Origin of the sequence: Bacillus mycoides, assembly GCF_001757995.1 — a bacterium.
Taxonomy (GTDB): Bacteria; Bacillota; Bacilli; order Bacillales; family Bacillaceae_G; genus Bacillus_A; species Bacillus_A mycoides_B.
Map to the genome: position 1 here is coordinate 1 of NZ_LXLV01000019.1, position 56867 is coordinate 56867.

Annotated in this window: 63 protein-coding genes and 3 pseudogenes; 47 read left to right on the forward strand and 19 right to left on the reverse strand. The window is 36.0% G+C overall.

Translation table 11 applies throughout. From position 1 onward, the window contains the following. Positions 1–10 precede the first annotated feature (10 nt). Positions 11–94: a hypothetical protein gene (locus BWGOE10_RS33915; RefSeq protein ID WP_354267861.1), complete on the forward strand. Its 84-nt coding sequence runs from the start codon at positions 11–13 to the stop codon at positions 92–94. Between the two features lie 62 nt (positions 95–156). On the opposite strand, the gene BWGOE10_RS29555 is transcribed toward BWGOE10_RS33915, so the two are convergent. After that, positions 157–264, reverse strand: a complete 108-nt coding sequence (locus BWGOE10_RS29555; protein ID WP_081338080.1) for a YjcZ family sporulation protein — start codon at positions 262–264, stop codon at positions 157–159. Positions 265–529: 265 nt separating this feature from the next. After that, positions 530–1000 (reverse strand): hypothetical protein, encoded by a 471-nt coding sequence (locus BWGOE10_RS04895; RefSeq protein WP_070141146.1) that lies wholly within the window; start codon positions 998–1000, stop codon positions 530–532. A 204-nt stretch (positions 1001–1204) separates the two neighbouring features. Between BWGOE10_RS04895 and BWGOE10_RS04900 the strand changes: the two genes are divergently transcribed. Beyond that, positions 1205–1516 carry a heavy metal-binding domain-containing protein gene (locus tag BWGOE10_RS04900; protein ID WP_000637510.1) on the forward strand — a complete coding sequence of 104 codons (312 nt, stop codon included), beginning with the start codon at positions 1205–1207 and terminating at the stop codon, positions 1514–1516. Positions 1517–1607: 91 nt separating this feature from the next. On the opposite strand, the gene BWGOE10_RS04905 is transcribed toward BWGOE10_RS04900, so the two are convergent. Further along, on the reverse strand, positions 1608–1913 hold the full coding sequence (locus BWGOE10_RS04905; RefSeq protein ID WP_070141147.1) for a hypothetical protein: 306 nt from the start codon (positions 1911–1913) through the stop codon (positions 1608–1610). Between the two features lie 117 nt (positions 1914–2030). Further along, on the reverse strand, positions 2031–3026 hold the full coding sequence (locus BWGOE10_RS04910; RefSeq protein WP_070141148.1) for a zinc-dependent alcohol dehydrogenase family protein: 996 nt from the start codon (positions 3024–3026) through the stop codon (positions 2031–2033). A gap of 576 nt (positions 3027–3602) precedes the next feature. Between BWGOE10_RS04910 and BWGOE10_RS04915 the strand changes: the two genes are divergently transcribed. The 3 genes from BWGOE10_RS04915 to BWGOE10_RS04925 all read left to right on the forward strand — a co-directional run bounded on the left by BWGOE10_RS04915 (position 3603) and on the right by BWGOE10_RS04925 (position 6055). Further along, positions 3603–4820 carry a sensor histidine kinase gene (locus BWGOE10_RS04915; protein ID WP_070141149.1) on the forward strand — a complete coding sequence of 406 codons (1218 nt, stop codon included), beginning with the start codon at positions 3603–3605 and terminating at the stop codon, positions 4818–4820. Then, positions 4810–5454, forward strand: a complete 645-nt coding sequence (locus BWGOE10_RS04920; protein ID WP_070141150.1) for a response regulator — start codon at positions 4810–4812, stop codon at positions 5452–5454. The genes BWGOE10_RS04915 and BWGOE10_RS04920 overlap by 11 nt, the downstream gene beginning before the upstream one ends. Before the next feature lie 202 nt (positions 5455–5656). Then, positions 5657–6055, forward strand: coding sequence for an Ig-like domain-containing protein (locus BWGOE10_RS04925; protein ID WP_070141151.1), 399 nt, complete (start codon positions 5657–5659; stop codon positions 6053–6055). A 73-nt stretch (positions 6056–6128) separates the two neighbouring features. Here the strand turns inward: BWGOE10_RS04925 and BWGOE10_RS04930 are convergent, their stop codons facing one another. Next, positions 6129–6269, reverse strand: coding sequence for a YflJ family protein (locus BWGOE10_RS04930; RefSeq protein ID WP_000273535.1), 141 nt, complete (start codon positions 6267–6269; stop codon positions 6129–6131). A 152-nt stretch (positions 6270–6421) separates the two neighbouring features. On the opposite strand from BWGOE10_RS04930, the gene BWGOE10_RS04935 reads away from it, so the two are divergent. Then, positions 6422–6784: a hypothetical protein gene (locus BWGOE10_RS04935; RefSeq protein ID WP_070141152.1), complete on the forward strand. Its 363-nt coding sequence runs from the start codon at positions 6422–6424 to the stop codon at positions 6782–6784. A gap of 26 nt (positions 6785–6810) precedes the next feature. Here BWGOE10_RS04935 and BWGOE10_RS04940 read toward each other — a convergent pair whose 3' ends face one another. Then, complete coding sequence (locus BWGOE10_RS04940) at positions 6811–6996, reverse strand: YhzD family protein (RefSeq protein WP_070141153.1); 186 nt, start codon at positions 6994–6996, stop codon at positions 6811–6813. 168 nt (positions 6997–7164) lie between these two features. On the opposite strand from BWGOE10_RS04940, the gene BWGOE10_RS04945 reads away from it, so the two are divergent. The 22 genes and pseudogenes from BWGOE10_RS04945 (at position 7165) to BWGOE10_RS33245 (ending at position 31102) form a co-directional block, all read left to right on the forward strand. Beyond that, on the forward strand, positions 7165–8406 hold the full coding sequence (locus BWGOE10_RS04945; RefSeq protein WP_070141426.1) for a metallophosphoesterase family protein: 1242 nt from the start codon (positions 7165–7167) through the stop codon (positions 8404–8406). After that, positions 8403–11327: an ATP-binding protein gene (locus tag BWGOE10_RS04950; protein WP_070141154.1), complete on the forward strand. Its 2925-nt coding sequence runs from the start codon at positions 8403–8405 to the stop codon at positions 11325–11327. The genes BWGOE10_RS04945 and BWGOE10_RS04950 overlap by 4 nt, the downstream gene beginning before the upstream one ends. Before the next feature lie 41 nt (positions 11328–11368). Next, entirely contained in the window at positions 11369–12313 is a 945-nt protein-coding gene (gene yhaM, locus BWGOE10_RS04955) for a 3'-5' exoribonuclease YhaM (RefSeq protein ID WP_002150118.1), read from the forward strand. A 398-nt stretch (positions 12314–12711) separates the two neighbouring features. After that, the gene (locus tag BWGOE10_RS04960; protein ID WP_002150116.1) at positions 12712–12909 is read left to right on the forward strand and encodes a hypothetical protein; all 198 of its coding nucleotides are present in this window, start codon (positions 12712–12714) and stop codon (positions 12907–12909) included. A gap of 474 nt (positions 12910–13383) precedes the next feature. Continuing rightward, positions 13384–14361 carry a ring-cleaving dioxygenase gene (locus BWGOE10_RS04965; protein WP_070141155.1) on the forward strand — a complete coding sequence of 326 codons (978 nt, stop codon included), beginning with the start codon at positions 13384–13386 and terminating at the stop codon, positions 14359–14361. A gap of 313 nt (positions 14362–14674) precedes the next feature. Further along, entirely contained in the window at positions 14675–15217 is a 543-nt protein-coding gene (locus BWGOE10_RS04970; RefSeq protein WP_070141156.1) for an RNA polymerase sigma factor, read from the forward strand. Continuing rightward, positions 15214–16392, forward strand: coding sequence for a DUF4179 domain-containing protein (locus BWGOE10_RS04975; RefSeq protein WP_070141157.1), 1179 nt, complete (start codon positions 15214–15216; stop codon positions 16390–16392). The genes BWGOE10_RS04970 and BWGOE10_RS04975 overlap by 4 nt, the downstream gene beginning before the upstream one ends. Positions 16393–16801: 409 nt before the next feature. Further along, positions 16802–17677, forward strand: a complete 876-nt coding sequence (locus BWGOE10_RS04980; RefSeq protein WP_070141158.1) for an alpha/beta fold hydrolase — start codon at positions 16802–16804, stop codon at positions 17675–17677. 82 nt (positions 17678–17759) lie between these two features. After that, positions 17760–17960, forward strand: coding sequence for a sporulation YhaL family protein (locus BWGOE10_RS04985; protein WP_000449229.1), 201 nt, complete (start codon positions 17760–17762; stop codon positions 17958–17960). A gap of 216 nt (positions 17961–18176) precedes the next feature. Beyond that, positions 18177–19025, forward strand: a complete 849-nt coding sequence (locus BWGOE10_RS04990) for a DUF2935 domain-containing protein (RefSeq protein ID WP_001078040.1) — start codon at positions 18177–18179, stop codon at positions 19023–19025. 347 nt (positions 19026–19372) lie between these two features. Further along, a complete protein-coding gene (locus BWGOE10_RS04995) occupies positions 19373–20017 on the forward strand; it encodes a DUF7018 domain-containing (lipo)protein (RefSeq protein WP_070141427.1) in 645 nt (214 codons plus the stop codon). A gap of 28 nt (positions 20018–20045) precedes the next feature. Further along, a complete protein-coding gene (locus tag BWGOE10_RS05000; RefSeq protein ID WP_070141159.1) occupies positions 20046–21119 on the forward strand; it encodes a DUF3994 domain-containing protein in 1074 nt (357 codons plus the stop codon). A 511-nt stretch (positions 21120–21630) separates the two neighbouring features. Further along, positions 21631–22344, forward strand: a complete 714-nt coding sequence (locus BWGOE10_RS05005) for a hypothetical protein (RefSeq protein WP_070141160.1) — start codon at positions 21631–21633, stop codon at positions 22342–22344. A gap of 1 nt (position 22345) precedes the next feature. Further along, complete coding sequence (locus tag BWGOE10_RS05010) at positions 22346–22576, forward strand: hypothetical protein (protein WP_070141161.1); 231 nt, start codon at positions 22346–22348, stop codon at positions 22574–22576. Positions 22577–22941: 365 nt separating this feature from the next. Then, a complete protein-coding gene (locus BWGOE10_RS05015; RefSeq protein ID WP_070141162.1) occupies positions 22942–24138 on the forward strand; it encodes an oxalate decarboxylase family bicupin in 1197 nt (398 codons plus the stop codon). A 274-nt stretch (positions 24139–24412) separates the two neighbouring features. Continuing rightward, positions 24413–24862 carry a helix-turn-helix domain-containing protein gene (locus BWGOE10_RS05020; RefSeq protein WP_070141163.1) on the forward strand — a complete coding sequence of 150 codons (450 nt, stop codon included), beginning with the start codon at positions 24413–24415 and terminating at the stop codon, positions 24860–24862. A gap of 97 nt (positions 24863–24959) precedes the next feature. Further along, positions 24960–25520 (forward strand): glycerol uptake operon antiterminator GlpP, encoded by a 561-nt coding sequence (gene glpP / locus BWGOE10_RS05025; RefSeq protein WP_070141164.1) that lies wholly within the window; start codon positions 24960–24962, stop codon positions 25518–25520. Between the two features lie 229 nt (positions 25521–25749). Continuing rightward, complete coding sequence (glpF, locus tag BWGOE10_RS05030) at positions 25750–26571, forward strand: glycerol uptake facilitator protein GlpF (protein WP_070141165.1); 822 nt, start codon at positions 25750–25752, stop codon at positions 26569–26571. Between the two features lie 12 nt (positions 26572–26583). Continuing rightward, positions 26584–28074, forward strand: a complete 1491-nt coding sequence (gene glpK / locus BWGOE10_RS05035) for a glycerol kinase GlpK (RefSeq protein ID WP_070141166.1) — start codon at positions 26584–26586, stop codon at positions 28072–28074. 133 nt (positions 28075–28207) lie between these two features. After that, positions 28208–29890 (forward strand): aerobic glycerol-3-phosphate dehydrogenase, encoded by a 1683-nt coding sequence (gene glpD, locus BWGOE10_RS05040; protein ID WP_070141167.1) that lies wholly within the window; start codon positions 28208–28210, stop codon positions 29888–29890. Positions 29891–30004: 114 nt separating this feature from the next. Next, entirely contained in the window at positions 30005–30337 is a 333-nt protein-coding gene (locus BWGOE10_RS05045) for a PadR family transcriptional regulator (RefSeq protein ID WP_070141168.1), read from the forward strand. Beyond that, a pseudogene (locus BWGOE10_RS33245) lies at positions 30330–31102 on the forward strand (permease prefix domain 1-containing protein). The gene BWGOE10_RS05045 and the pseudogene BWGOE10_RS33245 overlap by 8 nt, the downstream one beginning before the upstream one ends. A gap of 363 nt (positions 31103–31465) precedes the next feature. On the opposite strand, the gene BWGOE10_RS32745 reads toward BWGOE10_RS33245, so the two are convergent. Then, positions 31466–31630 (reverse strand): hypothetical protein, encoded by a 165-nt coding sequence (locus tag BWGOE10_RS32745; RefSeq protein ID WP_000561154.1) that lies wholly within the window; start codon positions 31628–31630, stop codon positions 31466–31468. Positions 31631–31913: 283 nt separating this feature from the next. Here BWGOE10_RS32745 and BWGOE10_RS05055 point away from each other — a divergent pair, with 283 nt between their 5' ends. From BWGOE10_RS05055 to BWGOE10_RS05065, 3 genes are read left to right on the forward strand one after another with little or no spacing between them, the layout of a single operon-like run. Then, positions 31914–32447, forward strand: a complete 534-nt coding sequence (locus BWGOE10_RS05055) for a sigma-70 family RNA polymerase sigma factor (protein WP_070141170.1) — start codon at positions 31914–31916, stop codon at positions 32445–32447. A gap of 4 nt (positions 32448–32451) precedes the next feature. Next, the gene (locus BWGOE10_RS05060) at positions 32452–32859 is read left to right on the forward strand and encodes a PadR family transcriptional regulator (RefSeq protein WP_070141171.1); all 408 of its coding nucleotides are present in this window, start codon (positions 32452–32454) and stop codon (positions 32857–32859) included. Positions 32860–32866: 7 nt separating this feature from the next. Continuing rightward, positions 32867–34132 (forward strand): FtsW/RodA/SpoVE family cell cycle protein, encoded by a 1266-nt coding sequence (locus BWGOE10_RS05065; protein WP_070141172.1) that lies wholly within the window; start codon positions 32867–32869, stop codon positions 34130–34132. Positions 34133–34138: 6 nt separating this feature from the next. Here BWGOE10_RS05065 and helD read toward each other — a convergent pair whose 3' ends face one another. The 3 genes from helD to BWGOE10_RS05080 form a co-directional block, all read right to left on the reverse strand. Further along, positions 34139–36475, reverse strand: a complete 2337-nt coding sequence (gene helD, locus BWGOE10_RS05070) for an RNA polymerase recycling motor HelD (protein WP_070141173.1) — start codon at positions 36473–36475, stop codon at positions 34139–34141. 295 nt (positions 36476–36770) lie between these two features. Further along, positions 36771–37640 carry a peptidylprolyl isomerase PrsA gene (prsA, locus tag BWGOE10_RS05075; RefSeq protein ID WP_070141174.1) on the reverse strand — a complete coding sequence of 290 codons (870 nt, stop codon included), beginning with the start codon at positions 37638–37640 and terminating at the stop codon, positions 36771–36773. A gap of 446 nt (positions 37641–38086) precedes the next feature. Next, complete coding sequence (locus BWGOE10_RS05080; RefSeq protein ID WP_000172693.1) at positions 38087–38281, reverse strand: hypothetical protein; 195 nt, start codon at positions 38279–38281, stop codon at positions 38087–38089. Positions 38282–38399: 118 nt separating this feature from the next. Here BWGOE10_RS05080 and BWGOE10_RS05085 point away from each other — a divergent pair, with 118 nt between their 5' ends. After that, a complete protein-coding gene (locus BWGOE10_RS05085) occupies positions 38400–38735 on the forward strand; it encodes a DUF1878 family protein (RefSeq protein ID WP_070141175.1) in 336 nt (111 codons plus the stop codon). Positions 38736–38740: 5 nt separating this feature from the next. On the opposite strand, the gene BWGOE10_RS05090 is transcribed toward BWGOE10_RS05085, so the two are convergent. From BWGOE10_RS05090 to BWGOE10_RS05100, 3 genes are all read right to left on the reverse strand, one after another. Continuing rightward, positions 38741–39298: an HTH-type transcriptional regulator Hpr gene (locus BWGOE10_RS05090; protein ID WP_000834924.1), complete on the reverse strand. Its 558-nt coding sequence runs from the start codon at positions 39296–39298 to the stop codon at positions 38741–38743. Between the two features lie 299 nt (positions 39299–39597). Further along, positions 39598–39960 carry a YtxH domain-containing protein gene (locus tag BWGOE10_RS05095; RefSeq protein WP_002201482.1) on the reverse strand — a complete coding sequence of 121 codons (363 nt, stop codon included), beginning with the start codon at positions 39958–39960 and terminating at the stop codon, positions 39598–39600. A 209-nt stretch (positions 39961–40169) separates the two neighbouring features. Continuing rightward, positions 40170–40604, reverse strand: a complete 435-nt coding sequence (locus BWGOE10_RS05100) for an HIT family protein (RefSeq protein ID WP_001016832.1) — start codon at positions 40602–40604, stop codon at positions 40170–40172. A gap of 561 nt (positions 40605–41165) precedes the next feature. Here BWGOE10_RS05100 and ecsA point away from each other — a divergent pair. The 3 genes from ecsA to ecsC are packed head-to-tail and all read left to right on the forward strand — an operon-like array spanning position 41166 to position 43834. After that, the gene (gene ecsA / locus BWGOE10_RS05105; protein WP_001292616.1) at positions 41166–41909 is read left to right on the forward strand and encodes an ABC transporter ATP-binding protein EcsA; all 744 of its coding nucleotides are present in this window, start codon (positions 41166–41168) and stop codon (positions 41907–41909) included. Then, positions 41902–43113, forward strand: a complete 1212-nt coding sequence (locus BWGOE10_RS05110) for an ABC transporter permease (protein ID WP_070141176.1) — start codon at positions 41902–41904, stop codon at positions 43111–43113. Before ecsA ends, BWGOE10_RS05110 begins: the two co-directional genes overlap by 8 nt. A gap of 13 nt (positions 43114–43126) precedes the next feature. Continuing rightward, positions 43127–43834, forward strand: a complete 708-nt coding sequence (ecsC, locus tag BWGOE10_RS05115) for an ecs operon protein EcsC (RefSeq protein ID WP_070141177.1) — start codon at positions 43127–43129, stop codon at positions 43832–43834. 469 nt (positions 43835–44303) lie between these two features. On the opposite strand, the gene BWGOE10_RS05120 is transcribed toward ecsC, so the two are convergent. After that, the gene (locus tag BWGOE10_RS05120; RefSeq protein WP_070141178.1) at positions 44304–45488 is read right to left on the reverse strand and encodes a serine hydrolase domain-containing protein; all 1185 of its coding nucleotides are present in this window, start codon (positions 45486–45488) and stop codon (positions 44304–44306) included. 344 nt (positions 45489–45832) lie between these two features. Between BWGOE10_RS05120 and BWGOE10_RS05125 the strand changes: the two are divergent. Then, positions 45833–46042, forward strand: a pseudogene (locus tag BWGOE10_RS05125) (YolD-like family protein); the annotation flags it as partial. 246 nt (positions 46043–46288) lie between these two features. Here BWGOE10_RS05125 and BWGOE10_RS33250 read toward each other — a convergent pair. Beyond that, positions 46289–46521, reverse strand: a pseudogene (locus tag BWGOE10_RS33250) (hypothetical protein); the annotation flags it as partial. Between the two features lie 210 nt (positions 46522–46731). Between BWGOE10_RS33250 and BWGOE10_RS05130 the strand changes: the two are divergent. Then, positions 46732–47055 carry a hypothetical protein gene (locus BWGOE10_RS05130; RefSeq protein ID WP_070141180.1) on the forward strand — a complete coding sequence of 108 codons (324 nt, stop codon included), beginning with the start codon at positions 46732–46734 and terminating at the stop codon, positions 47053–47055. Positions 47056–47174: 119 nt separating this feature from the next. Here the strand turns inward: BWGOE10_RS05130 and BWGOE10_RS05135 are convergent, their stop codons facing one another. From BWGOE10_RS05135 to BWGOE10_RS05145, 3 genes are all read right to left on the reverse strand, one after another. Further along, positions 47175–47633, reverse strand: a complete 459-nt coding sequence (locus BWGOE10_RS05135; RefSeq protein WP_000389113.1) for a putative iron-sulfur cluster-binding metallochaperone — start codon at positions 47631–47633, stop codon at positions 47175–47177. Positions 47634–47814: 181 nt separating this feature from the next. Continuing rightward, on the reverse strand, positions 47815–47940 hold the full coding sequence (locus BWGOE10_RS33920) for a transcriptional regulator (RefSeq protein WP_415858223.1): 126 nt from the start codon (positions 47938–47940) through the stop codon (positions 47815–47817). Between the two features lie 168 nt (positions 47941–48108). Beyond that, positions 48109–48309 carry a hypothetical protein gene (locus BWGOE10_RS05145; RefSeq protein ID WP_070141181.1) on the reverse strand — a complete coding sequence of 67 codons (201 nt, stop codon included), beginning with the start codon at positions 48307–48309 and terminating at the stop codon, positions 48109–48111. 338 nt (positions 48310–48647) lie between these two features. Here BWGOE10_RS05145 and BWGOE10_RS05150 point away from each other — a divergent pair, with 338 nt between their 5' ends. Genes BWGOE10_RS05150 through BWGOE10_RS05160 form a run of 3 tightly spaced genes read left to right on the forward strand, consistent with a single transcriptional unit; the run spans position 48648 to position 51501 of the window. Beyond that, positions 48648–49373, forward strand: a complete 726-nt coding sequence (locus tag BWGOE10_RS05150; protein WP_070141182.1) for a (Fe-S)-binding protein — start codon at positions 48648–48650, stop codon at positions 49371–49373. Between the two features lie 15 nt (positions 49374–49388). Next, positions 49389–50819, forward strand: a complete 1431-nt coding sequence (locus BWGOE10_RS05155) for a LutB/LldF family L-lactate oxidation iron-sulfur protein (RefSeq protein WP_070141183.1) — start codon at positions 49389–49391, stop codon at positions 50817–50819. Then, positions 50800–51501 carry a LutC/YkgG family protein gene (locus tag BWGOE10_RS05160; protein WP_070141184.1) on the forward strand — a complete coding sequence of 234 codons (702 nt, stop codon included), beginning with the start codon at positions 50800–50802 and terminating at the stop codon, positions 51499–51501. Before BWGOE10_RS05155 ends, BWGOE10_RS05160 begins: the two co-directional genes overlap by 20 nt. Positions 51502–51695: 194 nt before the next feature. Here BWGOE10_RS05160 and BWGOE10_RS05165 read toward each other — a convergent pair whose 3' ends face one another. Then, positions 51696–51845 (reverse strand): sporulation protein YjcZ, encoded by a 150-nt coding sequence (locus tag BWGOE10_RS05165; protein WP_100246320.1) that lies wholly within the window; start codon positions 51843–51845, stop codon positions 51696–51698. Between the two features lie 156 nt (positions 51846–52001). Between BWGOE10_RS05165 and BWGOE10_RS05170 the strand changes: the two genes are divergently transcribed. The 7 genes from BWGOE10_RS05170 (at position 52002) to BWGOE10_RS05195 (ending at position 56625) form a co-directional block, all read left to right on the forward strand. After that, on the forward strand, positions 52002–52583 hold the full coding sequence (locus BWGOE10_RS05170) for a TetR/AcrR family transcriptional regulator (protein WP_070141186.1): 582 nt from the start codon (positions 52002–52004) through the stop codon (positions 52581–52583). Positions 52584–52585: 2 nt separating this feature from the next. Then, positions 52586–52753 carry a hypothetical protein gene (locus tag BWGOE10_RS32750; RefSeq protein ID WP_171903096.1) on the forward strand — a complete coding sequence of 56 codons (168 nt, stop codon included), beginning with the start codon at positions 52586–52588 and terminating at the stop codon, positions 52751–52753. A 79-nt stretch (positions 52754–52832) separates the two neighbouring features. Further along, positions 52833–53309 (forward strand): PH domain-containing protein, encoded by a 477-nt coding sequence (locus tag BWGOE10_RS05175; RefSeq protein WP_000371347.1) that lies wholly within the window; start codon positions 52833–52835, stop codon positions 53307–53309. Next, positions 53302–54741 carry a PH domain-containing protein gene (locus tag BWGOE10_RS05180; protein WP_070141187.1) on the forward strand — a complete coding sequence of 480 codons (1440 nt, stop codon included), beginning with the start codon at positions 53302–53304 and terminating at the stop codon, positions 54739–54741. The genes BWGOE10_RS05175 and BWGOE10_RS05180 overlap by 8 nt, the downstream gene beginning before the upstream one ends. Positions 54742–54964: 223 nt before the next feature. Further along, the gene (locus tag BWGOE10_RS05185; RefSeq protein WP_070141188.1) at positions 54965–55618 is read left to right on the forward strand and encodes a DUF975 family protein; all 654 of its coding nucleotides are present in this window, start codon (positions 54965–54967) and stop codon (positions 55616–55618) included. A gap of 279 nt (positions 55619–55897) precedes the next feature. After that, positions 55898–56359 carry a hypothetical protein gene (locus BWGOE10_RS05190; RefSeq protein WP_070141189.1) on the forward strand — a complete coding sequence of 154 codons (462 nt, stop codon included), beginning with the start codon at positions 55898–55900 and terminating at the stop codon, positions 56357–56359. Further along, a complete protein-coding gene (locus tag BWGOE10_RS05195; protein WP_070141190.1) occupies positions 56356–56625 on the forward strand; it encodes a CPCC family cysteine-rich protein in 270 nt (89 codons plus the stop codon). Before BWGOE10_RS05190 ends, BWGOE10_RS05195 begins: the two co-directional genes overlap by 4 nt. Positions 56626–56867: the final 242 nt, after the last annotated feature.

A 56867-nucleotide genomic window follows, 5' to 3' on the forward strand; every position in this document is an offset into this window, starting at 1 on the left:
TGAAGAGTATATTTATTTTTATAACTATAAACGGTTCCAAAAACGACTCAACCACCGAGCTCCGATAGAATATCGAATCTCGATGGCTGCTTAGTCTTTTTAATATTGTCTACTTGACAGGGATAAGACCACATGAGTGTCTTTTCTGATAGTTTTTTAGCAGAAGCAAGCAGCTCCAACGATGATTAATAAAATAAACAATACAACTAATAAAGCAAATCCTCCAGTGAAGCCACAGACGCCACAACTACCACCAAAGCCCATAACAGTTCCTCCTTTAGATAGGGGGGGGAAAACAATGGTTCACTCATGTGTTTTAACGGATTCAATTTACTTTATGCATTTATGAATGGAGCAGGTCCTTTTGAAAATAAAGAAAAGACACCTTATAAGGTGTCTTCCTTCGATTTGAAACATTTTAAGTTTAATAATATACGGTCTCGCCACTGACCTATTAGGCTGAAATTTTATAGTGTTTCTGAACAAAATTTTGTGCTAATTTTGAATCCTTAAGTTGATGGGGATCCTTTTACGTTTTATCATTTTTAAAAAAATCCTTCATTATCTTAGCGCCTTCAATGTTCAATGTCACAGCTTCTACTTTATCTTTCTTCTCATCTTTAGCGATCGTAATTTGCTCCTTATTATCAACCCAAACAAGAAATTCTTCTTTTGAGTCATCTTTATAGGAAACGGTTATAGTAGAATGCGCAGATTGTTTCTTTTTTTGATCTAGTGTGATTGTTTTCGGTGTTCCGTTTTGGACTGCTGAAGCGATTGATTGTATCATTTCCTCGTTATCTGTTTGAGATTTGGAACTAGTATTACTTGTTGTTCTAAGCATCTCAATGTTGGTAATGTCTGCAGAGTTTAATTGAATGGCATTTTTCGTGTTTTCCTGCTTAGTTTTTGGAGTATTATTTGTAGTAGAAGTGCTTGTACAACCTATTAAAGTGAAAGATAGAACACTTAGAGCACATATGTAAGTGATTTTTTTCATTTTATCCCCTCCTCTAGTTTAATTATAACAATTTTCTGTTAATTTAGGTAGTTATTGTAAGGAAAAGGTAGAATAATATTTCACTCTTACAAAATTGTCACATTCATGTAAGGTAATTCAATAGATTAGATACTTTTTCCATGTCATAATAAAGACATAAGGAAGCTAATCAAAAAACTATAAGTTATTAGGAGAGTGTCAGTCATGATTGTAACAACAACGTCTGGAATCCAAGGTAAAGAAATTATTGAGTATATTGATATTGTAAATGGTGAAGCTATTATGGGTGCAAATATTGTTCGTGATTTATTTGCTTCAGTTCGTGATGTTGTCGGTGGCCGTGCTGGTTCTTATGAAAGCAAGCTAAAAGAAGCTCGTGATATCGCGATGGATGAAATGAAAGAACTTGCAAAACAAAAAGGTGCTAACGCTATCGTTGGTATTGACGTAGATTATGAAGTTGTTCGTGATGGAATGTTAATGGTTGCTGTAAGTGGTACAGCTGTACGTATATAATTAAATAAAAAAACAGGCTCACCCCTCGAAGCTTATGCTTTGAGGGGATTCTTTTGTCTTCGCTTATTCTGCAAGTGCGTTTGTTTTTGGATTATGAATAATTGTTTCCTGTCTTGCTATAAATTTCATAAGCAAAAAATCCAAATAAATAGCCTATTCCAGCCCCTAAACTAACTGTAAACATTAAAAAGTCCGGGGAAAATATGCCGACAATTAACCCGATAGAAAAACCAAAAAGCATTCCCATTGGTATTAAACTATCTAATAACTGTTGAGCGCCTTTTGAGTGCTTCTTACCTAGGGTTCCTTGATTATATTTATGTTTCATTCTATCAATTACATATAATACGATTCCTCCGACTATTACAACAGGCGCAATTACCGTAATTAACCACATGTTAGAATCTCCTTTCACCTTTCAAAAGAATTATACCAGATAATTACAAATGGGTACTCCTAAACGTACCATCTAGTCTATTTAAAAGGTCAATCAAAAAGACTTCTTCAATTGTAGTTAATAACTCGTCAAAAACACTTTCCCTTTCGTTTTTTCAGCAGACTGCACAACATCAACCGCTGTTTTCACATCCGCTAAGTCATACGTAGAATGTACCGTCATAAAACGTAATTGTTTATTTTCTACTAAGCGAATTAGATGACGAAACGTTTCTTGCCATTTATACGATGACACGTCTGTATTCCAATGTCGTAAATGAAATATGTTAGCGTGCACTTTTGCTTTCGTGACAATCTCTGCCCAGTTAACTTGTACACCTGATAGAAGACCAATCGTTAAAAAGTGCCCGTTTGGACGTAAGGAAAAAGCTAATTCATTTCCATCCGGTCCCCCGATAGAATCAATCGCAGCATCTGCACCGATCCCGTTTGTTAATTCCATAACGGTTTCATAAAGCGGGGCAGTAGAAGTATCGATTACATATTCGGCACCAAGGCGCAGTAACTCTTCTGTATGCTTATTATTTCTTGTAACGGCAATTAATCGGAAGTTTAAAATTTGTGATAACTGTGCAAATAGATGGCCAATAGCGGATCCACAAGCATTTACTAATAAAATGTCATTTTGTTTTAAGTTTAGAGTTTCTGTGCATGTGACCCACGCCGTCAGGGGATTAATGTACATTTGTGCCGCTGTGAAATCATCAATGGAGTCGGGAATAGGGACCACAAAGTCAGCTGCTGTTTTCACATATTCTTGCCAAGTACCTTCTCCGCGTAAAGGTAAAACACGTTTACCGATAAGGTCTCTAGAAACATCTGCACCTACATTTTCTACAATACCAACACCTTCATAACCAGGTATGTTAGGTAAAGGGATTCTATGTGCATAAGCTCCGGTTACTGGAATTAAGTCAGATGGATTGATCGGTCTAACTAGCATACGAACTAAAACTTCATTATCTTTTAATAGTTCTATATTTTTATATTCAACTTGTAATACATTTTTTGGGTTACCAAACTCATGAAATTGAATGTATTTACCGTGCAAAATAATTGTTCCCCCTTAGTATGATTGGGTTAATTATAGCATTTTCAGTTTAAATGATTATTTCATTAGCACTAATAAAAGGGAACAGAAAGTCGTCGTTTATACTTTGAGGAGATTTTGATTGTGCAAACTTTTAAAATATACATTAATTATGTAGCATTGTATGGATTGTAGAATCGATTTTTTGAACAAGCTATTAGGTATATAGTAATATAAAAAAAGACGCCCTTGTGAGCGTCTTTTTCCAACTTGAGATAGATGTATCATTATTGTTCTGCTAGGGTACATAATTCTCGTTTGAAGTTTTCTCACTTTCTCACACAAATGATCTGTGTATCAATTTGTTTTTGATGTACAGATCATTTGTGTGAGAATTCTTATAGATAATTGCTGAATAATAATCTTACATAAACATCAATGCATTTTGATATACAATAATTCATATTTGTATTTGGTAATGAGGATGAAGAGGAATAAGTGACTTATCCCGCTATTTGTGGGAGTCGGGCTGTATGTAAAAGCCTTCACTTTATCAAAATGTAAGTTGCATCTTGTATAATGTAATGGTGGAGGTCAGATATGAAAAAAATAAGTTTAAATATAGATTTGGATACAAATGTATTGGAAGTGGTATTTATTCCAAGAAGGTTTATTATTTTATGGATTACACTCGTATATATAGCTTCAATACTTTTAGAATTTCGTAATAATATTTTCTCTATGGATAGTTTTTTCTTTACAATAGTCATTGCTATTCATACTATTTTTCATTGGTATGCGAGTTCATTAAAAAATAGGCAATTGTTGTACTTCTTTTTTGTACAACTTTTCATTGTGTTTTTGGCTGCATTTATTGCAACAAATGCTTCGATAGCGATTTTTGTTGGATTAACTCCTATTTTAATCGCCCAAAGCTTATATGTTTATAACAATATATTTAAAGTAATGGCAGTTTTTACTCTTATGTATGCAATATTTTGTGCTGCAATTAGTATCAATTATGGTGTGAATAAATTAGCTATTCTTATCTCTATGTTTCTTTTAGTGTTAGCAATTATTATTCCTTTTTCTTATATTAATAAGCAGCAATTTGATGCACGTAATCGTATACAGAGCTATATTCAAGAGTTAGAGTCTGCATATATGAGAGTGGAAGAATTGACATTAGCTAATGAAAGGCAGCGTATGGCAAGAGATTTACATGATACGTTAGCGCAAGGTTTAGCAAGCTTAATTATGCAATTGGAAGCGATAGATGCTCATATGCAAAAAGGGAATACAGGACGATCTCAAGAGATTATGAAACAAACTATGGTAAGAGCGAGACAAACTTTACATGATGCAAGGTTGGTTATTGATGATTTGCGTCATACTACCAATTCATTTAATGAAGCAGTAGAGGAAGAGGTCCAACGTTTTTCTGAGGCTACGTCTATACATGTGAGATTTACTATTCAAAGCCCTCCACATATTTCAAGCTTAGTAAAGGAGCACTGTTTATATGTAATTAGTGAATGTTTAACGAATATCGCAAAACATTCACAGGCAACAGATGTAAATTTAAAAGTTGAATATATCGATGACCTTGAAAAGCTTACTATTGAAGTTGAGGATAATGGAATTGGTTTTGACACTGGATATATCGGTAAGAATCCTGGACACTATGGTTTAATTGGCTTAAATGAGCGTGTTCGATTGATTAAGGGAGAAATACATATATTGAGTGAAAAGATGAAAGGTACGAAAGTGTATATTCAAGTGCCTATAAATAAAGAAGGAGATAGCCATGAAGCATAACGTATTAATTGTAGATGACCATTTCGTTGTAAGAGAAGGTCTGAAATTAATAATAGAAACGAGTGATTTATTTCAAATTATAGGTGAGGCTGCAAACGGAGAAGAAGCCCTTTCTTTCATAGAAAAAAAGAAACCTGATGTCATTTTAATGGATTTAAATATGCCTAAAATGAGTGGTTTAGAAACAATTGAGGCTTTAAATAAAAAACAAAATCATACGCCGATTATTATATTAACTACTTATAACGAAGATGAATTAATGTTAAAGGGAATTGAGTTAGGAGCAAAAGGATATTTGCTAAAAGATACGGATCGTGAGAATTTGTTTCGAACGTTGGAAGCGGCTATTCGAGGTGAGATTTTACTACAACCAAATATTATGGAAAAGATAGTGAAGTATAAAAGGAAAGAAGTACATGCTGATAAGGGTGAAGAAAATAACTTAACAGATAAAGAATTGTTTGTGCTGAAAGCTATTGCGCGCGGATATAAGAATAAAGAAATTGCATTTGATATGGGGATAGCTGAGCGAACGGTAAAAGCGCATTTAACAAATATATACAATAAACTAGGTGTTAATTCACGGTCAGAAGCGGTAGCTGTATCTATTGAAAGGAAGTTAATTCATTTTTAAAACATTATATATGCCCAATCGTACATTATAGGCTTGCCCTTTTGTACGATTTTTTTATTTCTTCCTTATGTTATGCTTCAGAAAGTATGAGAGATTTAAGAACAGTACAATTACAGACGTTTTCTTTTATCCCAACATAGAACGTATTGCTGTAAATTCATTCAAAGATTGCAGTTGATAAGAAATGGGGGAGTTAACACAGATGTTTCTACCTTTTACTACATTTTATAGGTTTAGTTGGCTGGGGAGTTTTGCTTTCTCTTCAGAAAAGGTTAGCAGGAATAGAGCGCTTTCGAGGACCGAAGAACTAAATGCTAATTTGTATGAAAAGAAATGTATAGATTCAGTTAGTAATATTTATGAGAAAATAACGATAGATTTTGTGAAATATGGTGATAATTATGTATCGGGCCATGCGGAACCTTATGCAACAATTGTCATAACGAGCGGTGATATGCTTGTTGGAAGTGGACGGGTTAATGAGTATGGAGAATTTAAAATATATACGAATAATCATCTGGAAGAGTATTTGATAATAAAGGTTCAGTTGATATTAGGTGGTTTTTATCAAGATAGTATAATAGTAAAGGTAGATTGTTAATTTATAAGGATTCCAGTTTTTATTTACTAAATAAAAGTAAAAGGAAGCAACAATTTGTTGCTTCCTACATCTATTAAGCCGAAGCTTTCTTCATTCTCTCAAGTAAGCTAGATAAAATATGCGTACGATAAGATTCTAGTTTTTTACCTTCGTAAGTACGAATACCTAATTTTTTAAGTTCTTTTACATACCAACCTTTGCTTCCGAAATACATGTGATCGCTCCCCTTCAACTTTTTTTATTTGTCCTGATTGTACTTGGAGGTACGGGTAATATAATGAAGGAAATGAATTTCGCGCGAAAATGGTTAACTTTGTTGCAAAAGACATATATACTAAGGGTAGTATATAACGAGGTGGGCAAGACGTGATTATAGAGAAGCACGAAATTCAAATTGACCAAATTACGAGCGGTAAAGTGAATATCTTTACTTTCTATAGAAATAGAAAGCAAGTTGACGATTACTTTTTACAATTGCAAGAACCATCGCTTACAGCAAACTACTTCTTCCATTTTCATTTTGATGCAGAGAGTTTGCATCTTTTGCAGAAAGAGTTTCCGAGCGTATATCCGTACGACCGTAGTGAAACGATTCACGACTGGACAGAAAAGATGAAAGCGGAATTGCAACATCAGATCCAAACAGGAAAATGGAATAAGCGCGTACGTATCGGTAATCGCATTCTAGATGTGGCGTTTACGTGGTGTGACGAAGATATAGTAGAGTGAAAAAGAAGCGGATGACGCTTCTTTTTTTAGCGCTGGAATAAAACGAGCTTACCTGCAGAAGATGTGCAGCGATGTGTTTTTTCGTACAATCCTTTTTCGTGTAAAATGGATTCACCTTTCGATTTCGCTTCTTTTTCAGTTGCCGCCTCGAATGATTCGTCTAATGCTTTTGAACCATCTTTTTCAAAGACTGTTAGAACGTATACTCCCATGAAAATTCCCTCCAATAATTAAAATCAGAATCTTATAACTATTTTGTCACAAATCAATAGAATATGCAAAGAAATATGTGACATTGCGTGGTAAAATAAAGGGGCAGTTTTATGGACACTAGATTTACTATTCGTAGTAAAGTACGGAAAAGGAAAGGATCGTTATTTGTGAAACAAGTGAAGTTTATACATGCGGCTGATTTGCATTTGGATAGTCCGTTTAAAGGGATGGAAATGAATGTAGCACAGTCTGTTTGGGAGAGAATGAAGCAAAGTACGTTTGAATCGTTCGAACGTATTGTTGATAAAGCGATTCAAGAGCGCGTTGATTTCGTATTACTAGCGGGGGATTTGTATGATGCGGAGACGAGAAGTTTGCGGGCGCAAGTGTTTGTGCGTGAGCAAATGAAGAGACTTTCGCAGTACGATATTCCCGTTTTTATTATTCACGGTAACCACGATCATTTAGGGGGAAGCTGGGCAGCAATTGAGTTTCCGGAAAATGTTCATGTGTTTACGGAGCCTTATGTAGAAGAGAAGTCATTTTATAAAAATGGTGAGCTGTTAGCGTCTATTTATGGGTTTAGTTATTTGCAGCAAGCGGTAACGGATAATATGACAGCGCAGTATACGAAAATGAGTGATGCGCCTTTTCATATTGGAATGCTTCACGGAAGTGTGGAAGGGGATGCAGAGCATAATCGCTATGCACCGTTTCAAATTCGTGAGCTGAAGGAAAAGCAGTTTGATTATTGGGCTCTTGGCCATATACATAAACGTGAAATTTTATCAGAAGAGCCTTACATTGTTTATCCAGGTAATATACAAGGGCGTCATCGTAAGGAAACAGGGGAAAAGGGTGCGTGCCTTATTGAACTTACGAAACAAGGATCGCATTGTTCATTTTTCCATACGGCGGATGTTGTATGGGATGAGATAGAAGTGAGTATCGATGGGCTTGAAACTGTTGATGATCTTATGACGATCGCGTCAAGTGCGATGAATGAATGCCGAAGAGAAGAGGAAGGTACGCTTTTAACTGTCGTATTTACAGGGCAGGGGCCACTTTCTCCTTATTTGCATGAAGACAAGCGCGTGGAAGAGATTTTTCATATTTTAGCTTCGGGAGAAGAGCGAAAAGACTTCGTATATGCGATGAAATGGAAAAATGAGACGGTTTCTTTTGCGGAAATCGAGCGTTTGAAAGAAGAAAATCATTTCGTCGGTAGTGTGCTAAAGGAGTTAGAAGCTTTCACAAATATGGACGGAGTGTTGCGCACCATTTGGACATCTCCTGTGGCGCGTAATAGTATTGAAGCTTTTACGGAAGATGAGAAGAAAGAGATTCAAAAGGAAGCAGAAAATATTATTTTAGAGCAATTATTCCAGCAAGAGAGGGATAAAAAATGAGAATTGAAAAACTCCATATTTATGGCTATGGAAAACTAGAAAATGTGGAAATGGATCTTTCATTGCTGACGGTGTTGTACGGTGAAAATGAAGCGGGGAAATCAACAATTCGCTCATTTATGAAAAGCATTTTATTCGGTTTTCCGACGAGAGGCCAGCGCCGTTATGAGCCGAAAGAAGGCGGAAAGTACGGCGGTGCGATTACTGTACAAACAGAGAAGTACGGCCGTTTGAAAATTGAACGATTGCCAAAGACGGCATCTGGTGAGGTGACCGTTTATTTTGAAGACGGGAAAACTGGCGGCGAAGATATTTTAAATGATATATTAAGCGGCATGAATGAAAGCTTATTTGATTCAGTCTTTTCGTTTGATATGCATGGCCTGCAAAATATTCATCAGCTCGGCGAAGCAGATATCGGTAATTACTTATTTTCTGCAAGTGCAGTCGGAAGTGATGCGTTATTACAATTAGATAAAAAGTTAGAAAAAGAAATGGATCAGCGCTTTAAGCCGAGTGGTCGTAAGCCAGAAATTAACGTGTCGCTGCAAGAGATGAAGAAAATTGAGGAAAAGATGAAAGAGTGGCAAGGGAAGATTGGCACGTATGAAAAACAGATCGAGCAGTTAAAAGAAAGTGAAGAGAAACTTGCTTCTGTTCGTGCGGAAAAAGAGAGTGCCGAAAAACGAAAGCAAGACTATGAAATATTAGCGGCGCTTGAGCCTCTCGTTATTGAAAAGAGTGCGCACGAGAAAGTGTTAGAAAATGAGAACGGGCAGTTTCCTGTAAACGGAATGGCGCGCTATGAAGCGGTAAAGGCAAAGATAGAACCGCTGCAAGTACAAGTAGATTCACTGCAAAAAAAGATAGAAACAGTGCAATCAGAAATTGATTCCACAAAAATAGATGAATCATTTTTACAAAAAGAAAGTTACGTAGAAGAACTCCGTATGCAGCATATGTCTTATGAAAATGCACGCCAAGAAATGCGTGATATGACAGGCAGTATTGCGAATATAAAAGAAGAAATCGCAGAACTACAGCAACAAATTGGTGCTACTTTTGAACAAGAGACAGTTCTTTCATTTGATATGAGTTTAGCGACGAAAGAATTGATTACACAAACGGTGCAAAAAGCGAGAGAGTTAGAAACGCAAAAAACGCAGCTAGATGAACGTTTTAAAACGGCTCAAGAGCAATTAGAAGAACAAGAAGAAAATATAAGACAGATCAAGAAACAAATGTTAGTGGATGAAGAACGAAATATGTTAGTTGAGAAAGAAAAATCATTTCAAGATGCGACGTTTATCGGTATGGGCGCAGAGAGAATGAAGCGCAAATATGAGGAAAAAGCAGGAGCGGCTACGCAAAAGAAAAAGCAATGGCAAAGAGTTTGTCTTCTGTTACTGCTTATTAACACGCTTGTTTTATTCACGAGCTTATTTAAAGATAACCGTCCACTTTTATTTATTAGTGTTATTGTTTTTGTAGGGATTGTTTTAGCTCTCGTTTTATATAAAGATCCATCAAGTGGGTTACAAGAAGAGCTTCTTACTCTTCAGCAAAGTGCTGGTGGGCGCCAAAGTGAAGAAGCGATGTCCGTGCGCTATCAGTTAGAAAAGGATGAAGAGATTCGTAAGCTATTTGAGCGCGAGTCATATAAGTTACAGCAAATGGAGCGAGCGTATGATAAAGTCGTTTCATCGTATGAGGAATGGGAGAGAGAAACATTCCGCGCCAGCGAACAAGTAGATGCATATAAAGTACGCTATTTGTTCCCAGAATTTTATACGTATGCACACATATTACCGGCGTTTGAGCGTATTGAAAAAATGCAGCAATTGTATCGTGAATTAGAGAAGCGAGGTACGCGAAAATCTTCATTATATGAAATGATTTCGCACTTTGAACATAAACTAGAAACTGTTATTGGTAGCGCGGAGTATAGTAATTTGTATGAAGCGCAAAGTCGTATGCAAAATGAGAAAGAGAAGCGACAAACTTGTAAGCAGCTGAAAGAGAAGCTGGCGGAATGGCAAGAAGAATATGAGTTCATGCAAGAGCAATTAAAACAACTACTAGTAGAACGAGATGGCTTATGGCATATCGCGGATTCTACAGATGAAGAGATGTTTTTAGAGGCAGGAAGATTGGCGGAAAAACGTGAAGATGCGGATAAGCAAGTGGGACGTTTATTACCTCAAATTGATCTTTTAGAACAGCGCTTAACGAGTTTATCATTGGCTGGAAATTATGAGGCTGAAGGATATGAAGACCAATTAAAGAAAGAAATAGTAACGATGCAAAACTGTATTGCGAAAGAGAAAGAGCTGACAGAGCGTATTGCGAAGCATCGAATAGAAATTGCGAATTTAGAAGAAGGTAGTACGTACGGTGATTTACTACACGAGTGGGAAATGAAAAAAGCGCAAGTGCGTGAACAAGTGAAAAAATGGGCTGCATATGCGGCCGCAAAGACGGTGTTAACGAAAACCAAGCAATATTATCATGAAGTGCATCTGCCGCGCATTTTACAACAATCCGAAGAGTATTTCGTTTATTTAACGGGCGGGAGATATAGTAAAATATTCTCGCCGTCAGAGGCGGAACCTTTCATTGTCGAACGTAACGATGGTGTGCGTTTTTACAGTCATGAACTAAGCCAAGCGACAGCTGAGCAGTTATATTTATCGTTACGATTTGCACTAGCGAAAACGTTTGAGCATGATTATCCATTTATTATTGATGATAGCTTCGTACATTTTGACGCGGTAAGGACGAATCGAACGATTGAACTTATAAAGGAAATTGCGAAAGATAGACAAGTTATCTTCTTTACATGTCATGCGCATTTATTAACGTATTTTACAGAAAATGAGATTATAAAATTAACGCGTAAGCGTAAAGAAAATGAGTTGTAGTATGCTATACTAAAAGTAATTGATTTGGTGGAGGAATTCGAATGAAAAAGAAAATTGCAGAATATGAAGTTGGTGAACAAGTCGATGTTTTCTTGTTAATTAAAACAGCGACAAAAGGTCTCGCAAGTAATGGGAAACCATTTTTAACAGTAATCTTACAAGATCCAAGTGGAGATATTGAAGCAAAGCTATGGGATGTATCGCCAGAAGTTGAGAAACAATATGTAGCGGAAACAATCGTTAAAGTAGCTGGTGATATTCTAAACTACAAAGGACGTATTCAATTACGTGTGAAACAAATTCGTGTTGCGAATGAGAATGAAGTAACGGACATCTCGGACTTTGTAGAAAAAGCTCCAATAAAAAAAGAAGATATGGTTGAAAAAATTACGCAATACATATTTGAAATGAGAAACCCGAACATTCAGCGTCTGACAAGACATTTGTTAAATAAGCACCAAAACGAATTTTTAGAATATCCAGCAGCGACGAAAAATCATCACGAGTTCGTATCTGGACTAGCTTATCACGTTGTATCGATGTTAGATTTAGCGAAAGCTATCTCGGCTCTATACCCATCGTTAGATAAAGACTTACTATATGCGGGCGTTATTTTACACGACCTTGGTAAAGTATTCGAACTATCTGGCCCAATTTCTACAACGTATACGTTAGAAGGAAATTTACTAGGCCACATTTCTATCATGGTGAACGAAATTGGTAAAGCAGCAGATGAACTGCAAATCGATGCAGAAGAAGTATTAATCCTTCAGCACATCGTTCTTTCTCACCACGGAAAAGCAGAATGGGGTAGTCCAAAACCACCATTAGTAAAAGAAGCAGAAATTCTGCATTACATCGATAACTTAGATGCAAAAATGAACATGATGGACCGTGCATTAGGACGCACAAAACCAGGTGAATACACTGAGCGTGTCTTTGCTCTTGATAATCGATCGTTCTATAAACCGACGTTCCATAATTAAAATTGTAAATAGAATGGCCTCATTAAGTGTGGCATGACAATAAAATTGTTTGAAAAGATGGTGTGAAATTAAGTTTTCACACCATCTTTTATTATCCTGATAAGGAAAGACGCTGCAAACAGCTTTAAAAACCATTATTTATTCTTTGATGAGGAAAGAAATAATGAGAGAAAAAGATGTAAATCATACGGCAAATTTATATTGCATTAGCTCGTGTAAAGCTAAGGGATGAGAGCCTGTTGTCAATAAAAAAACGAATCTTAAACAAAACAATTCTTTTGCATATCATGTGATGCAAGGGAGGCAAGAGAACGTGTTCGTTGATTGGAAATCTTTTGTAGAGTATTCTGAATATAGAGTTGTATTAGGAATATTCTTTTAAGGAGAGTGATTACTTTATGCTAGGAAAATGGATGGATAAAGTAAGAGAACCTAGATGTATACACAATTATAAATTTATTAAAACTCAAGATAGTGAAAATTTTAAAACAGGGCAGATTGGGACAGCTAATATTTATAAGTGCGAAAAATGTGGTAAAGAAAAGGTTGATTATAAATATAACAGTGATATAAATAGTGATTTTTGGAATATATAAAATAAATCGTTTAATGAAACAGAGAATTACTAATATTAATTATTCACCGAAATTACAAGTTATTGTAAGGGTATTTAACTATTAAAGAATTTTAATAGCCTATGATCAGTTTTTTGATTGTAGGCTATTTATTTTGGCGAGTGAAATAATTTTATTATCAGTAGACATGGAAATAATTACGCCGAAAAACATATAAAATTTAACTAAACTAGTACTGAGATATAAAAATATCTCGAATTCAAGATAATTTACTTGCTTTTTAATCACTTGAGTTGTAAAGTGATAGTAACGAAAGGAAATGAGTCATATGAGAAAGGTCACAGCGTTCTCTAAATTGCTTTCGTACGAATTATTTTTTCAGTTATCACTTGACTAGTAAAATGAAATGATTACTTTTATAAATACATGCTTCGTTGACCAGCGAGCAGAAATAAAACTATTAAATACAAATTAAAACCATTGGAGGAATATAAAATGAATCAATTAAAAGGAATACACCACGTTACAGCGATTACAAGTAGTGCAGAAAAGAACTATGAATTTTTCACTCATGTTTTAGGAATGCGTTTAGTTAAAAAAACAGTAAACCAAGATGATATTCAAACGTATCATTTATTCTTTGCAGATGATAAAGGTAGTGCAGGAACAGATATGACATTCTTTGACTTCCCGGGCGTTCCAAAAGGAGTACACGGTACAAATGAAATTTCAAAGACTTCATTCCGAGTTCCAACTGATGCAGCACTAGAGTATTGGGTGAAACGTTTTGATCGTCTTGAAGTGGAACATACAGGAATTAAAGAGCAGTTTGGTAAGAAAACTCTTTCTTTCGTTGATTTCGATGATCAACACTATCAATTAATTTCAGATGAACTTGATAAAGGGGTGGAATCAGGTACACCTTGGCAAAACGGGCCAGTTCCATTAGAATACGCAATTACTGGTTTAGGGCCTGTATTTATCCGTATCGCGAACTTTAGTTTCTTCAAAGAAGTGTTAGAAAAAGTTCTATTATTTAAAGAGATTGCTCAAGAAGGAGAATTCTATTTATTTGAAGTGAACGAAGGTGGAAACGGTGCATCTGTCATTGTAGAACATAATACGGTTCTTCCTGAAGCACAACAAGGTTTTGGTACAGTGCACCATGCGGCATTCCGCGTAGAAGATCGTGCTGTATTAGAAGAATGGATTGAGAGAATAGGTAGCGTTGGACTTCCGTCATCTGGTTATGTAAATCGTCACTTCTTCGAGTCATTATACGCAAGAGTTGCACCGCAAATTTTATTCGAGTTTGCAACAGATGGCCCTGGTTTTATGGGAGATGAGCCATATGAAACACTTGGAGAAAAATTATCTTTACCTCCATTCCTAGAGCCAAAACGTGAAGAAATCGAAAAATTAGTTCGTCCGATTGATACAGTGAGAAGTACGAAGGAACTTATTAAAGAGTGAAAATAGAGATAGTAAGTAGAAGAGCAAGTAGTTCTAGTGAATCGCTGGAACTGCTTGTTTTTTTATTTTTGTTTTATAAGTATTTCTCTTTTTGAGTTTATACCGAAAGAATAGCATTTTTTTACTTTTAAATAGTCTATTAAGAGATACAGCCGAGATATAATAAGGATCATCATTGTACTTAAAGTCTTAGTTCGGGTATTCACTGAGCCAAGGTTATTTTTATTTGGAATTTCTTGCAACCATTTTAAGGCATATACAGTCTAATAGTTATATAAAACATAAATGGTAAATTTCTAAGGGGGAATTTAAAATGGAGCTGCTCATAAAGCGGGCTCAAAAAGGTGATGAGGAAGCCTTTATTGAGGCAATTGATATATTAATGCCACAAATGTATAAGGTGGCAAAAGCACGCTTGAAAAATGAAGAAGATATAGGAGATGCAATACAGGAAACAATTTTGTCTGCTTTTACAAATTTAAAAAGGGTAAAAGAACCAGAGTATTTTAAAACATGGATTACGAAAATATTAATGAATAAATGTAATGATATAGTACGAAAAAATAAGGTTTTATATGTGGATGATTATGGGAAAGTACAGGGGGACCAAATCGTAAAAGACAATATTGAACAAGAGCTTGAATTTGACAATATGCTTAGTTATTTAGGTGTGGAGTATCGTTTAGTAATCGTACTCCATTATGTAAATAAATTTAAAACAAAAGAAATTGCAGAGATTTTAAATGAAAAAGAAGGAACGATCAAATCAAGACTACATAGGGCAAGGCAACAGTTAAAAGAATATTATTTAAAAGAAGACTGGGAGAATGTAAACAATGGGGGGAATTTAAAATGAATGAACAATTCGAGCATAAATTAGAAGAAGCATTAAATGATGCTGTAACAATTCCTACTAGTGTTTTGAAGAAAAAAGAACTTGCTTTTGAAGAAATTAGAAAAAGTAAGAAACAAAAACAAACATCCTCTCATAAAAAAATAGTTGCAGCAATGATAGCAGGGTTAACGATTGTTGGAGCAAGTGTCGGAGTTGGCGTGTATGGTGATTCAGCATTAGCTGTGGTAAAGGAATTCTTTTTTGCGAAAGATCAGGGAGTTCAAAAAGCGGCAGATGATGGGTATATACAAAAAGTAGATGAGAATAATGTGATGAAAGATAATGGGGTTACAATCCAAATTAAAAATGTACTGTATGATAAATCTAAAATAGCAGTTTCCTTACAATTGAAATTTGAAGATAAAAGTTTAATAAGTAAAGTGACAGATTTAAGAATGAAGTACGATTTAACAGATGATAAAGGACGATATATAGAGAAGGCGGAATACACAGAAGGGTTAACAAATGAAAATAGTAAGATGTTGGGAGGTAGCGAATGGAGTATTCAGGCAGGTGAAGAAGAGGGAGAAATAACTTATAATTTAATATTCCATCCTATGAATTCAATTGATAACATTGATAGTCTAAACTTTAATATTAGTTCTATATCTTTGTTTGCGCCATTAGAAAATAAAGATGTTTCTTACAGGACAGAAGCAGAATCTCAATCAAATACTGTAAAAGAAGATATAGAAGTTTGGCATCAGAATGGTATGCAACTTAATAAGGAAATTCAAGGGAAGTGGCAAGGGGGAATAAAATTAGACTCGAAGTTTAAAGGAAATCAAGAGATTCATTTTGTTCCTAAACAACAACCTGAGTCTGTAAAAATAGTGTCTGCAGAAGTACTACCAACAGGGACGAATATCACATTTGAACGTGATTCTTCTGGAGATGATGAAGAAATAAAACGTCAGATAAAAACAATTGATAGTGTAATTCTTATGGATGAAAAAGGGAAAACATATAAGTCAACGTTAAAGGGGTACTCAAGTGCTGGGGATAATGGGAAAACAATTAAAGTGAAAACGTTTGATGTTACTACTTTTGATAATGTGAATCATTTTAAAGTGTTATTAAAAGATGTTGATGGAAAAGATGTTGTAATCGATTTGGCTCGTGAAGAAGAAAAATAAAGTATACGATAAAAAACGCAAACTTCTAATCAAAAGAAGCTTGCGTTTTTTATTAACTAAAAGAAGTAAGGGACACTAAGTATAGTGATAACAAGCCTTCTTTCGGATATCCAATTGTCCGACCAAGTCAAAGGAAGCTAGCACCAAATAGCGCTGAGCAAACAATCTTTGATGGTTCATCTCACACTGATTATTAGCTCACACTAATCGGACTGCCCGTTAACGCAGATAAAATAATTGACTTACTTTTTATATGTAACTATAATAGTTACAAAGAAACTGTTAGTAAGGGCAGTGAGTAATATTTTTTAATATAATTGTAACCAATGCAGTTACAATTAAAATTATCATAAAACAACCAAAAAATGTAAAAACTTTAAATAGCAACATGAGAAAGGAGACGGGAATTTTGAAACGGTTTAAGTTTTATATGATTAGCGGTATTGTACTTGTTTTGTTAATAGTATGTAACTTTGTTGATAAGCCGATTGCGAAGGTTGGAGAAGTGAAAGATACTGTTATGATGAAGATAAATACGAAAGAGAGTATGGCACAGATTGATGGGCAGACGATTTATTTTAAGCAAATTGGCGTGGGGAAACCGCCTTTACTTATGCTTCACGGGTTTGGTGGTTCTTCTGATGGATTTAGTGATATTTATCCGGAACTAGCGAGAGATCATACGATTATTGCGGTTGATATTTTAGGATTTGGACGTTCTTCTAAGCCGATTGATTTTCAGTATTCGTTTCCTGCGCAAGTGAATTTATATTATAAGCTAATGAAGAAGCTCGGATACGATCAGTTTGCGGTACTTGGTCATTCGATGGGGGGAGAGATGTCCCTTAATTTAGCTTACCTATATCCGGACGCGGTTACCCATCTCATTTTAGCGGATGCTACAGGGATTGAGTCTTTCCAGCAAAAAGAAAGTTATGAAATGCCGCCACTATCGAAGGACTTACAAACTGTAACTGAAATTAAGGATTATAATAAAAATGAAGTGAAAAATAGTCGTGATGATAAAGAGCATTATGATCAGCTTACGAAAATGAGAGAGCGCCGCATTGCGATGGAAGCCGATAAAATTAAGGTGCCGACTTTAATTATTTGGGGTAGGCACGATAAGAGCGTTTCCTGGAAAAATGGTGAGCTGTATCATCAGTTATTTACAAATAGTACGTTTCATATTATTGAAAAAGGATACCACGCGCCGTTCCGCCAGGAGCCAGTAGAGTTTATGGAATATGTACAAGCGTTTTTTGCGAAGAATCCGCAAGGGTAAAGTGAAATTTAAAGAATAAATCCACTTCTTTCCTCATAGAGTGAAACTAATAAGGCTTGTCTAAGGAAAGGAATGAAGTGATTTGGAAACTTTACCATGGTGGGTTTATCTTGTAATTGTTGGGATTGTACTAAGTGGCTACATGGTTTTATATACTTCAAAAAAAGAGCAAGAGATGGATAATGAGTTTATCGAAAAAGAAGGAGAAGTATATATGAAACGTTTAGAGGAAGAGCGTGAGAAACGTAATCAGGATAGTGATAAAGATTCGGTATTACTTTAATAGAAATTTTGAAAGGCTATCATCTGGTGGAATTTTACATCTAGATGATAGCCTTTTTTCTTTTGAGGGGAGCAGAACATGTCCATCAGGCTAAGCTTATATAAGTTTAATTTTACATATATACGAGATTCATCATGAACTTTTATTGATGGTATTTTTATATATATTTACTCATAAGAATGGAACTAGCTTAGTATTTACTGGGGGGGATTAAGAATGAATAGGGATGAAACTTCATTACATCCTGATACGGGTGTTACGTCTGTAATGTTTGTTGAACGTTCATTAAATGAAATTCGTTTTTGGTCTAGAATCATGAAGGAGCATTCTTTTTTTCTTCGATTGGGGTTTAGATGCGAGGATACCCAACTAATCGAAGAGGCTAATCAATTTTATCGATTGTTTGAACATATCGAACAAATAGCGTACTCCTATACAAATGAAACAGATCCTGGGCAAATAAAAAGATTTAATTCAGAAGTACAACAAGCCGCAACTAATATTTGGGGATTTAAACGAAAAATTCTAGGATTAATTCTCACATGTAAATTGCCAGGACAAAATAATTTTCCACTGTTAGTTGACCACACAAGTAGGGAAGCTGATTATTTTAGAAGACGTTTAATTGAATTAAATGAAGGTAAATTAGATGCTCTTCCTGATGCTATTATTAAAGAAAATGTTTTCTTTTTAAGGATTATGGCAGACCATGCTAAATTTATCGGTCATCTTCTTGATCCATCAGAAAGAAAGCTTGTAGATACAGCCCGGAATTTTAGCAATGATTTTGATGAATTGATGTATCAAGCAATTGACTTAGAATCTATGAAACCACAATCCCAAACAGTCCCTCTTTTAGATCAATTTTTAGATCAAAATCGTGTGTCGGTTACATCTCTTCGGGATTTTAAGAAAACGGCACGTGATTTAATTGAGCAATGTAAAATAAAGAGTATCATTCATCCATTATTAGCAGACCATGTTTTTCGTGAAGCTGATAGATTTCTTGAAATAATTGATATGTTTGATGCTCATCTTACAAATATTAAATCACAATCTAGATAGTAGAAGATAAGGAAAGATACTATTTTGCTTTAAGCTGAGAAGTTAACAATTTATTGTTAGCTTCTTTTCTTTGTGATGAAAAGGTTTAAAAATGAAACTTTTAGAGAATGAAGAGATAAAAAACCAAAATAAAAATTTTCTTTTCATCTAGTAAATTTACCTTTAAAGACTATAAATACCTTTGACCATATATGTAATTCTTTGTAAAATGATATATATAGAAAAATTATGAATATACAGGAAATCTATGGATAGTAGTTTCTGATAAATTTTTCAGGGGGAATTTATTAGTTAAGTATATTAACTTGTTTGCACTAAATTTCACAAATAAAGGGGTATTAGGAATCATGAAAGCAAAGAAATTAGTAAGTTTAGCGTTACCAGTTATGTTATTGAGTGGTTGTATTACAATTGAAACCGATGGTAAGAAAGCTGAACCAAAGAAAGAAGAAGCGCAAAAGGTAGAGAAAGAGAGTAAGTCAACTGATAGCAAGAAAGAGGATAGCTTACCTGTGGCGAAAGGTGAAGGTACAAACAGTAGTTCATCAAGTAGTCAACCAAGTTCTTCTTCAAACAACTCAACTTCTTCCAGTTCTTCAACTGGTAAGGTAACTGGTTCAGATGTTGAAAGGTACAAGTCAGATATCATAAACAGTGCTACTCAAATTGAAGATACAATGAAATTAATTGAAGGAATAGCAGGTTCAGACGTAAAGTCATACAAACAAAAGAAAAGTGAAGTACAACTGAGTTTAGGTGGAGCAAAGGCAACTGCAACGAAATTGAAGAATCTACAAGCACCTCCTGAGTTACAGGGAGAACAGGCGAAGATAAAGCAGTCAATGGAACTGTATGCGGATTGTTTCCAACTTCTCTTTGATGCATTGGACCAAGAAGACGAGAGTAAAATGCATCGAGTAGTAAGTAAAGCACAAGAAGGTTCAAAACTGTTTGAAGAAGCAGCGAAGAGTATCGCTAATAAAACCAACTAAGAATAAATGACTAAAAGGGGTATGAGGTATGAAAGTGAAGAAACTAATAGCTGCTGCAGTTCCAGTTGCCTTATTATTAAGTGGTTGTGTTACAGTAAAAGATTCGGCAAGTAAAGAAGAAAAGACAGAAGAAACAAGTAAATCTAAGGCTTCTGAAACGAAAGAAAAATTAACTAATTCGAAAGAAGAAAGTAAAGATGTTCAAAAGGTTCGAGTTTTAGATGAAGATTATGCACAATATTTATTAGACATTGAACAGGATATGTTAAGACGATTTGATTACTATGATGCTTCTGTAAGGGATTTGAGAAATGGAAGTAAATCAAAAGCTGAGGTATTAGATAGTATTAAAGACATCTATAAAGTATTTGATAAGATAGAGAAGATTTCCGCACCGCCAAAACATAAAGAAGACCAAAAAGAGATTGAAAGAGCGACAGGTAAACTAAGAGAGACATTCGGTGAAATAGAGAAGTTATTCAACGATAAAGGCTTCAGCTTAGAGACTGATAAGGAAATTTTAAATAAAGCAAATACAAAACTAGAGGAAGCAAAACGTATTTGGAAACCTATATTCGATAAGTTAAGATCCGAAATAAAAGGTGATACAGCCACAGAAAAATCTACTAGTACAACAAGTAGTTCTACATCGACAAACCCAACTACTGATAGTCAGGCTCAAACAGATAAAAGCCAAGCTCAAACGGGGGTATTTGTAGGTACAGTTGGTACAAGTGAAGAGTTAGGAATTAGTTATGGAAACATGGAGAAGAACATCAAAGATGGTACTGAGATTATTGGTAACTGGGGTATTGATTACGGTAGTGGCATCAAAACTACGTTAGTACTAAAAGGTGATAAAACATTTGAGTCCTATGCGAATGGTTCTTATCCGAATAAAGATAACTACTTAACAGGAACATATGTGGTAGATGTTCCATCATTCCAGTTATCTTTAAAAGTAACAAAAGCAGTTAAAGACGGTCAAGAAGTAAAGTTAACAAATGATAGCATGATGTATAAATTACAAAACTATGATGGAAACACATTACAAATTTATCATATGGACGATAATGTTCGTATTCGGTATGCAAAACAATAAATAATTGGCAAAAAACTCTGTAATAAATTTTACAGAGTTTTTTAGTTAGTTTTAATTTAATTTCTTCATTATCTTCCCAGGCGCTATCCATACTAGTATAAGTTGAGAAATGAACAAAACGATTTGATTGCAATGTATGAATAAATAGAAAAGACACCCTAAGTTCATTGTTTATAGTGAATTTAAATCAATTACGAAGTAGTGATATTGAAGAATTATGGGATCGTTTTAAAAGCATTTGATTTAGTAGAGGAAAGACCAAATGGATGCTGTTAGCTATCACAAAAAGCCAATGTGCATATGCGAATGGAAACAGAAGAAGGCCATAGTATAGAAAAAAATCTATATTATGGCCTGTTTTTATATGTACCTTGGTTTTCTTATGCATATGTATTTTTTTAGATAATCAAATAGATTAACATAAAAATGAAAATGTAATTGATTTTTACTAGAGAGTAATTTATATATAAATTACGAAATATATAGTTTTAACATCATTAGGGGGTGTATTATGAAAAAAAGTAAATTTATTAATTTAACAACGGCCGCTACACTAAGTTTAAGCCTACTATTCACAGGAGCTGTATCCGCCGCTACTGAAGAAAATTTCAGTCCAAAACAAATTAGTTTAGATGAAGTTACATCTGAAAAAATTGATATGTATCAACTAAATCAAATTCAAGATACATTTACAAAAAACACTGAAAATCAGGTAACTTTTTATTGGAAAAATACGCAAGGTATAGAGGAATCGATTGATTTATCTGTTCGAACAGATGCTAGAGGTAATATAACTTCCGTAAGCGAAGTCACTACACATGACAACCTAGTTGATTCTCTAGTTAAAAAGAAAAAACCAGGAAAACCAGGGAAGGGTTCTAGTCCAAAGGTACCATATAAATTAAATGGTGGAACAAATAAATCTAGCTTTATTAATGAACACGCTTATAATAGACATAAATATAATCCTAAAGAAAAATCTACTTCTAGTAAAACTCAGTATGGTCGAGATGTTGACGTGAAGAAGTTAAGGGAGGAAACAATGCATAATTATGAAAATAAGTGGAGTCAAACGGATAACAAGGGTAACAGAACAACAACTTATGCTAAACAATTCGATGGTAATGTAAGCACTTCTGATTCATCAACAAGTCATCATAGGGTTATAATCAATCATTCTGACTCATCAAGAAGTACACAATTCCCATTGTACTTAAAGAACTAATATGAATACAAAAAATTTTCAAACCTATGTGGCGTTATCAACAAAAGACTGGAGTGCTGAAACATTTGTAAGAACCCTAGAAGAGATTGTAGCTTCGGCAAAAGAATATGAAAATGATTATGTTGAAATCCATCAAGTATTAGAAATGGTAGTAACAGAAGTTGAAGTTGAGTATGTAATCATTCTAAATCATACGAGAAACTTAGATGATTTGGGAAAATACCTTAAATAATAATTTCTAAATGCTGTTTATAAAAAAGGAATGCCGTTTTATTTGAATAGAATGGGCATTCTTTTTTTATCCCTGCTAATAATATAAAGGGTTTTGATACGGAATTTTAAAAAGAGAGTGCTAATATTGCTACTCTAAAAAAGGGTGTAATCAGGATAGTGGATGACATTTTGTTATCCACTTTTTTACTTTCCGAAATATATCAACGATTCGACATGAGATATCGATTTATCAACACAAAACGATAATGATAGGAAGATCTTTCTCTCGATGTAACTTCATAGTAACAGTAACCATCCAAAGCCCAATTCATACACTATGATGGAGGCTTTTACTTAATAATCCGATGAAAAAGGAGTGTAATGATGAAAAAATGTACTGTTAATGAAACGGGAGGGAATGTGCCGCAACCGATCCGTAGCGATGGTGCAGGTGCGATTGATTCTGGACCGCGTAATATTATGCGGGATATTCAAAATCCGAATATGCTCGTTCCGCCTATAACAGATGCTGGCTTAGTTCCTAACTTGAAATTTTCATTCTCAGACACTTCTATGATTTTGAAACAAGGTGGGTGGTCTCGGGAGATTACTGTTAGAGAACTTCCGATTTCGACTACAATTGCAGGGGTAAATATGAGCTTAACGGCCGGAGGAGTACGTGAACTTCATTGGCATAAAGAAGCAGAATGGGCGTATATGCTTTTAGGACGGGCACGAATAACTGCTGTTGATCAAAACGGACGGAATTTTATTGCTGATGTTGGTCCGGGTGATCTTTGGTATTTCCCGCCTGGTATTCCGCATTCTATTCAAGGATTGGAACATTGTGAATTCCTGCTCGTTTTCGATGATGGACATTTTTCTGATCTATCTACTTTAGCTATTTCAGACTGGTTTGCACATACGCCAAAAGAAGTCTTATCAGCTAATTTCGGAGTACCGGAGAGTGCTTTTAACTCCATTCCTTCAGATCAAGTTTATATTTATCAAGGGAATATACCGGGTTCGCTTGAGAGTCAGACAGTTCAGTCACCAAAAGGAGAAGTTCCGTTAACGTTTAAACATGAACTGTTAAAACAAAAGCCGATTAAGACCCCTGGTGGTAGTGTCCGAATTGTAGATTCTACGAATTTTCCTATTTCAAAAACAATCGCAGCAGCACTCGCTGAAGTTGAGCCTGGTGGAATGAGAGAACTTCATTGGCACCCAAACAATGATGAGTGGCAGTATTATCTTACTGGACAAGGAAGAATGACTGTATTTCTTGGGGATGGTTCAGCTCGCACATTTGATTATAGAGCTGGTGATGTCGGATATGTACCGTTTGCGACTGGGCACTATATTCAAAATACAGGTACCGAAACATTGTGGTTTTTAGAGATGTTCAGAAGTAATCGTTTTGAAGATGTATCGTTAAATCAATGGATGGCATTGACTCCTAAAGAAATAGTGGAGAGTAATATAGACGTTGGTCCACAATTAATGGATTCTTTACGCAAGGAGAAATCACCTGTTGTGAAATATCCGGGATTTTCATATAGTCCGAAAAATGATGGGTGAAAATGAATAAATACGTTATTCTTTCTAGAGAATGTTAAGAAGGAATAGCGTGTTTTTTTACGTCTCGTCCTGTCTTTGCGAGTATTTGTTATTTGTATTATTGTTCGGGAAATTATTATAGAAGAAAAGTATATGAAATCTGCATGGCATAAAGTACGAAATGGCGTCATTTTAAGGTGTAACGCACAAGTTGCACAGGCTATGCAACGATAACTAGCTTTACTCTTCATCATTTATTTGACCATACTAGACATAGAGAGGTGATAAACACAGTATGGTTTTTAGTGAACGTTTAAAAGAAGAAAGGGAAAAAAGAAATTGGTCGCAAAATGATTTGGCTGAAAAAATTCATGTAAGTAGGCAGTCTGTTTCGAAATGGGAGACGGGAAAGAACTATCCGAGCATTGAAATTATTATTCATTTAAGTGATCTGTTTGGTATTACGATTGATGAGTTGTTGAGGAGTGATGAAAAATTGACGCAGAAAGTAATTGAAGATAGTAAGCAATTAGCATATCCAAAATGGAAGGTGTTTTTTGATAGTCTATTCATGCTGGGGGTATTTTTGTTTATTACAAAAATCGTTGTATGGGCGTTAAATAAGTTTGCAGGAGCAAGCATTACAATTGTAGCAGATGCACCATATGTAATGAATTTTTTACCCCTCATATTAATGGTTATAGGCGGTACGGTTTCTGATAAGTTGAAGAAGATATATAGGTAAAAGAAAGATTTGAAAGAAATTCCTGACACTAGCTGTTCTTTCCACTCAAATTGTGTACTATAAAGGATAGGATGATAGAAAGAAGGGGACGTTTAGAATGGAATTTCATGAACAAAAGATTTTGCCGGCAGTGAGACAAATTAAAGATTTGGAAAAGCTATTACATAGTTCGTATGAGTATATTGTCATTTTAGATATTCATGTCGGTCAATTGAAGAGTGTTGTGTCGCTCGCGAAGCTGCATGGGAAAAAGGTGTTTTTACATGTTGATTTAATCCATGGATTACAAAGTGATGGGCATGCGACGGAATTTTTATGCCAAGAATATAAACCGTACGGGTTATTATCGACAAAGGCGAGTGTAATTATGAAGGCGAAGCAAAAAGGTGTCGTCTCCATTCAACGCATCTTTTTAATTGATTCTAGCGCGATGGAAAAGAGCTGTAATTTGCTAGAAAAAACGAAGCCGGATTATATAGAGGTGCTTCCCGGTGCGTTAACGGGTGTCATTGCTGAGGTGAAAGAGCGTACAGGTGTACCGATTTTAGCAGGTGGTTTTATTCGAACTGTAGAAGACGTTGAAAGAGCGTTAAATGCTGGTGCGACAGCAATTACGACATCGAAAAAAGAACTATGGAAACATTACCAAAAAAAGTGACGAAAATGTGAAAAAATTCTGTTGACACCGCTTTCATTAGAGGTTAACATTATAGACAAGTTAATAAACGTGACGGAGAAAAGAAGAGATCCACATTTTATTGTTTCTATATATTGTATATAGAAGCATGTAAGCTGTGGATCTTTTTCTTTTGAAAAAAAAACGAATGGCCATTCATTTTACCTCTATCACTTTTTGAAAGCATTTAAATTGATTGTGGAGGGATTTTATGTCAGCATTTTTAGGGGAATTAATAGGGACAGCGTTGTTAATCTTACTTGGTGGCGGTGTTTGCGCTGGTGTAAGTTTAAAGAAATCGTTTGCGAAAGATTCTGGTTGGATTGTAATTACAATGGGCTGGGGCTTAGCGGTTGCTATGGCAGCGTATGCAGTTGGATCAATTAGTGGGGCACATTTGAATCCGGCTTTAACGATAGGACTTGCTTTTAAGGGAGCGTTCCCATGGAGTGACGTACCTATGTATATCGCAGCACAAATGATTGGGGCAATTATCGGGGCAGTTCTTGTATACTTACATTACTTACCACACTGGAAAGAAACAGAAGATCCAGGAACAAAGTTAGGTGTATTTGCAACAGGTCCAGCAATTCCGAACACATTTACAAACCTTTTAAGTGAAATGATTGGAACATTCGTTTTAGTATTTGGTATATTAGCAATTGGAGCAAATAAATTTGCAGATGGTTTAAATCCATTTATCGTAGGTTTCTTAATTGTAAGTATTGGTTTATCATTAGGTGGAACAACAGGATACGCAATCAACCCGGCTCGTGATTTAGGTCCGCGTATTGCACACTTCTTCCTTCCGATTGCAGGAAAAGGCGGTTCAAATTGGAAGTATGCATGGATTCCAGTAGTTGGTCCAATTTTAGGTGGATCACTTGCAGGATTATTCCATCAAGTTGTATTTGAAGGAAAACAAAATTCAGCACTTATTTATGTGATTATTGCAACTGTGATTGTACTAGCAATCTCTTATATGACAAGTAAAAAAAGTGGAGCTACTACAAATAGTAGAAAAGTAGCATAGGGGGAAACTGATATGAAAAAATATATTCTTTCATTAGACCAAGGAACAACAAGCTCACGCGCAATTCTTTTCAATAAAGAAGGAAAAATCGTTCATTCAGCTCAAAAAGAGTTTACACAACATTTTCCAAAGCCAGGCTGGGTAGAGCATAATGCACAAGAAATTTGGGGATCTATTTTAGCAGTTATCGCAACTTGCTTAAGCGAAGCAGATGTGAAGCCAGAACAAATCGCTGGTATCGGTATTACGAACCAACGTGAAACAGCGGTTGTATGGGATAAAACGACTGGAAAACCAATTTATAATGCAATCGTATGGCAGTCTCGTCAAACAGTTGAAATTTGTGATGAGTTAAAAGAAAAAGGTTATAGCGAGATGGTTCGCGAAAAAACAGGTCTTTTAATTGATGCATACTTCTCTGGTACGAAAGTAAAATGGATTTTAGATAACGTTGAAGGTGCAAGAGAAAAAGCGGAAAACGGCGAGTTATTATTCGGAACAATTGATACATGGCTTGTATGGAAATTATCGGGCGGTAAAGCGCACGTAACAGACTACTCAAATGCATCACGTACATTAATGTTTAACATTCACGACTTACAGTGGGATGATGAGCTTCTAGACATGTTAACAGTACCAAAGAGCATGCTTCCAGAAGTACGTCAATCATCTGAAATATATGGAGAAACAATTGATTACCACTTCTTCGGTCAAAATGTACCGATCGCAGGTATAGCTGGTGACCAGCAAGCAGCATTATTTGGACAAGCTTGTTTCGGTGAAGGTATGGCGAAGAACACTTACGGAACGGGTTGCTTCATGTTAATGAACACAGGCGAAAAAGCAGTTGCTTCTGAGCATGGCCTATTAACAACAATTGCATGGGGTTTAGATGGTAAAGTAAATTACGCATTAGAAGGAAGTATTTTCGTAGCAGGTTCTGCAATTCAGTGGTTACGTGACGGAATGCGCATGTTTAAAGATGCAAGTGAGAGTGAAGTGTACGCTAGCCGTGTTGAATCAACTGAAGGTGTATACATAGTACCGGCATTCGTAGGACTCGGAACACCGTACTGGGATAGTGAAGTACGCGGCGCTATGTTTGGTGTAACACGCGGTACGACGAAAGAGCACTTCATTCGTGCAACGCTAGAATCTTTAGCATACCAAACGAAAGATGTATTATGTGCAATGGAAGCTGATTCAGGTATTAAACTGAACACATTACGCGTTGATGGTGGTGCAGTTAAGAATAACTTCTTAATGCAGTTCCAAAGCGATATGTTAGACGTTCCTGTAGAGCGTCCGGTGATCAATGAAACGACAGCTTTAGGTGCAGCATACTTAGCTGGTCTTGCGGTTGGATATTGGAAAAACCAAGACGAAATTAAAGCGCAGTGGAATATGGATAAACGCTTTACACCGGCAATGGAAGCGGAAACAAGCGAAGAGCTATATGCTGGATGGAAAAAGGCAATTGAAGCAACTAAAGCTTTCAAATAATCATAAACAGTGTTATAATGATGACAAGTTAATAATTCGGTAGGAGATTTGGAGAGACCACAACACGCTATAGAGGCGAAATCTATAGCGGAGCTTGTGGTCTCTTTTTTCGTTATCAAAGGGAGGAATTACCATGAAATTTTCAAGTAAACAACGTAAAGACGTATTAAACGGAGTAAATAAACAAGAGTTAGATGTGATCGTAATTGGTGGAGGTATTACTGGTTCTGGTATTGCATTAGATGGGGCAACACGCGGTTTATCAACAATTGTGTTTGAAATGCAGGACTTTGCAGCAGGTACATCAAGTCGTTCAACGAAACTTGTACACGGTGGTTTACGTTATTTAAAACAACTTGAAGTGAAAATGGTAGCAGAGGTGGGGAAAGAGCGTGCGATCGTATATGAGAACGGTCCCCATGTAACGACACCAGAGTGGATGTTACTTCCGTTCCATACAGGTGGCACGTTCGGGTCATTCAGTACATCAATTGGTCTTCGTGTATACGACTTCTTAGCAGGTGTAAAACGAAGCGAGCGCAGAAAGATGTTTAACCGTGAAGAAACGCTAAATAAAGAGCCTCTTGTAAAACAAGAAGGATTAAAAGGCGGCGGTTACTACGTAGAATATCGTACAGACGATGCGCGTCTTACAATTGAAGTAATGAAAGAAGCAATTGAACACGGTGCGAAAGCTGTTAACTACGCAAAAGTAGACAGTTTCTTATATAAAGATGGAAAAGTATGCGGTGTACGTGTAATCGATTTACTAGACGGAGAAGTATATGAAGTTTACGGTAAGAAAATTGTAAACGCAGCTGGTCCTTGGGTAGATACACTTCGTGAAAAAGATAACTCTAAAAAAGGGAAAGTACTTCAGTTATCAAAAGGTGTGCATTTAGTAATTGATCAAAAACGTTTCCCATTAGGGCAAGCAATTTACTTTGATACACCAGATAAACGTATGGTGTTCGCGATTCCTCGCGGCGGAAAAACGTACGTAGGTACAACAGATACGTTCTATGATAAAGACGCAGCTGTACCGCACATGACAACAGAAGATCGCACATATATCATTAATGCGATTAACTACATGTTCCCAAGCGTGAAAATTACAGAAAAAGATGTGGAATCAAGCTGGGCTGGTGTACGTCCGTTAATTTATGAAGAAGGTAAGAATGCATCTGAAATTTCTCGTAAAGATGAGATTTGGACTTCTGAATCTGGTTTAATTACAATCGCGGGCGGAAAATTAACAGGATACCGCAAAATGGCTGAAATGGTAGTAGACTACGTAACGAATCTATTACAAAAAGAAGGACATAGTGCATATCAGAAGAGCGATACGAAACATATGCCAATCTCTGGTGGTCATGTAAGTGGTTCACACGGATTCCCGGCATTTATCGCGAAAAAAGCAGGCGAAGGTACGAAATACGGTTTAACGACAGCTCAAGCTGAAGAATTCACGAAATTCTATGGCTCTAACGTTGACGTACTGTTCGACTTAGCGAAAAAACATAAAGACGAAGCGAAAGAATACAACATGCCATTAGATGTTCTAATCCCGCTTGTATACGCAATGGATTACGAAATGACAGCGAAACCAGTTGACTTCTTCGTACGCCGCAGAGGCGCTGTATTCTTCAACATCCACTGGGTATATGAGTGGAAAGAAGCAGTAATCAACTACATGGCTGCAAAACTAGGCTGGAGCAAAGAAGAGCAAATGAAATACACAGCTGAACTAGAAAAAGCATTAACAGACGCTGTAATTCCTGTCGATCAACAAGAACAAGCAGCTGCATTAGCATAAAATAGAGAAACACCTAAAGGGAAGCCTTTAGGTGTTTTTTTTATGGACTATTCTTCTAACTATGTTGCATAACGACATATGTTGTTATACGATGTGTATAAGGAGGTGGTATTGTTGGACAAAGAAATCTTGAAGGGAAGTATAGATATTTTATTACTTTCTATCATTGCAAAACGTGATACATATGGATATGAAATAGCCCAGAGTTTAAAGGATGCAAGTGAAGATTTGTATAGTATGGGGCAGGGAACTTTGTATCCGGCTTTAAAGCGATTAGAAAAAAAGGAGTTTCTTGAATCTTATTGGAATGAATCTGAGAATGGGATGAAAAGGAAATTTTATACTATTACAGATAAAGGGAAAAAAGAATTGCAGAAGAAAGTGAACTCTTGGGAGCGTGTAACATCATTAATTCAAGCTTGTCAGAAAGGAGTTATTTATGAGTGAATTTGATGAGTATATTAAGTCTATTTTAGCTTATTCAGAACTTAGTAATATTGAACAGGATGAGCTATTTCTAGAAATGTATGACCATTTGAACAGCTTGAAAGAAGAATATATGGAACAAGGTATGAATGAAAAAGAAGCGATTTATAAAGCGATTCAAAGTTTTGGAGAATCAAAAGTTATTGGCTTAGGGATTAATCAATCGGTATACGAAGTTCCTAGGCCATTAAAGGTATTATCAAAAATTTTATGTATTCCTTATATAATCATTTGCTTTATTGTCTTTTTAGGAACATTTATTTCAACTTCTACATTTGACTATGTTCGTAGTTTGACAGGTGGGACTGTATATCATCCCATTGAATTTTGGCAGCAATTTTTACATATATCTGATTTAGAAACGTTATTACAACTTTTGGAATAACACTTTGGCAAGTTAAAGATTTTATTGCGCATCCAGGCCTTTGGGGAAACTCAACTTATTGGTTAAACGTTTTACAACATATAATATTAGTAGTTCCATGTGGATTTTTCGTTCCAGTGTTGATTAATAAAGTGACTAACTATAAGAAAGCTAGTAAGTGGTATGCTATGACCTTTCTTGCTTGGGAGATAGTGCATTTACTAACTTTGTCTGATGTTTTTGATGTATGGCGGTTTACTATAAATATGCTAGGCGCATCGGTAGGATATCTCTTATTTGTAAGTGTGATACAAATAGATAATAAATTTAGGGAAATGAGCAAGAAGATATTTGAAAATTAGCTGGCTATTCTGTAGTTTAAATTATACAAATTTAGTTTGATGGTAATAGAGTATCACTGAAAACATAGGTGCTATATAGTGAGAGGATTTTTTATATTCGTAATAGGTGTTGTTAGTTGTTTATTCATTCATTCATACTGTTATGAAACTGCTGCATAATCCATCTTTATTGGCGCTATAAAGGGGAGCCCTTCAGGTGTTTTTTATCTTGACTAAAAATAAATAGAATGTGTTACAATGATGATAGAGTATGTAGTATGAATTTTGCATAAAATAAAGAAGACAGAAGCCTGAGAAACTTCTGCCTTGTTTAACCTAACTTGCTATTGTGGTGGTAGTAGGTGCGGTTATAAGACAATTACATTAACGTTTTAGCCGAGAACCGCCCTTACCTTTTCCACGAAGCAGGGTGGTTCTCGCTTTTTTGTATACAGAAATTAGCCACGGACCAACGTATCTTCTACCGATGACAACGCCAGCTCCGGTTAGGATACCATACACTAATTTAATTACAAACATCGCGATCATTATATCACCTCCCCCTTTTTGCGAAATGGAAGAGATGATAGCCACACCTACTAGTAATAGCTTATTAAGTTACGTTTTAATTGTATTATGTTTTAAAATAGGGAACAAGACATATGGAGGAAAATTCCTGTCTTTAAGCAGAGCATTAGTGCGAGGGGACAATAAGCAAAAAAATATTAAGATTTCAAAAAACGGTACGGACATTACTATCCGTATTTTTTTATGAATTTATAAAACTTTTCCATGGAGTGAGTCGTCTAATATATGGGAAGGAGGAAATGATGTGGATGAATTAACAGTAGAGATGTTTGAAATAGAAGATAAGGAGGACCTTATCGATGAAATAATGAACAAGTATGGACAGGAAATCTTACAGCTGGTTTATTCATATGTGAATAATAAAGAGGTTGCAGAGGACTTAACGCAAGATATATTTGTTAAATGCTATAAATCTCTTCATACATACAAAGGGAAATCGAATGTAAAAACATGGTTGTGGAGAATAGCCATTAATCATTGTAAGGACTATATAAAAAGTTGGTATAACAAAAAGGTAATCGTTACAGAGGATGAATCTGCTTATATTGGGATTCAAAATGATAGTGTCGAACAAACTGTCATTCAAAATGCAGAGGACCGTAAGCTGGCTTCTGCGGTAATGAATTTACCGATCAAATATCGAGAATTCATTTATCTATTTTATTATGAGGAATTATCAATTAAAGATATTGCTATTGTAATAGAAGTGAAGGAAAACACGATAAAAACAAGACTGAAAAGAGCTAAGGAACTATTGAAGAAAGGATTGGAGGAATAATCAAATGGAAGATCGATTAAAAGGCTTGCGAAAATCAATGGAGAATACAACTTTTAAACATTTGAGTTTTTCTGATCAGCATCGAAAGCAGGTGCGCGAAAAAATCAATGCATCATACGAAAATGAAGAAGATGTCCTTTTAGCAGTCTTGCAACTTCTCGGTAATGAAAAAACAGGATACGAATTGTCACAGCTACTGCGGGGGCGAGGGATTCAAAAATTCGAAGGAAATGAAGGGTTTTTATACACCTTATTACATCGTTTAGAACAGAATCGTTTTATCCAATCAAGTTGGGATCATTCAGGAGCTAAATATTATCAATTAAATGATAAGGGAAGAAAGATGCTGCGAAAGGCAGAAAAAGATTCTACGAAGGCACGATTTATATTAAAAGGCTTAGTACAGGAGTGAGGCGAAATTGAATAAAAAAGGGGAGCGTTTTTTAAAAGAAGTTACGAACCATATTAAATCAAAAGAAGTAAAGAGCTTTGTGGCTACTGAACTAGATTTTCACTTGAAGCAAGCGAAGAATATGTGGATAGAGAAAGGGTTAAGTGAGGAAGTTGCTGAAGATAAAGCTGTTGAACAAATGGGAAGTCCAATCAAGCTTGGCCGGGAACTTAATAAACTTCATAAGCCAAAGGTTGATTGGTTCATTATTATTTTACTAGTGACTACTATGGGATTAGGCTTTTTGCCACTAGTAGCTCTTGGATATACGAATGATTTACTAATGAACAAGGTGATATTTGTTATTCTCGGTGCTGTAGCAGCTTTAGGGATGATGCTGATTGATTATCGGAAATTAGAAAGACTCGGATGGTTGTTTTACACAATCGGAGTACTTATCCTTTTAATGTTATACTGTTTTCCAAACGCTTCGTTGACTGGAGAGCCGTTAATGAAAATCGGTCCCATTGCAATTGATTGTTTAATGGCAGTGCCGTTCTTTTTTCTAGCCTGGGCTTCTTTTTTCAATAATAGTAGGTTAAAGGTTATGCATCTTGTGATTTTGTATTTATTTTCTTTGTATTTATTTTTAATTGTATCAACTCTTTCGTCAATTTTTATCTATATCACGATGGTATTCATTATGCTTTGGTGGAGTAAGTTAGGGAAGAAGAAGGCATTGATTATTACAATGGTACCAATTTGTTTATTTATTATCAGGGTATCCGTATCCTGGTCCTCAGGATACCACTTGGATAGATTTCTAGGGTATTTAAATCCAGAGCGTGATGCAGGTGGCGCAGGGTTTATGTATATACGTTTAAAAGAGGTAATGTCGTCAGCAGGTTGGTTTGGTACATATGGAGATATAAAGTTTATCCCTGCTCCAGATACTGATTTTGTATTTGCAAGTTTGACTTACTATTATGGGTATGTGCTTGCGCTAATTCTTGTCTTCATCCTTTCTCTTTTTGTAGCAAGGATAATGATCATATCTTATAAAATAAATGATCGGTATGGTAAATTGCTTCTCGTTGGAGGAATAACTCTTTTTGTAGTCCAGTTCATTTATAACGTCGGAATGATATTAGGCTTATTGCCGATTGCTTCTATATCATTACCTTTTATTAGTTATGGATTAACACCAACTGTATTTCATGCGCTTTTAATGGGGATTGTGCTGAGTGTATATCGGCGTAAAGATATTTCATTTAGAATGAGAAAAACACCTTGAGAAAAATCAAGGTGTTTTCGTTATACATTTAAAACTCTCCGAATCAGCCCCAAGTACAAAAGGACTAACCTCACCAACGCTATAAAGCTGCAACTCATGCATCGCGCGCGTACAAGCAGTGTAGAACAATCTACGAACGCTCTCATCACTGTACACATCTTTAGAAGCATCATAAATAATAACAGCATCAAATTCGATACCTTTTGCTAAATAAGCAGGGATAACGACAATGCCTTGCTCGTACTCGGCTGAGTTACTTTTCACAAGTTTAATATTCTCAATATGACTGAGTGCCTCGTATGCAGTGGCACTTTCAGCTGCGGATTTACATATAATTGCGATCGTATTATGCTGTTGTTTTTGAAGTTCAGCAACTTTGGAAGTGATACAATTATGCAGTTCACTGTGATCAGAAACTGTAGTCACTGTAGGTTTCTCGCCGTCACGTTCAAATGCGTTAATGTTCTTTCCTTCAGGTACGAGGTCCCGTGTGAATTCAATAATCGGTTTTGTTGAGCGATAGCTACGAGTTAAGTTAATGCCGTTTGTTTCATCAGGGCCATATAAATTAGTAAGTGTATGGAAATCAACTGTTTCACTTGCATGAGCGAATATCGCTTGGTTAAAGTCTCCGAGTACCGTCATTTTTGCGGCAGGGAATAAGCGTTTTAAAAACTCGAATTGAAACGGTGAATAATCTTGTGCTTCGTCTACGAGTACGTGTTTAATGGATCTGTTCGTTTGGAAGCCTTCAATTAATTCTTTTAAAAGTAAAAATGGAGTCGCATCCTCGTAATATAGCTTTCCTTCATCGAGCGTGTTCACAGTTAGCGAGCAAATATCATCCCAGTCTTTCGGTTTTTCTCCAGTAACCCATGATGCATCTGTGAAGAGCTGTTTATATATTCCCGTGAAATTGATGAAGCGTAGTGTTTGAACACCTTTACGAAGCGGCTTCAATTTTTTGCGGACGATCATACGTCCAAGTACTTTCGTTTCTTGCTCATAATCATTAAAGGAGTTGTCGTCAAACTCTCCTTTTTTCTGTAAGTAGTTATAAGCTTTTTGATATTCGTCTTTACTAAGTAATTCAATTTCTTCTTCTACCCACGGCTTTTTCAGTTCTGTTTTTTCGATTGCGTCTATTTGTTTATTTAGCCAATCCGTTAACTTTTCAATTCTATTATGGAAGCGGAGGGAGGAGTCGGTATTGTAAAATTGCTCTGTGATTTCTTTAGCAGAGGCAATCAGTTTTCCTCTAAATTTCATCCCTCTAAATAGCATGCCTGAAGATTCAAGAGATTGTCTGTACGCTCTAATCATCTCGAAAAATTGAGTAGATGCTTTAAATCGAACGCTCCCATTTCGAGTTTTATAAGCAGGGCTATTCGTTTCAGTTAGCATATATTCTAATTGCTCATAAGGATCTTCAACGTCAAATGACTTGCTTAGTCTATGGTTTAAATATTCCTGGAATGTAACTTGCTGCATATTCTCTTCACCGAGTTCTGGCAATACGTTAGATACGTAGCTGTTGAACATGGAGTTAGGGGAGAAGAGAATGATTTGATCTGCTTTTAGCCATTCGCGATATTTATATAGTAAGTAGGCGATTCGCTGCAGGGCAGCTGATGTTTTACCGCTACCAGCAGCTCCTTGAACGATAAGTAGTCGCCCTTCATCGTGACGAATAATTTCATTTTGCTCGCGCTGGATAGTAGCAACGATACTTTGCATATGTTTGTTTGTACCTTTTCCGAGCGCTTGTTGCAGGATTTCATCTCCAATTGTGAGGCTCGTATCGAACATAGAATCAATCTCGCCATTTTGAATAATATATTGTAATTTTTTCTCCACATTGCCGCGGATTACGCCTCCTGGTGTACTGTACTCAGCCGGTCCTGGTGGATAATCGTAGTAGACACTTGAAATGGGTGCACGCCAATCGTATATAAGAAAGTTTTCTCCGCTTGCATCGGTAAGGGTAGCAACTCCGATATAAATTTGTTCTGCGCCAGATTCTCCTTCTTCTTTGAAATCGATTCGTCCGAAGTAAGGTGCTTTATGCATACGCCTTAGTGCGGCAAGTCGATTAAAGGTGTGCTTATGGGTAATTTGTGTTACGGCTAGTGACTGAGCTTGTTGTCTTAAGTTGATAACTGTTTCAAGATAATCGTCAAAAGTATCAGTATTAACTTTTACATCATCCCAGAAGTGTTTACGAATGTTGATTACTTCTGCCCGGCGTCTGCCAGTTTCGCTTTCCAGTTTATCAATTTGCTCCGTAATAGTTTCTATTACGCTATCCAATCGTTTTTGCTCTTGATCAAGTTTTTTGTTCATACGTAAGCACTCCTTTAAAAGTGAAAAATAGAGGTTGACTGAGGATGTGTTTTGGTGTACAATTAAGATACGGATAAATACATCCTTTTATTTTTATTGAATGCGTTTCTGTACTAATTTAACATAGTTTTTTAATTTAATCAATAATAATAAGATAAACCTTGGTTCCGCATGCGGTGGAACTGAGGTTTTTTTGTGTTGAGTGGAGTAAGGTGGGGGAGTATATCGATGTATCGGCAAAAAAACTACTACAAAATAAAAAAGCTTGGGGGCTACCCAAGCTTTTTTCACTTCATTATTTCTTTGCGTCTTTTTTAGCGTCAGCTTTTGGTTCTTCGAAAAGATCTTTCAAATCTTTGTCGTCAACTTTTACGTCAGCTTTTTTGATTTCTTTCATCATAAGATCGTTCATAAATTGAGCGTCTTGTGTTTTTTCTTGAACTGCTTCTTTTTTGATGTCAGCTTTTGCTTTATCGAAAGTTGTGTCAGCATGAGTATCAGTTACTTTAATGATATGGTAACCATGCTGTGTTTTTACTGGTTCACTTACTTCATCTTTTTTCAGCTTACGAGCAGCTTCATCGAATTCTTTTACCATTTTATCTGGTCCGAAGAATCCTAAGTCGCCACCTTTTTCTTTTGAACCTGGATCTTCAGAGTACTTTTTCGCTAACTCTTCGAAAGATTTACCTTGTGCAAGTTCTTCTTTCACTTTTTTAGCAGTCTCTTCATCTTTTACAAGAATATGGCTTGCTTTAATTTCTTGCTTATAGTCTTCATATTTTGCTTTTAAGTCTTTATCAGTAATTGCTTTTTCAATCGCTTGTTCTTGAGCTAATTGAGCGCGAACACCATTTTTGACTGTTTCTTCTTTAAGACCTTGTTGTTTCATTAGTGTATCGAATTGGTCACCGACTTGCTTTTTCATTTCATCGTACTTTTTGTCTACTTCTTTGTCATCGACTTTGTAGTTTTTAATAAGTACTTTTTCCATAACCATGTTATTTAGTACTTGTTTACCAGCTTGTGTCTTCATTTGATTGTAGAACTCTTCTTTAGTGATGTCACCAGCTTTAGATGTAACAATTTTGTCTGATGATGATGTTCCACATGCTGATAATGCGATTACACTTGTTGCGGCTAAGGCAAGCATAGCTTTCTTCATTCAATAAACACTCCTACTATTATGTATTTTTAATTTATCCCGTACAAATGAAGAAACGCCTTATGATAGGTTATTTTCGTTCATAAGAACCTGATTAAGTCTCACTGATGTCTTTGCTTTTTTATATATAAAAGCACGCTTAACAGGGCTTACCGAGGCTTTAGGATAAAGTTTAGATGCGTGTCGTTTATTTCATAGTATAAGCAATATGTACAAAATTTAATATATCATATTTCGACGGGTTTTCCTATTGATAAAGAAATTTTAACCAGTTTGTGTCAGATTTTGAAAGGGTACCATATTGGGCGCATGTCGCATATACAGAAAAGAGGAGGGGATGGGGGATGAATTCAAAACTTATTTTATTACTTGTACTGTTTATTTTATTAGTTATAGTAGGTATAATTTGCTTATAGAGGAAAAAAATGAGGAAGGGGCTTCCTTCCTCACTTTCCATGAAATATAATTTCTACATAACTAGAAATTAATAGAATGGTAATACATACATTAATAACTCGAAAGACACCGGGCTGGCGGCTCGCAGATATTTGTTTTCGCTCACACAGTGTATGTGTCATGAAATTCGTGTAAAATATAACAAGAAGTGCGAATGCGACAAAAACAACGGTTATAAGAGTCATGAGGCGAGACCTCCTTTTGGCTAAAATACATATACTTTATATATTGTATCATACGATATTTTGTTCGTGTTATAAAATTCAGAAATAGAAGACTTTGTGTTAGGAAGCGAGGGAGAAAATGGACGTTGTAAGAAGACTAGAACAAGCTGAATACTACGTAGACCTACTATTTAAAATGATTGATGAAGAAAAGTGTCCATTTTATTCTTTAATCATAAAGAAAAAAGCTCGTAAAAAAGATATTGAACGTATACTAAAACTTTGTGAAGAACTGAACAAACAATATGTAGTGGAGAAAGCAGAAGGTCTTTTATTGTTCGACGCGCTATTAGATCAATTTGAAAAAGCGCTTCCACATCAGCTCGAAGTACACGAAACTGCGGAAGCGCTAGCAAAACAAGGTTTATTTAAGCCGCTTATGAATGAATTCTTAAGCATGATTGCGAAAAAATAAATAGATTATTTCTTAACTAACTTTTGATCGGATTCCGTAAAGTTTTCCTCAATATCTTCTAATGATTTCTCAAAAATATCGATGAAGTCTTGTCCGTAAATATTGCGAAGGATCGCGATAAGTTCGATATTTTCTGGGAACTTACCGTAAAAATTACGAAGTGCAAGAGCCCCATTAAACACAGAATTATTTTCAGGATCATACTCCTCCATTAAGCGAAGTAGTAATTCTTCCCCTTTGTCTGTAATTTCAATGTACGTATTTCGTTTATCATCTTCTTTTTTTGAGAATACAAGATAGCCGCGTTCTTCTAGCTTTTTAGAGAAGTTAAACGCCGTTGATACGTGCATAACTCCAAACTTAGCAATCTCAGAAATAGAAGCCCCTTTTAAATGATAAGCGATAGTTAAAATATGATGCTCGTTAATGTTTAAATCGTAAGGTTTAATCCACTGTTGCCAATCTTTCTCTACGCATTTCCATAACGCTTTCGATAATTGAGCAATACGTTGGCTGAAAATCATCGCTTCTTTTACCGAGTAATCTTTTTCTCCACTTTTCATTTACTCACCCACTTTAACATTCTTTTTTCATTATTATCTATTATGCCAGTAAAATAAAAATTAATAAAGTCTTTTTGTGAGAATTGTGAAAATTTTTCGGAAAAACAACATTCTATACAAATCATGCATAACTATGGAAGCGTTTTATGAGTCAAGAATACATGTGTTGTCTTTACATGTTAAGGGATAACATATATTGTAAATGCATAAAAACACGGCATATCTATGTGATATGCCGTGTTAAGGTCAATTCGTATGAAAAATATTTGTTATATGCAAAAAACTAAGCAGGAATATGTTTACGCTTTTTCTGGAACGGCTTCTTGTAGTTTCTCAATTGACTTTTGAATGTCTAAAATTTCTTTTTCAATATGTCGTTTGTTTTGAGAAATATCTTGTTTCCAATTAGAAAGCGTGTCTTGCATATCGTCTTTTAGTTCTTGAAATACTTCTTTACCTTCTGAAGCAGTTTCAACGATTTGGCGCTTTAATAACTTCGTATCAGCTGTAATATCAGCTAAAGTCTTTTTAATATCAGTTCCTTTTTCTTTCAGCTTACCGCGCATAGCTTTACCAGAAGAAGGAGTTGAGAAAAGAACGGCTAGTCCAGCAACTGCTCCGCCGCAAAGTACACCTGTAATAAAGGATTTAGCTTTTGACATAAAAGGAAACCTCCTTATTTTTCGTTCGTATTCATGATGTATAAAAGTGTGCATATCTTTAAGACAAGGGGAAGAAAAGTGAGTTTTCTCTCTTGTACATGCTATGCACAAAAAATCATATCCTCGGCATTTTTTGTGAAGAAACAAGCCATAGGGTATATATGCCAAAGGGATAGGCTTGTTATGTATTACTTCTTATTATAGTGGCACTATTTCACACTATTTGCAATTGTACTTGCGATGTTTTGTAAATTTTCCATAGTGTATTCATTTTGGTGTGATTTCCAAACAGCACCGAAACCATCGTTTTCACCGTAGCGTGGAATTAAATGAAGGTGGAAGTGGAATACAGTTTGTCCAGCTTTCTCGCCGTTATTGTTAAGCAAGTTGAAGCCAACTGGATTAAATTCTGCTTTCATTGCATTTGCGATTTTTGGAACGACAGCAAAAATATGTGATGCGATTTCTGGCGTTAACGCAAAAATGTCTTGTTTGTGAACTTTTGGAATAACAAGAGTATGTCCTTTTGTTACTTGACTAATATCTAAAAATGCAAGCACATGTTCATCTTCGTATACTTTTGAACAAGGGATTTGCCCGTCAATAATTTTACAAAAAATACAATTGTCCGCTGTATGATTCATCGATCTCATCCTTTCAAATATCCTTAGCCGTATTTTACCATAATTACATAGGAGAACAAACACGAAAAACAGGAAGCTGACTCAGCTTCCTGTTTTCTGAAGAGGGATTGAAAAAGCATTTTTTATAATTTACGGTTCGCAGACACCTCATTTATTTAAGAAATGCACGGTAAATCGGCTAAAGTTTCTGCCGTAGACACCCCATTTTCAAGTGAAATGAATTGCAATCTTTTTTTAAAATGAAATTGTTTATTTTTTAAAACAGTATATGCTCTTTCGGAGACACCCCGTTTCGAAAATGAAACAAATTATCTGGTTATGTGTAAATTTCATTGTCCAACTTGGACACCCCATTTCATGATGACTTCACTATGTTGTTGTACTCATCAATTGGTGGTTGCTTTTTCAATGTATTCCTTCCTCACTAATTATGATGTCCGCTTTCTTAAAAATATATGCCAAGAAATTTAAATTTTTTTTAAGACATCGATACTATGTGGTACAGCGCCATTTTTGGTAAGATGAATATAGAATGAATACTAATGAAGAAAGTGGTGTCGTATGAGCGAGTTATTGCGTGTAGAAAATGTTACAGGAGGATATACGAAACGACCTGTACTGCAAAATGTTTCGTTCTCTGTGAATAAAGGCGAGCTTGTCGGCTTAATCGGTTTAAATGGAGCTGGTAAAAGTACGACAATTAAACATATCATCGGTTTAATGGAACCGAAAAAAGGAACTGTCACAATTAACGGGAAAACAATTCGTGATGATATGACAGCGTACCGTTCTAGTTTTTCCTTCATTCCAGAAACGCCAGTATTATATGATGAGTTAACGTTAGAAGAGCATTTGAAATTAACAGCGATGGCGTACGGTGTAGATGAAAAACAATATGAAGAACGCGTAGGACAATTATTACAAGAGTTTCGCATGAAAAATCGTTTGAAATGGTTTCCGTCTCATTTCTCAAAAGGGATGAAACAAAAAGTGATGATTATGAGTGCATTTTTAGTTGAACCATCACTTTACATTGTGGACGAACCTTTCGTTGGGCTTGATCCGTTAGCGATTCAATCACTCCTTCAAATGATGGATCAAATGAAAAAGAGCGGTGCGGGCATCTTAATGAGTACACATATTTTAGCGACAGCAGAGCGCTATTGTGATTCATTTATTATTTTGCATCAAGGTGAAGTGAGAGCGATGGGAACATTATCAGAACTTCAATCCGGGTTTAATATGCCAGGTGCAACGTTAGATGATATTTACATTGCGTTAACAAAGGAAGAAGATTATGAATAGCACAGCGTTATGGAAAGAACGATTTCGGCACTTTCTAAAAGAAGTTCGTACATATAGTAAATACGTATTTAATGATCATTTGAAATTTATTTTCGTATTTATCATCGGCGCAGGGGCGTATTATTACCAGCAATGGTTACAAACGTTAACACCTTCGTTTCCGACAGCGATTGTTATGGCAGTCTTACTGGGCCTTGTATTAACAGCTGGGTCAATCCAAACGTTATTAAAAGAAGCGGACCTCGTTTATTTACTGCCAGTTGAAGAAAAGTTAAAGCCTTACTTTACAAAGGCATTTCTCTTTACGTTTATGATTCAGTTATACATAATCGCAATCGTAGCCGCTGCGCTTGCCCCGTTATACTTCCAGCAAATGAAACAAACAGGAGCGGCTTACATATGGATTGTAATTGCGTTTGTCATTGTAAAAGCATGGAATTTGTTCGTAGCGTGGGAAAAATCATTTTTAACAGATCAAAGCGTTCAAAAAGCAGATTGGTTCATTCGTTTTATCTTAAACGGCTTATTTGTGTACTTCCTTGTAGAACGTACTTCAGTCATTTTTACCGGTGTGATTGTCTTTCTTATGGCGCTATACCTTGCTGTTATGCATCAAAAGGTGAAGGGAAAGCCGCTAAACTGGGAGTATTTAATTTCTGAAGAAGGTAAAAAGATGATGCTACTATACCGCATTGCGAATATGTTCGTTGATGTACCAGCATTAAAAGAGAGAGTATCACGCCGAAAATGGCTTGATTTCATTCTTTCGATGATCGGTGAGAAACGTACATATTTATACTTATATACGAGAACATTTTTAAGATCAGGTAACTATTTCGGCTTATATGTGCGTTTACTCGCTCTTGGAGGAGTTATTCTTTACTTCATCCCATTTTTATATGGACGCTTTATCGTAAGTCTTATTTTCTTATACTTAATCGGCTATCAGCTATTAACCCTTTGGAAACATCACCGCATGAAAATTTGGCTTGATTTATATCCAGTAGGGGGAGATGAGAAGAAGAAAGATTTTCTTACTTTATTAAATGCGATTCTTATCATCGGTAGTGTTGTATTTACAGTTATATTTGCACTTGCGACGAAAAATTTCATGATGACCGGCATTTTATTTGTAGTAAGCATATTATTTAGTATTGGTTTCGTTTATCAATACGGTGCGAAACGCATTGAGCGTTTAAATTGAAAGGAATGAACCTATGATTACATATGAAGAGAAAGTTATAAAAGAATTGGAGCAGTGGAAAGCTACATTCATGAAAGATTCTTCTATGATGACACGGTTCTCTAAAAAAGTGCAGGTGAAAGTGCAACAACTAGTACCCGCGAAAGTACAAAAGGTACTAACAGAAACGATTCGGATGATGGTACAAACAATTAGTGCTGGATCAAACTTCATAAAACCGAAGCTAAAAGAAACGAACTGGTCACTGCAAAGACGAGACGATGAAGTACGTAAAAAAATGGATGAGTACAAAAAAGTCGCAGCGGCAGAAGGAGCAGGAACGGGAGCAGGTGGTATTCTTCTTGGCCTTGCTGATTTCCCGTTATTACTGACCATTAAAATAAAATTTTTATTTGATGCAGCAACATTGTACGGATTTGATACGAGTAAACAAGAAGAGCGTCTTTTTATCCTTCACGTTTTCCAACTTGCTTTTTCGAGTGATGACCATAGAAAAGAGATATGGAAAGTAATTGAAACGTGGGATACAGAAGAAGAAAATCATATGGACTGGGAAAAATTCCAAACAGAGTACCGAGACTATATCGATTTAGCGAAAATGCTTCAGCTCGTCCCGATCATCGGTGCCCCGGTCGGCGCATATGCGAATTATCAATTATTGCAAAGGCTTGGGGAAGTAACGATGAATTGTTATCGTATGCGATTACTTAATAGAAATTGATTTGCTTTATAAAAAAGAAAGCATCCTAAATGTTTAATTTAGGATGCCTTCTTTTTATTTATATTTATTATTTCCTGAAGGATGAAGGAATGGAGCGCAATCCCTATAATATATTTACGGAAATCTTATTAAACCATAACAATATCTTTACCACCTCTAATTAATTACTTATAAGTGGGGTCTCGCTACATCGCCATCAACTTAACACAAATAAACTACCCCCAAACGATAAAATTGAGCAATTTGTACAGATTTATCGTTTAGGGGGTAGTTCTAAATTCTTAGCTTGATGGGCATGTGGCAGGACCCCTAATATCTATTAATAAAAGCAGTTTTTCTCGGATAGTTGAGGGCATCATCATCAAAATGGATGGAATAATATTATAATATAAAATTAAAAAATATACGCCAAGCCTATGAGTATGCATCCGTCTTGGCTTTTTCCTTTAAACAATACCTAAATTCGGTTTCAGTCTTCGATTGCTTGGTAGACCATGGTCCAGAAGTCTTGGATAAGATGCGATGAGTCCGGAGTGGACATCCCAACCTGAGTGAACAGGATTCCAGTAAACTGTTTGTCTGGATCAGCGTAAGCTGCAGTGCCGGTTCCACCATCCCAGCCGAACTGACCGATAGAAGCGTAGTCTCCAAGGTAGGTACGCACCGCCATCCCAAAGCCCCAGCCGCCTTGTATCCCTTGTCCAAACGACAAATGGACGTTGTTTTTGGCCAAATCGTCTCGGTATACTTGTTGTTTAGGAGTAAGACGATTGGTGGTCATCAGTTGGACTGCGGGCCTAGACAGGATCCGTTTGGTTCCGTGCATCCCTTTGTTCAACAGCATCTGCAAATACGCGTGATAATCGTCGACGGTTGCGAGCAGCCCACCACCGCCTGCTTGGAATGCTGGAGGTTTGCTGTAACGTCCGCCTGCACCCTCATCCCACACGATGAACTCACCTGTCTGCGGATCGGGGTTGAAGGCAGGTGGAAGCCGGTCAATCTTGCGCTCAGGCACGTAGAAACCAGTGTCCTTCATTCCCAGTGGATCGAAGATGCGTTCGCGTAGGAACGACTCGAAGGTCTGACCCGTGACCCTGGCAACAAGCACGCCGAGCACTTCAATACTGATATGATACTGCCACCGCTCTCCGGGCTGGTAGCTTAGCGGAAGTGCACCTAGACGACACATAAACTCATCTGGATCGGGCATATCCTGCCCTGGCGTGTCGAATATCCCACTCTCGAAGAACGCGTTCATGATCGGAGAACCCATCAACGTGAGATCCACTCCGAGCCCGAATGTGGAGGTCAACAGGTCTCGTACAGTGATAGGACGCCGTGCTGGGACGGTCTCTTCCAGCGGACCATCGGGCTGTTTCAACACCTGCCGGTCGGCGAGTTCGGGCAGCCATTTGTCTACTGGGTCGTCCAAATGCAGTTTGCACTCGTCGAGCAGAACCATTACCGGTGAAACTGCGATCGGCTTGCTAGTGGACGCCAATCGAAAGATTGTGTCCCGACGCATTGGTGCGCCACCATCATGCCTCATTGTTCCAAGCGCTTCGACGTGCGTCTCGCCGTTTCGGCTGACTAAGGCGACGAGCCCAGGAATCTTTCCAGAATCGACATGCTGCGCCAGTACATTGCGCATTTTGCGCAACCCTTTTTCAGAAAAGCCTTTATTGTTTTGTCCCCTTTTTAATAATCTCGACAAAATGTATTTATGTATATGGGGTCACCATACATCACTATCAACCTAAGATAAATTTATATCCATAATTCACAGAAAACGTTATTCTTTTTGTAGAAATATACAGAAAGGATGACTTTTTTTTATGAATCTTTCGATTCAGGATGAGTTTCGTTTATTCGCTGAAGAACTACAGCGATATCTATCTCCAAACATCCTTCAATAACCGCTATACACTAGCGTGATACAATGATAATGGATGGGAGTCCAATACATATTATTAAAATTAAGATGGCTCAAGTCGGAGGAAGGCATTAATGTTTTCTATGTCTCGATTAGTGAATAATTTCACATTTTGTAATGATATCAAAAGCTTTTATCATGAAGACGATTATTTACTCACTAGCTATATGACTATTGTTGATATTGATCTGCTAAATAGTGCTGTGATATGCACGGATTCTTTTTATAACAAGATGAAACTACAGTTTTCAAGTGTAATCGACGTAAAATAATATTCACCCAACAAAGAAGAAAAGGAGGAACCTCCTCTTTTCTTTTTAATTTATACATAGAACTAAGTGTGGCCTTGGAATAAAGTTTGATTAAATTAACTTAATAAACCTTGATAAAGGAGCAAATAAAAAAAGCGTGGTTCGAAAAAAGATTGTTCAAAACACGCTTTTTCTATATTCAATTAAATCATCCTTTTATCAAACTTTGTTTTATGGCCACAAAGTGACATCTAAAAGTTAGACACGTTATTTCATTAGGCAGCTTCTTGGGCATGGGTCCGGTATTGTACCGGGCTCATGCCTTTTAGTTTTGCCTTTGCTGTTGTGTATTTTATATTGTGGATCCATTGACAGTTACTTTTGTGTCTATAGTAAATCCTAATCCTGCATCTACAGATGCCTACAACATTATTATCCTGCCAATATGGAGAATCATAGAAACATAGGTTGTCCACTTTAGACACGACACGTTTTCCTACATTTAAATTGTTCCGTTCCAATCGACTGCAAAATGAACGAATACGTTTCTCCCTGTCTCACCAGATTTCTTGGATTTAAAGCCATTTTCCCTTTTAAGGTGATATAGTCCTTAAGATCTTGTTAAACCTGTGCAATTACGGTTGGACTTTCCTGCTGTTTGACACATATCCCCAGGCTATCTGGACATGATAAAAGATGAGGTGACTGACATGAAGGATAAAATATTAGAATTAGTACCAGAATCGGTAAAAAAATTACTCCAGAAAAAAGTTAAAGATGGAAACCGATGCATCATTGATTTGGTTGTGGATGATGCAACTGCTTATGGATTTGAACCGGAGCAAGTAGTCCCTTGTATCATGGCGGGTTATTATGTTTATGAATCCACCACCTATCCCAGTGAAATGGAGGAAGAATGGAAGCTGAACTTGGTTTTTCATGCGGCCAATCGCTCGGCAATGAAGCTTCTGTCTTATGGGAAGTATAAAGCGAAACAATCTGAAAGTGGATGGATGAGATATACAAATCCATAATGTTTACTTAACATACACTAACTAGCTTGGTGAGCATGAGGCGCCGTCACATGCCCATCAACTTGAAATCTTGAAATACCCCCAAGTATTTTGGTGAAAAAAAGCAACATTTAAGTTCCTTATGACATTTTTCTAATATAAGTTGTAACATTGCCTAAACAACAACTACCTTGTGGATTGTTTACTTCACAACCACATCGGTTTTCTCTTATGTTTTCGCGAATATGCTCTACTGGATTAGGAGTAAGTCCATTTTCCACATATTGTTTGATTTTTTCTTTTGTCCAATCAAAACAATAACAAATTGGTGTAGTTGCTGAGTCATCTTTTTGATTTACAGCTACCTTTATGTCAGATACAAAGTATTTTTTATTATTCGTATCAAAATAGACTACATCACAATCTTCGTTTGAACAAAAATAGTGATTTTCTTTAGCATTTAATGTTTCTAATGCAGATGGTTTAAGCAATGATTTTAGTGTAATCAACTTTACATTCTTAGCTTTATTTTTACATGATGGACAATGACCATTATTTTCAATTTTTATTCCTTTAAGGTTACTACAACAATCTTCCATTATTCTTCCACCTTTACAATTTATTATTTTTATAAATATTCTTCTGCTTTCTTTTCTGAATCTATTAAAGTTTCGATAATAGGACATTCGTAAATATCTTTGTTTTCGGGACATCTTTCTTGAAGGTCTATCAACATTTGTTTAATTTTTTTTAGGTCTTGAATTTTACGTTGGATGTCCTCTAATTTAAGAACAGTGAAATCATATATGTCACCGCACTTTGCTTCATTGTGATCGACCATTTGTATCGAATGGTCTCCGTGTTAACGCCACACTTTTCAGCCAGTTCTCCAATAAGATATTGCATCTATCTCACCTCATATAAAGTATAAACCCTGTACTATAGTACAGGGTTAAGGAAAGTATTATTTACTATAGTATCAATCTACTTTCTTAAAATAAACTGTCATTATTCAATAAGCCTTATTCAACAATATGGTCCGATTGCGAAATTCTAAAACTACATTTAGAGCGATTAATCTTTATCACCACGTAACTCTTTACTACAACGTTTTACAAAAAACGCTGTTATTAAAATAATAATTCCTATACTCAAAACAAGTAATTGATCGAGTGCAATCACATCACGAAAAATCCAACGAGAAACAAAACCGAAGCTAGACATGCACACACATATAAAACCAAAATAATTTAACCATCTATGTACATTTTTCATTCTTTTCCCTCCTTAAACTACATTTTATCCTTCCCTCCTGTTTTTGGGTGTGAGTGCTGGCTAGTCGTGTGGTGATACTCCATGCCCATCAAGCTAAGGTCTTTAAGTACCCCCTAAACAAAATTTTAAATTTTTCTACAGTTATTTATGTGAATTCAACTCGTTTTTTTCGTTTTGGGAACAATGTATTTTTTAAGTTGATGGCTATGCTCAAATTTGAGAGTCTTTTTTTGTTATTTCTATTCATATTTTTAAATTTTTTACCAATAATATACAGATGAGGTAGATTTGGTTATAAAGTTACTTGAGCTTACTTTACTGTATTTAGGGGTGCAAATATGAAAGTATCAATATTTATTACTTGTGTTGCAGATGTTTTTTATCCAGAAGTAGGAAGAGATGTTGTGGAAATTCTTGAAGATTTAGGGTGTGAAGTTGATTTTCCAAAAACTCAAACTTGCTGCGGACAACCTGCTTATAATAGCGGGTATGTTAAAGAAACAAAAACAGCTGCAAAACATATGATTGAAGCCTTTTCCAGTTCAGAATATGTTGTGGCACCATCGGGGTCTTGCGCTATGATGGTTCACGAGTTTTCTAGCTTATTTTCTGAAAGTGAAGCGGAGTGGAAGAAAAAAGCTACTAAACTTGCCAATAAAACGTATGAATTCACACAATTTCTCGTTGAAGTATTAGGGAAAGAAGACTTAGGTGCGGAGCTTCATAAAAAAGCAACGGTTCATACATCTTGTCATATGGGTCGATTAATGGGGATTAAGGAACCACCGCAAAAATTATTAAAATGTGTAAAGGGACTGGAAGTTGTTTCACTGCCACATAATTATGATTGCTGCGGATTTGGGGGTACATTCTCAGTGAAAATGCCAGAAATTTCTGAGCAAATGGTTGAGGAAAAAGTAAAGCATATTATGGAAACCGGTGCGGAAGTGTTAATTGGGATGGATTGTAGCTGCTTAATGAATATAAAAGGACGTTTAACACGTAATGGTTATCCAATTGATGTAAAACATATTGCTCAAGTATTAAATGAAGATCGAAAATAAGAGGGGGATATAGAGATGGGAATGAAAATTGGGAACGATCCCTTTCATAAGCGTACTAAAACAGGCATTGGGGATCAATTTATGCGACAGGCTGTCAGGAAAGCGCAAGATGGTCTGAGAGTCAAGAAATTAAAAGCTACTGAGAGTCTTGGGAATTGGGAGGAATGGCGAGCTTTAGGAGAAGAAATTCGAAAGCACACATTAGAAAACCTTGATTATTATTTACATCAGCTAAGTGAAAATATTGAGAAAAACGGTGGTTTTGTTTATTTCGCAAAGACTGCAGAAGACGCAAGGGAATATGTAAAAGAGATTGTAAAAAAGAAAAATGCGAAAAAAATTGTGAAATCAAAATCGATGGTAACAGAAGAGATTAGTTTAAATGAAGCGATTGAAGAAGCTGGAGCGGAAGTGTTAGAAACAGATCTTGCTGAATTTATTCTACAAGTGAACGACCACGATCCTCCCTCGCATATTGTTGTTCCGTGTCTTCACAAGGATAAAGCACACATTTGTGAAATATTTAAAACAAAGTTAAATTACACTGGAACATCTGATCCTACGGAAATGGCGAGGTTTGTAAGATCGTATTTACGTGATGATTTTTTTGCAGCGGATATAGGAGTGACTGGATGTAACTTTGCTGTTGCAGAGTCGGGGTCAATTTCTATCGTAGCAAACGAAGGAAATGCAAGACTTACTACGACACTTCCAAAAACGTTAATTACAGTTATGGGAATGGAGCGTATTGTTCCGACGTGGGAAGAGCTTGATGTTTTAGTAACACTTCTATGCCGAAGTTCTGTAGGACAAAAGTTAACAAGTTATATTACAGGATTAACTGAGCCTGGCGGGACAGATGGGCCTGAGGAATTTCATTTAGTCATTGTTGATAATGGTCGTTCCGATATTGTAGGAACAGAATTCCAAAGTGTTCTTCAGTGCATTCGTTGCGCGGCATGTATTAATGTGTGTCCTGTATACAGGCATATTGGTGGACATGCATATGGCTCTATTTATCCAGGACCAATTGGAGCTGTGTTGACACCGCTTTTAGGGGGATATGATGAATATAAGGATTTACCTTATGCATCTAGCCTTTGTGGTGCTTGTACAGAAGCGTGTCCAGTGAAAATCCCGTTACATGACTTATTAATTAAACACCGCAGCCGCATTGTAGAAGAAAAACAATCACCTATAGCTTGGAACGTGGCTATGAAAGGTTTTGAAAAAGCGGTGAAGAGTCCTAGACTATTTTCTTTTGCTGCGAAGAGCGCTCCGTATGCATTAAAACCTCTCGCAAAAGGAGATAAGATCGAGCGTGGAATTGGGCCGTTAAAAGCTTGGACGGATGCGAGAGATTTTCCGGTTCCGAAAAAACAACCGTTTCGAGAGTGGTTTGAAAAACACGAAAAGGAGAACGATGATGGCAATCCAAAATCGTGAGGAATTTTTACTTCAGTTATCAGAAAAGCTTGGTAGGAAACGTCCAGAAGCAGTGAAAAAACCGACATGGTCTTTTTCCCCGCAGTGGAATGTTTTTGACGGACTTTCGCAAGACGAACTTGTATTACAGTTAATGGAGCACTGCGAAGTCATTCATACAGAAGTAAAGCGAACAACAAAGGAAAATCTTGTTGAAACATTGGGGTCTTTTATAAAAGAATGGAATATCAAATCTGCTATGTATTCGAACGATGAGCGCTTTAATGAGTACGGTCTTACTTCATGTTTCAACAATGAAGGCACAACAAATTTTCGTGCATGGGGATTAGATCATAAAGAAGAGGACATAAAATTTGCGAAAGCTGCTGACCTTGGCATTACGTTCAGTGATATGACTCTAGCGGAATCAGGAACCGTTGTGCTATTTAATGACGGGTTAAAAGGAAGACATGTTAGTTTGCTTCCAGAGTCATATATTGCAATCGTTCCTAAAAGTACGATCGTACCAAGATTAACCCAAGCTACAAAACTGATTCATGATCAAAGTAAAGCGGGAGAAAACCTGCCGGCTTGTGTGAACTTCGTCTCTGGTCCATCAAATAGCGCAGATATTGAAATGAACCTTGTCGTAGGTGTACATGGGCCAATTAGAACAGCGTATATTATTGTGGATGATCAATAATGATTTACATGTGCGGCAGAACGCGAAATATAGCTGAAACATTATAAGAGTACTGAAAATAGAAAGCGCTGGCTGTTAAATATAACCGGGCTTTCTATTTTGCGTGCGCTTACTGGTGAGGAAACCTTAAAAAGGAAAAATTTAATCTGTTTCAGTTTTCTACGCTACTATAACTAACTGAATTGTGTCTTTTCTTAGAAGCTAAGCACACTATAACTAGCTCCAATTATAATGAATACGATAAAGAGAAGAATGAGTAATAAAAGCCCACTACTACCGCTCTTACCATCTTGGCCATCTTCACCGCCGCCGCTACCACTACCACCTTTACCGCCATATCCCATATGAATGGCCCCCTTATTGTTATACGTTGCTTTTACTTTATATTTTTCTAGGTTCATCAAGAAGTTCCTTTTAAAACGATGATTAACTTGCAAATCATTCATTTTCATTTTACAATTTACTTACCGACCGGTAAGTAAAAATAAAAGAGGTACAGTATGACAAAAAATTTACAAACATCGCAGCACATTGTAGAGGCATCATTTAAATTAATGGCAGAGCACGGCATTGAGAAGATGAGTCTTTCAATGATTGCGAAAGAAGTAGGCATATCAAAGCCAGCTATTTATTATCATTTTCCGTCTAAAGAAGCGTTAGTTGATTTTTTATTTGAAGAGATTTTTTCTGGATATCAATTCGTGGGTTACTTCGATAAAGACCAATATACGAAAGAAAACTTTGAAGAAAAGTTAATTGCAGATGGTTTACATATGTTGTCGGAGTATAGAGGTCAAGAAGGCATATTACGAGTTATAAATGAATTCATCGTAACTGCGACGCGAAATGAAAAGTATCAGAAACGCTTATTTGAAATACAAGAAGATTTCTTAAATGGATTCCACGATTTATTGAAGCAAGGTGTGGAACTTGGCGTTGTGTCACAACATGCAACAGAAGAAAACGCGCATACGTTAGCGCTCGTTATTGATAATATGAGTAATTACATATTAATAGGATTCCAGTTAAAGTATAAAGAAATTTGGATTCGAAATGTGAAAAACGTAATGAAGGGGGAATGAAGATGAAAATGCAGAAAAATTGGTGGCTCGGTTTTCTTGGATTTGTGGGAGTGTATAAAATTCCAGGTATGATTGAAGCTTTTCAAGCGGATAAAGGTTGGTTTGCATTAATCGGTTTCGTGTGGTTACTTTGGTTCGGATATTTTATTCCTGAGAAGAAAGATAATTGAATTTCAATTTTCTGTAAAGTTATGTAAAATATAGTTTGAGAGTATTCGTATATTAGATTAATAGATTTGGAGTGGTTACATGGATCCATTGAAAAATGAAATTCATCCTGACATGGTCAAGGTGTGGAAAATTCGTGCTGTAATTGAAGAAGGGATAGGTATTCTCGTCATCTTAGTATACCTTTTCCTCATGATAAAGTTTGATTGGTGGGCGTGGATTTTGTATGTGATGGTTGGGTTAACAGTTGCGCTAGCACCATTTTCGTACTTCGTATTCCCGAAACTACGTCAGCGTTATTATAGCTATCAATTAAATGAAGAAGAGCTTGAAATTCAGCACGGTCTTTTCGTCGTAAAGCGCGTATTAGTACCGATGATTCGTGTACAGCACGTTACAATTGAACAAGGACCAATTATGAGAAAACATGGATTAGCAGAATTACATATTTCAACAGCGGCAACTTCTCATAGCATTCCAGGCTTAACGATGTATGAAGCGGAAATGTTAAAAACGAGAATTGCAGAATTAGCGAAAGTGAGTGATGAGGATGTATAAGAGGCAGCATCCCATTACGATGTTATTAGAATTAAAAATAACAGACTTTATACCATTATTTATTTTCATGTTTAGTTTAAACGGAAAGTTTCCATTTTGGTATTTAATTCCGGCTGGATTCGGTTTACTCACCGTTTTTTCAGCGTTTGAAAAATGGTATTACACAACATACTGGGTTGAAAATAACGTATTACATGTTAAACAAGGGCTCTTTGTGAAGAAGGAGAGCTACTTAAATAAAGAACGTGTTCAAACGATTAATACAAGTTCAAACGTGTTATATCAAATGCTCGGTTTAAAGAAAATTCAAATCGAAACAGCTGGCGGAGGCGATGATGCAGAAGTTAGCTTAGCTGGTATTACAGTAGAAGAGGCAACAGAGCTTATTACTTTGCTAAATGAGCCAACTCCAGAAGTGAAAGCAGAAGAAACATCAGAAGAAGTAGTAGAAAAAGAGATTGTTACAGAGGAAAAGCAAGCGACAGAGTACAAATTAACTTTGAAAGAAATTTTATTAGCATCTGTTACATCTGGTCAATTTGGATTACTATTCTTTTTAATATTTTTCGTTTATAACCAAGTAGATGAGTACATTCCGAAATGGATAAAAAATAGCGTAGAGTCGTATGTAATGGATCATGATATATATGGCTGGATTTACATGGTAGCTATTTTACTTGTCGTTTCTTGGATGATATCCACAATTGGTTATGCGTTAAAACACGGAAACTTCACGGTAAATCGAAAAAACGATGAAGTCCGTATTTCTCAAGGATTACTTGAAAGGAAAGAACTTGTACTAAAGTTACACCGCATTCAAGGGATTACGATAAAAGAAGGCATTTTCCGTCAGATGTTCGGTTATTGTGCTGTGCAAGTCGAAGTCATTCAAAGTAAGGGATTGGGAGAAGAGAAAGACAAAGTTACGCTGCATCCGATTATTCGAAAAGATCGTGTGCAACAGTTACTCGCTCATTTACAATTGCCATATGAACTGAATACAAATATTACATCATTACCAAAAGCGGCATTGCGCCGTTATCTCATCGATAGTTTTATATTCTTCGCAATGCTAGCAATCCCGCTTACGGGAATCAGCATATACTTTGAAAAGTATTACATTATGTGGGCTTTACTACCACTCGCTATCCTTATCTTTACACTTGGATACGCAACATTTAAAACAAATGGTTACGGTATAAATGGAGAACAAATTACGATTGTACATCGTAGTATTGGGAAACATACAGGACTTGTAAGAAGAAGACACGTCCAATCAATTGAAAAAACACAATCATATTTCCAGCGCCGAGCGGATTTATGTACGTATAATTTTTCTAGTGCATCATCGAATTATAAACTAGAGCATACGAGAGTAGAAGATGCGGAGAGAATGCAGGATTGGTATAAGAAGAGAATAAGTGAGAATTAATTGAAATGGCTTGCCTATTATGAAAGGCAGGCTTTTTGTTATAGAAAAATGAGTAGTTTGTAATTGGCCCAGGTTTTCTTTAGTTTAATCTATTAGTACAACTACAGCGCGCATTTATCAATACGTATCAGAAAAAAGGAAGTACGATTCTATTTCAGGGAAATTCGTGAAATTTTTGATATAAATGGTATACTAAAATAGAAATAGTATTAGGAGGTTATATATGATAAGTCAGTTGAAAAGAGAAGCACTTGATGCATTAAAAGGAAAATGGGGATTAGCAGTAGGTGCAACTCTATTACTTGGAATCCTTATTGGAGCTGTTGAACTTCTAACCACAGGTGTTTTCTCAATGTTTTGGGGTTGGAAAGAAGCAAGTGATTCGCTTACAGTAAGTATTATTGCAATGCTTGTTATCGGTCCGTTAACAATAGGCGCCTATTATCTTGTTTTAAATGTAATTCGTGGGACTAATGCTAGTATTGGTCATTTATTTAGATGGTTTAGCGATGGAAGTAAGTTTATGAAGGCATTTTTAACATATTTACTAATGTATGTATACTTGATTCTATGGACATTACTTCTTATTATCCCGGGTATTATTAAATCATTTTCTTATTCTATGACGTATTTTATTTTGAATGATCATTCAGAATACACAGCGAATCAAGCAATTACCGAAAGTCGCCGTATGATGGATGGGCATAAAATGGATTACTTTTTACTATGCTTAAGTTTCCTTGGCTGGTTCATTTTAAGTATTCTTACTGTAGGAATCGGTTTCCTATGGTCAATACCTTATTTTTACACGACATCGGCAGCATTTTATGAAGAGATTTCAAAAGAATATTATAAAAAAGAAGGTACTACTTTCTAATAAACTACCTAAACCACTTATCCCCTAAAGAATATAGGGAACAGATGGTTTAGGTGTTTTGATATGTGTTCTGTTTTCGGGGTTCACTTCAGGATGAGGTATAGGTTTTTATCCCGCTATTTGTGGGCAGTAAAAGCCCGATTGGTGCGAGCTGATTAAAGTTTCACTTTATATAGAAATTCTTCCCTCTATGTTTTATCATAGAGGGTTATTTTTTTATGTAAAAATGATAGAAAATAATGAATAATATATGTAAAGGAAAAAGTGAGGTGAATGAGAGTGAGCAAATTTTTAATTCCGTATTCATTTTCTATATTAAGTTTCTTTATTTCAGTAACGGTACTTGATTTATATGATAGGATGGGAAAAAATAATGAGATGACTTCGCCGAACATACTTGGAAAGGTAATTCAATCTACTTCGCAAATGGGAGTCCTTACATTGTATTTTGGAGCACCTATTATTTTAGGTGGCTGTCTACTTGGTGAGCTATTGTTTAGAAGTATCATTTTACGATTTAAACTAAGCTATATTATATCTTTATTATTATATCTACTTTTAGTTTTTAGTATTGTTTTTATCTTTTTGTCTGTAATGGTAGGAGTTCCAGCTGCATATGAAGAAGTTCGTACTCTTCAAATGATGTATTTCATGGGGATAACTATGATTTGCGCTGTTACATTCTTTGTGAACCGGAATATATGGGAGAAAAAACAAGTTAATAATGGAGTGACAAAATGAAAAGATACACGTGTCCATGCTGCGGATATAAAACGTTAGAAGAAGAACCACCAGGTACATATGAAATTTGTAACATATGTTATTGGGGAGATGATGAGGTTCAGTTTAACGATCATGACTTTGAAGGCGGAGCAAATAAGGCCTCGTTAAGACAAGCGCAGAGAAATTTCATTGCATTTGGTGCTTGCGAGGAATGTTGTGTGGGATTAGTTAGAAAACCGACTAGTGAAGATGTGAAGGGTGCTAGTTGGAAGCAAATTTGTTAAGTAGTTTATAGGTAGAAAATGTTATTACTTATAGAAAGAGAAGTAATAACATTTTTTATTTAGTGATTAAAGAATTGGCAACGTTTTAGGAGTAGTAGGGGTGAGGAAATATTGTTTCTTTTTTCTTAATGTGTGATTTTTCGTTAAATTAACCGTACTAAAGCATTTATTTGAATTTTCTTCCTGCTATCTATGCACCAAATAAAATACAAATCACTATGATCACCCAACCTAAAACTCCC

Bases quoted from the DNA above. Each gene is read 5' to 3' on its own strand.
- BWGOE10_RS05005 (WP_070141160.1), top strand. From the start codon at position 21,631: ATGAAAAAAAGTAAATTTATTAATTTAACAACGGCCGCTACACTAAGT.
- BWGOE10_RS04940 (WP_070141153.1), bottom strand. From the start codon at position 6,996: ATGGGAGTATACGTTCTAACAGTCTTTGAAAAAGATGGTTCAAAAGCA.
- BWGOE10_RS05165 (WP_100246320.1), bottom strand. From the start codon at position 51,845: ATGGGATATGGCGGTAAAGGTGGTAGTGGTAGCGGCGGCGGTGAAGAT.
- BWGOE10_RS32745 (WP_000561154.1), bottom strand. From the start codon at position 31,630: ATGATCGCGATGTTTGTAATTAAATTAGTGTATGGTATCCTAACCGGA.
- BWGOE10_RS05195 (WP_070141190.1), top strand. From the start codon at position 56,356: ATGAAAAGATACACGTGTCCATGCTGCGGATATAAAACGTTAGAAGAA.
- BWGOE10_RS05150 (WP_070141182.1), top strand. From the start codon at position 48,648: ATGAAAGTATCAATATTTATTACTTGTGTTGCAGATGTTTTTTATCCA.
- BWGOE10_RS04995 (WP_070141427.1), top strand. From the start codon at position 19,373: ATGAAAGCAAAGAAATTAGTAAGTTTAGCGTTACCAGTTATGTTATTG.
- BWGOE10_RS05060 (WP_070141171.1), top strand. From the start codon at position 32,452: ATGGAAGATCGATTAAAAGGCTTGCGAAAATCAATGGAGAATACAACT.
- BWGOE10_RS04960 (WP_002150116.1), top strand. From the start codon at position 12,712: ATGCTAGGAAAATGGATGGATAAAGTAAGAGAACCTAGATGTATACAC.
- BWGOE10_RS05110 (WP_070141176.1), top strand. From the start codon at position 41,902: ATGAATAGCACAGCGTTATGGAAAGAACGATTTCGGCACTTTCTAAAA.
- BWGOE10_RS04925 (WP_070141151.1), top strand. From the start codon at position 5,657: ATGTTTCTACCTTTTACTACATTTTATAGGTTTAGTTGGCTGGGGAGT.
- glpK (WP_070141166.1), top strand. From the start codon at position 26,584: ATGAAAAAATATATTCTTTCATTAGACCAAGGAACAACAAGCTCACGC.
- BWGOE10_RS05120 (WP_070141178.1), bottom strand. From the start codon at position 45,488: ATGCGCAATGTACTGGCGCAGCATGTCGATTCTGGAAAGATTCCTGGG.
- BWGOE10_RS04975 (WP_070141157.1), top strand. From the start codon at position 15,214: ATGAATGAACAATTCGAGCATAAATTAGAAGAAGCATTAAATGATGCT.
- glpD (WP_070141167.1), top strand. From the start codon at position 28,208: ATGAAATTTTCAAGTAAACAACGTAAAGACGTATTAAACGGAGTAAAT.
- BWGOE10_RS04990 (WP_001078040.1), top strand. From the start codon at position 18,177: ATGAATAGGGATGAAACTTCATTACATCCTGATACGGGTGTTACGTCT.
- BWGOE10_RS05130 (WP_070141180.1), top strand. From the start codon at position 46,732: ATGAAGGATAAAATATTAGAATTAGTACCAGAATCGGTAAAAAAATTA.
- BWGOE10_RS05010 (WP_070141161.1), top strand. From the start codon at position 22,346: ATGAATACAAAAAATTTTCAAACCTATGTGGCGTTATCAACAAAAGAC.
- BWGOE10_RS04920 (WP_070141150.1), top strand. From the start codon at position 4,810: ATGAAGCATAACGTATTAATTGTAGATGACCATTTCGTTGTAAGAGAA.
- ecsC (WP_070141177.1), top strand. From the start codon at position 43,127: ATGATTACATATGAAGAGAAAGTTATAAAAGAATTGGAGCAGTGGAAA.
- BWGOE10_RS05185 (WP_070141188.1), top strand. From the start codon at position 54,965: ATGATAAGTCAGTTGAAAAGAGAAGCACTTGATGCATTAAAAGGAAAA.
- BWGOE10_RS05180 (WP_070141187.1), top strand. From the start codon at position 53,302: ATGTATAAGAGGCAGCATCCCATTACGATGTTATTAGAATTAAAAATA.
- BWGOE10_RS04900 (WP_000637510.1), top strand. From the start codon at position 1,205: ATGATTGTAACAACAACGTCTGGAATCCAAGGTAAAGAAATTATTGAG.
- BWGOE10_RS04895 (WP_070141146.1), bottom strand. From the start codon at position 1,000: ATGAAAAAAATCACTTACATATGTGCTCTAAGTGTTCTATCTTTCACT.
- helD (WP_070141173.1), bottom strand. From the start codon at position 36,475: ATGAACAAAAAACTTGATCAAGAGCAAAAACGATTGGATAGCGTAATA.
- BWGOE10_RS05170 (WP_070141186.1), top strand. From the start codon at position 52,002: ATGACAAAAAATTTACAAACATCGCAGCACATTGTAGAGGCATCATTT.
- BWGOE10_RS05015 (WP_070141162.1), top strand. From the start codon at position 22,942: ATGAAAAAATGTACTGTTAATGAAACGGGAGGGAATGTGCCGCAACCG.
- BWGOE10_RS05000 (WP_070141159.1), top strand. From the start codon at position 20,046: ATGAAAGTGAAGAAACTAATAGCTGCTGCAGTTCCAGTTGCCTTATTA.
- BWGOE10_RS05175 (WP_000371347.1), top strand. From the start codon at position 52,833: ATGGATCCATTGAAAAATGAAATTCATCCTGACATGGTCAAGGTGTGG.
- BWGOE10_RS05085 (WP_070141175.1), top strand. From the start codon at position 38,400: ATGGACGTTGTAAGAAGACTAGAACAAGCTGAATACTACGTAGACCTA.
- BWGOE10_RS04970 (WP_070141156.1), top strand. From the start codon at position 14,675: ATGGAGCTGCTCATAAAGCGGGCTCAAAAAGGTGATGAGGAAGCCTTT.
- glpP (WP_070141164.1), top strand. From the start codon at position 24,960: ATGGAATTTCATGAACAAAAGATTTTGCCGGCAGTGAGACAAATTAAA.
- BWGOE10_RS29555 (WP_081338080.1), bottom strand. From the start codon at position 264: ATGGGCTTTGGTGGTAGTTGTGGCGTCTGTGGCTTCACTGGAGGATTT.
- BWGOE10_RS04915 (WP_070141149.1), top strand. From the start codon at position 3,603: ATGAAAAAAATAAGTTTAAATATAGATTTGGATACAAATGTATTGGAA.
- BWGOE10_RS05080 (WP_000172693.1), bottom strand. From the start codon at position 38,281: ATGACTCTTATAACCGTTGTTTTTGTCGCATTCGCACTTCTTGTTATA.
- BWGOE10_RS05020 (WP_070141163.1), top strand. From the start codon at position 24,413: ATGGTTTTTAGTGAACGTTTAAAAGAAGAAAGGGAAAAAAGAAATTGG.
- BWGOE10_RS05090 (WP_000834924.1), bottom strand. From the start codon at position 39,298: ATGAAAAGTGGAGAAAAAGATTACTCGGTAAAAGAAGCGATGATTTTC.
- BWGOE10_RS04930 (WP_000273535.1), bottom strand. From the start codon at position 6,269: ATGTATTTCGGAAGCAAAGGTTGGTATGTAAAAGAACTTAAAAAATTA.
- BWGOE10_RS04965 (WP_070141155.1), top strand. From the start codon at position 13,384: ATGAATCAATTAAAAGGAATACACCACGTTACAGCGATTACAAGTAGT.
- BWGOE10_RS32750 (WP_171903096.1), top strand. From the start codon at position 52,586: ATGAAAATGCAGAAAAATTGGTGGCTCGGTTTTCTTGGATTTGTGGGA.
- BWGOE10_RS04950 (WP_070141154.1), top strand. From the start codon at position 8,403: ATGAGAATTGAAAAACTCCATATTTATGGCTATGGAAAACTAGAAAAT.
- prsA (WP_070141174.1), bottom strand. From the start codon at position 37,640: ATGAAGAAAGCTATGCTTGCCTTAGCCGCAACAAGTGTAATCGCATTA.
- BWGOE10_RS05160 (WP_070141184.1), top strand. From the start codon at position 50,800: ATGGCAATCCAAAATCGTGAGGAATTTTTACTTCAGTTATCAGAAAAG.
- BWGOE10_RS04905 (WP_070141147.1), bottom strand. From the start codon at position 1,913: ATGTGGTTAATTACGGTAATTGCGCCTGTTGTAATAGTCGGAGGAATC.
- BWGOE10_RS05135 (WP_000389113.1), bottom strand. From the start codon at position 47,633: ATGGAAGATTGTTGTAGTAACCTTAAAGGAATAAAAATTGAAAATAAT.
- BWGOE10_RS05145 (WP_070141181.1), bottom strand. From the start codon at position 48,309: ATGAAAAATGTACATAGATGGTTAAATTATTTTGGTTTTATATGTGTG.
- BWGOE10_RS05100 (WP_001016832.1), bottom strand. From the start codon at position 40,604: ATGAATCATACAGCGGACAATTGTATTTTTTGTAAAATTATTGACGGG.
- BWGOE10_RS05155 (WP_070141183.1), top strand. From the start codon at position 49,389: ATGGGAATGAAAATTGGGAACGATCCCTTTCATAAGCGTACTAAAACA.
- yhaM (WP_002150118.1), top strand. From the start codon at position 11,369: ATGAAAAAGAAAATTGCAGAATATGAAGTTGGTGAACAAGTCGATGTT.
- ecsA (WP_001292616.1), top strand. From the start codon at position 41,166: ATGAGCGAGTTATTGCGTGTAGAAAATGTTACAGGAGGATATACGAAA.
- BWGOE10_RS33920 (WP_415858223.1), bottom strand. From the start codon at position 47,940: ATGCAATATCTTATTGGAGAACTGGCTGAAAAGTGTGGCGTTAACACG.
- BWGOE10_RS05095 (WP_002201482.1), bottom strand. From the start codon at position 39,960: ATGTCAAAAGCTAAATCCTTTATTACAGGTGTACTTTGCGGCGGAGCA.
- glpF (WP_070141165.1), top strand. From the start codon at position 25,750: ATGTCAGCATTTTTAGGGGAATTAATAGGGACAGCGTTGTTAATCTTA.